The following is a 55,400-nucleotide window of genomic DNA, read 5'->3' on the forward strand; positions in this document are numbered from 1 at the left end:
CCTTGACCGCCTACTGTCAGACCCAACACGACCAACAGGCGTTGCAATCACCAGTTGAGACCGCCAGGCGAACCGTCACTTCCCATGGCGTGCAGGCCAGGGGAAGTGCGGGTTCACCAGGGCACCATGGTGAACCTGTGACTCAGCGAATCAGCCGCGAAGAGCGTCAGGCGGTGGCGCGGTGCAGCGCGACGATGCCGCCGGAGAGGTTGCTCCACTCCGGCGCCTGCCAGCCGGCCGCCTCGACCATCTTGGCCAGGCCCTGCTGGTCGGGCCAGGCCCGGATGGACTCGGCCAGGTAGACGTAGGCGTCCGGCGAGGACGACAGCGCCCGCGCGACCGGCGGCAGCGCCCGCATCAGGTACTCGACGTAGACGGTGCGGAACGGCGCCCAGGTGGGGTGGCTGAACTCGCACACGACGAGCCGGCCACCGGGCCGGGTGACCCGGCGCATCTCGCGGAGCCCGGCGAGCGGGTCGACGATGTTGCGCAGCCCGAAGGAGATCGTCACCGCGTCGAACGTGTCGTCCGCGAACGGCAGCTGCGTGCCGTCGCCGGCCGTGAACGGCAGGTGCGGCTTGGCGGCCTTGCCGACCTTGAGCATCCCGAGCGAGAAGTCGCAGGGGACGACCTCGGCGCCGCGGTCCGCGAACGGCTGGCTCGACGTGCCCGTCCCGGCGGCGAGGTCGAGGACCCGCTCTCCCGGGCGCGGGTCGACGGCCGCGATCACGGCCTTGCGCCACTGCCGGTCCTGCCCGAGGGAGAGGACGTCGTTGGTGACGTCGTAGCGGCGGGCGACGGCGTCGAACATGCGACGTACGTCGGACGGCTGCTTGTCGAGCTCTGCGCGGACCACGCGCAGAGACTACGGGGCCTAGGCGGCAGGCTCGACCGCGGCCTTGAAGACGTCGGCAGCGAGGCCCACGAGGTCCTCGGCCGCGACGGTGTCGGAGCTGACCTGGACGGTGACGCCGTCGTGGGAGACCTGGCACTCGCTCGCGGTCGGGCCCGGAGCGCCCATCTGGGTCGCCCCGGAGGTCAGGATGCAGACGCCGTCGCCGACCTTCTGCATCGTGATGCCGCCGGCACCGTCGGTCGACTCCGGGTCGGTCAGCGAGCTCGGCGAGAACGCGCCGCCCTCGGCCTGCATCACCTGGACGAACACCGCCTCGGTGCCGTTGACGACGTAGCTGCGGGTGACGGCCGAGGTGTCCAGCACCTCCGGCAGGACCTCGTTGCCGTACTCCGTGCTGCCGCCCTGCTGCTCGGCGATCGCGGCGGCCTGCGCGGCGAGCTCGCCACCGTCGAAGGACGACTCGAGGTCGGCCGCGGCGTACCCGCCCGGCAGGGTGTCGGGGAGCGTGAACGACAGCGACTCGTGCGTCTCGGACCCCTCGTCGTCACCTGTCGCCTCGGGCAGCACGACCGAGAACAGCACCATGCTGGTGAGGATCAGGAGACCGAGGACGATCCCGACGATCATGGGGACCCGGCTTGACGTTGTGGTGGCGCTCACGGGATTCGACGGTACCCCGGCTCCCGGAACCTGCTCCGCGCGGGGTCCTTGAGTAGTCTCGGGGCCGTGACGCTCACCGTGCGCACCGTCCGCCTCGACCTCGACGCGGCGGCGAAGCTCCTCGACCTGGTCCCCGCGGACCGGCCCGTGACCTGGCTGCGGCGCGGCGACGGCCTGGTCGGCTGGGGTGTCGCGGCAGAGGTGCGCACCCAGGGCGCCACCCGGTTCGCCGACGCTGCGAAGTGGTGGAGCGAGCTGATTGCGCGCACCGAGGTGCACGACGAGGTCAACGAGCCCGGCACCGGCATGGTGTCCTTCGGGTCGTTCGCCTTCGGCGACGACCCCGGCGACTCCGTGCTGGTGCTGCCGCAGGTGGTCGTCGGCCGGCGCGGAGACCTGGCCTGGCTCACGACCGTCGGCGACGTCAGCGTCGTGCCCACGCCGGCGGAGCCACCGGCCGCACCGGTCGCGGTGAGCTTCGCCGACGGCGCCCTGAACGGCGAGCAGTGGATGTCGGTCGTCGCCGACGCCGTCGCCCGGATCAGCCGCGGCGACCTCGAGAAGGTGGTCCTGGCCCGCGACCTCGTCGCGACCGCGACCGAGCCCGTCGACGTGCGCTGGCCGCTGGCGCGGCTCACCGAGCAGTACCCCATGTGCTGGACGTTCAACGTCGACGGCATGTTCGGCGCGACCCCGGAGATGCTGGTCCGCCGCGAGCGCGGACTGGTCACCTCGCGCGTCCTCGCCGGCACCATCCGGCGGACTGGCGACGACGAGCGCGACCTCGCGCTGGCCGCCACCTTGGCCCGCTCGTCGAAGGACCTCGAGGAGCACGAGTACGCCGTCCGCTCGGTCGCCGACGCGCTCGAGCCGCACTGCTCGTCGATGAACGTGCCCGAGGCGCCGTTCGTCCTGCACCTTCCGAACGTCATGCACCTCGCGACCGACGTCGCGGGCGTCGTGCACGACGCGACCACCGTGTCGTCGCTGCAGCTGGCCGAGGCGCTGCACCCGTCCGCCGCGGTGGGCGGCACCCCGACCGCGGTCGCCACCGAGCTGATCACCGAGATCGAGGGCATGGCCCGCGACCGCTACGCCGGCCCGGTCGGCTGGATGGACGCCTCCGGTGACGGCGAGTGGGGCATCGCGCTGCGCTCCGCGGCGATCTCCGGCTCCACCGTGCGCCTGTTCGCCGGCTGCGGCATCGTCGCCGACTCCGACCCCGAGGCCGAGCTCGCCGAGTCCCAGGCGAAGTTCGTGCCGGTCCGCGACGCCCTCACCACGGGCTGATCGCTGGCGTTCAGCGCGTCGTCACCGTGACCACCGGCGACCAGCCGGATGTCGAGGAACCCTGATGGGTCCGCACGCGCACCGACCACGTGCCCTTCCGCTCGAACGACCCGCCCACGCTGGCCGTGCGGTTCCACTGGACCCGCCACGGCTTCTTCCCCTTCCTGACCTGGACGTCGAAGGTGCGGGTCGCGGACGTCGTCGCCCAGGTGAGCGTCCACCCGTCCGCCGTGGATCCGGCGCGGGTGACCGGGACCCGGATCTTGCCGGTCATCTCCCGGTGGTGCGAGGAGTGGTACGGGAACGTGCCGGCCGACGGGAAGGTGCGGCTGAACGTGGAGCCGTCCGACTGGGTGTCGCTGTCCCAGAACCCCTGGTCCGAGGTGCTCGTGTGCGCGACGGCGTCCGGGAAGCCCCAGATCACCGACTGGCCGACGGCGATCGTCATGATCGCCGGGGTGAACCGCATGTCCGCCGCCGAGACCGCCGGCCCGGAGGCCGTCGAGGTCTCGACGGGGCCGGCGACCAGCATGGCCGGGAGAAGCAGCAGTCCGACCAGAGCGCGAGCCATCATGGGGCGGACGCTAGGTCGACCCGCGCACCCGTGGGGTCGACGCCGGTGCCGCCTCCCCCAAGTCGGGTACGCCGCTAGAGATCCTGGCCGTCCGCGCGGCGGACGTACTCCAGCCCCTCCTTGGGGAGGAACGCGTTCATGTGCTGCTCCAGGATCCCGTGGGCGGCGTCGGTGTAGATCCGGTCGTGGATCGCGAGGTTGCGCGGCGCCTTCACGGCGCGGGCGAAGTCGACGGCCTCGGACGCCTTCAGCCACGGCGCCGACGACGGCACGAGCAGCACGTCGACGGACTCGCCGGGCTCCGTCAGCGCGTCGCCCGGGTGGTAGACCTTCGCGCCGCCGGCGGTGATCACGTAGCCGCTGTTGAAGATCCGCGGGAACTCGGGATGGATGACCGCGTGCATCTCACCGACCGCGCGCACGGGCAGGCCGACGTCGAACGAGTCGCCCGGCGAGATCACCGTGACCCGCTCGGCGACCTCGGGAGCGTCCGCGCGGATCGCGGCCTCGACCGCGGCGATCGTGTAGATCGGTGCGTCGGTCGCGCGCAGGTGGTCGACCAGCAGGTGGTCGAAGTGCTCGTGGGTGACCAGGACGGCGTCGGCGCCGTCGACGGCCTCGGCGTCGGTGAACATCCCCGGGTCCAGGACGACGGTCGTGCCGTCGTGCTCGATGCGGACGCAGGCGTGCCCGAACTTCGTGATCCTCATGTCTCTACGATGCCACCGTGGCCGCCGCGGATCCTCGCGGAGGCCGACGGTGAGCTGGTCGGCCTCGCGACCGTGGGTCCGACCCGCGACGACGCCGGGACGCCGGTCGAGCTCTACGACGACCTCGGGACCTGGGAGATCAGAATGGTGCGGCCATGACCTACTTCGACCTGTCCGACCCGACGTTCGACGTCACCTCACCCACGGTCCACGAGGCGCGGGACGACTCCTGGTACGTCGAGACCAACTGGGGCTGGGCGATCCTGCGGTACGCCGAGGTCAGCGCGATCCTGCGCGACCGCCGGTTCCGCCAGGGCAACGCGCGCTGGCCGGCCCAGAACGGCATCCACTCCGGGATGTTCTCGGACTGGTGGCAGGAGACGCTGCTCAGCCTCGAGGGCGAGGACCACTCGCGGATCCGCCGGCTGCTGATGCCGGCGTTCCGCAACAAGACGATCGCGGCGATGCGGCCGCGCTTCCAGGCGCTCGCGAACGAGCTCATCGACGGCTTCGCCGGCCGCGGCGAGGTCGAGTTCATCAGCGAGTTCGCGGAGCCGTACGCCGCCCGCATCATCTGCGTGCTGCTCGGGCTGCCCGAGGACAACTGGCCGCAGGTCGCGCACTGGGCCGACGACCTCGGCGCGTCGTTCTCCATCGACGTGGGCAACCAGGTGCCGCGGATCGAGGCCGCGCTCGACGGGCTCTACGGCTACGTCGGCGAGGTCGTCGCCGACCGCCGCCTGCACCCGCGCGACGACCTCGTGACGACGCTGGTCCAGGCGACGGACGACGGCGACCGGCTCAGCGAGCACGAGCTCGGGGTCGCGCTCGTCTTCCTGGCCTTCGCCGGCATGGAGACCACGCGCAACCAGCTCGGGCTCGCGCTGCAGACGCTGTTGAAGCACCCCGACCAGTGGAAGCTGCTCGCGGAGCGGCCCGAGCTGGGCGAGAACGCGGTCGAGGAGGTCATGCGGGTCAACCCGACGGTGACCTGGGTGACCCGGGAGGCCCTGGAGGACCTCGAGTTCCAGGGCCTGCACATCCCGAAGGGCGGCATCGTGCAGACGCTCTCGCACAGCGCCGGCACCGACCCGTCCGCGATGCCGGACCCGGCGTTCGACATCACCCAGCAGCGCCCGCCGCACCACGGGTTCGGCGCGGGCGTCCACCACTGCCTCGGACACTTCGTCGCCCGCACCGACATGGCGGTCGCGCTGCCCTTGCTGGCTCAGCGGATGCCGGACGCCGTCCCCGACGGCCCGGGTGAGTGGCTGCCGGTGTCGGGCAACACGGGCGCGGTGAAGTTCCCGATCCGGTTCGCGCGCAGTTGAGCTAGCCAGCTGTCGCAGGTTCACCATGTGATGCAGGTGAACCTGTGACGCCGAGCCCCGAGGACGAGGAGTCGGACGTCGATCCCGTGGCCACGGCGGAGCTGGTCACCGGGCCCGAGGTCAGCGCCCCGTCCCTGGTCTACGCGATCAACGACTGACTCATGCAGTCAGGTGGTGCACGTAGCACCACCGCCAGTTCTCGCCGGGCTCGGCGGACTGCATCACCGCGTGCTGCGTGTCGTGGAAGTGCTCGGTGGCGTGCTGGAGCGGCGACGAGTCGCAGCACGCGACGTTCCCGCACGTGAGGCAGCGCCGCAGCGACACCCACTGGGTGCCGGCGTCCAGGCAGGTCTGGCAGAACGTCGCCGGCTCCTCGTCGACGGCGGGGTGTTGCTCGAGGTCCGCACAGAGGTCGCCGATCTGCCAGCGACGAGCGGCGTACGCCGCGGTCTCGTCGCGCTCCTGCTCCGCGCTGTCGAGCATCGACTCCTCGACGTCCAGCATCGCCAGCACGTCGGCGACCACCTCGGAGGGGACCTGACCGGCGCTGCGGATCTCCAGGATGCGCGCGCGCTCGGCGTCGATGAGCTGGCTGCGGATCCGGTAGTACAGCGCGGCCGGGGACTCCTGGTCGCTCTGCGTGCCGAGGCGCTCCCAGGCGGCGAAGTTGCGCTGGTCGAGCCGTTGCCGGATCAGCTCGACGACGCCGGCCGGGTCGTCGTACTCCATCGTGTCCAGCTCCTCGAGCGCTGCCTTCGACGCCTGCTGCAGGAGCGTCGCGCGGGCCAGCGCGTCGTCGAGCGGGTCGGGCGCCGGGACCCGCAGCCTGCGGGCGAACCACGGCAGTGAGAGTCCCTGGATGAGCAGCGTCCCGGCCACGACCGTGAACGCGATCATGAAGAGCACCTCGCGGTGCTCGGTGGTGTCGGGGATCGCGAACGCCGCCGCGAGCGTGACGACGCCGCGCATGCCCGCCCAGCCGAGCAGGAACATGAACGACCACGGCGGCGGCGCGTGGCTGGCGTCGCGGTCGCGCGGCCGCCGGAACAGCACCCAGCGCGAGCCCATGACCCACACGAGCCGCAGCACGATCACCGCGGCGAGGGTCGCCAGGCAGACGGTCACGATGCGGGCGGCGCCGAGGTCGCTGTCGGCGAGGTCCTGGAACAGCCACTGGGCCTGGAGGCCGATCAGCGCGAAGACGGTGTTCTCGAGCAGGAAGGAGACCGTGCGCCAGTTGATCCGCTCCGCGATCCGCGACTGCGCGGTCTGCAGCACCGGCGCACGGTGACCGAGCAGCAGGCCGGCGACGACGACGGCGATCACACCCGAGACGTGGACCTCCTCGGCGACGATGTAGCAGAAGAACGGCACCACCAGCGAGAGCGCGACGTCGACCGCGGGGTCGGTGATGTGCCGCCGCAGCCGGGCGACGAGGTAGTACGCCGCGAGACCGATCGCCATGCCGCCGGCCGCGGCGACGAGGAAGTCCAGGCCGATCCCCCAGGCGGAGATCGCGACCGTGCCCGCGGCCACCCCGAGGGCGGTACGCAGCAGCACGAGCGCGGTGGCGTCGTTGAACAGCGACTCGCCCTCGAGGATCGTCACGATCTTGCGCGGCAGCCCGATGTGGCGTCCGATCGCGGTCGCCGCGACCGCGTCCGGCGGCGCGACGACCGCGCCCAGCGCGATCGCGACCGCCCACGGCACGCCGGGGATCAGCTCGTGCACGACCCAGCCGACGCCGAGGGTCGTGAAGACCACGGCGCCGACCGAGAGCAGCAGGATCGGGCGCCGGTAGGCGTTGAAGTCGACGAGCGACGACGAGATCGCCGCGGCGTACAGCAGCGGCGGGAGCAGCCCGATCAGGACGACCTCGGGCTCGAGGTGCACCTGCGGCACGAACGGCAGGAACGACGCGCCGACACCGGCGACGACGAGCAGCAGCGGCGACGGGATCCCGACCCAGCGGGAGACGCCGACGCCGGCGAGGACGCCGACGGCGAGTGCGATCAGGAAGAGGGCGACGTCCACCGGGACATTGTCCTACGGGCGCAAGGAGCGGATCCGCTCGTCCAAGGCGCGGCGGTTGTCCCGGCGTACGACGGCCTCGATGACCTCGATGCCGCCGTTCGGGCTGGCCAGCGCCTGCTCGAGCTCGGGGAGGCTGGTGACCCGCAGGTGCGGCGTCCGGGTGGCCGCGCAGAGGCTGGCCAGGTCGACGCCGTGCGGGGTGCCGAACAGCCGGTCGTGCTGCTCGGCGTACGCAGCCGCCCCCTGCTCCAGCATCGAGAAGATGGAGCCACCGTCGTCGTTGACGACCACGATCGTGAGGTCCGGCACCGGCTCGCCGGGGCCGATCACCAGGCCGTTGGAGTCGTGCAGGAACGTCACGTCGCCCATCAGCGCCAGCGACCGCGTGCTGTCGGGCCGCGCGAGCGCGGCGCCGATCGCGGTGGAGATCGTGCCGTCGATGCCGGCGAGGCCGCGGTTCGCGAGCACCTTGCGGCGGGCGCCGACGCGGTAGCGCGGGACCATCAGGTCGAGGTCGCGGATCGGGCTGGAGGCGCCCACCACGAGCAGCGCGCCCTCCTCGAACGCCTGGGCCACGGCGCCCGCGACCTCGTGCGGCGTCAGGTCGGGCTCGGCCGCGAGCAGCGCGTCGAGCTGGCGCGAGACCGAACGGTCGGCGGTCCGCCACTCCTCGAGCCAGGCCGGGTCGTCCGACTGCTCCACGCCGGGCACCACGACCAGGCGCTCGTCGACGGGGAACGGCCGCTCGTGCCAGACGCCGCGCGCGGGCGTGTCGACGACCTGGACGTCGGCGCGCGAGAGCAGCCGGCTCACGGGCCGCGACAGCGTCGGGTGTCCGCACACGACCACGCGCTCCACGCGGTCGCCGAGCTCGCCGCCGAGCAGCAGGCGGTAGGTGCGGATCGCGTTCTCCCCCGTGCGCGAGCCGCTCGACGGCTCGGCCAGCAGCGGCCAGCCAGCGCGCTCGGCGAGCACGCGCGCGGGCGGGCCGGCGTCGTCGCCGGCGACGACCACGGTGCGCGGACCGGTCGGGATCGTCACCTGCACCGTCGCGCGCAGGTGCTCGGCGGGACGGCCGGGCGTCAACTCCGGCGTCCACCGGTCCTCGGGCACCAGCGGCTCGTCGAGGGGGACGTTGACGTGGACGGGACCCGTGGTCAGGAGCTCGAGCGGGCCGGTGGCGTCCTGCGTCTGGACGAGCGGCCCGAAGATGCCGACCTGGTCGGTGGTCTGGTTCGCGCTCGTGCCGCGCAGCCGCGGTGGCCGGTCCGCCGTCACCACGACCAGGTCGACGTCGGCGTGAGCGGCTTCGAGGACCGCCGGGTGGAGGTTGGCGACGCCCGTGCCGGACGTGCAGATCACCGCCGCGCGCCGGTGGTTGCGCGACAGCCCGAGCGCGAGGAAGCCCGCGGTGCGCTCGTCGATGCGCGTGTGCAGCCGGACCAGCCCGGCCGCGGCGGCGTCGTACGCCGCGAACGACAAGGGCGCGTTGCGCGAGCCGGGCGCGACCACGATCTCGGTGACACCGGCCTCGATCAGGGCGGTGACGACCTGACGGGCCAGCGCGGTGGAGGTCACGGACGTCGATCCTGCCGCACCGCGCGGACGGCGGCGAGCCGGGCCTCCCAGTGCGCGACCCGGTCGGGGGCGGCGTCGAGCAGCGACTCGTCGACGGTCGGGACCCGCACCGGCAGCATCCCGTCGACGGGCAGCAGGGGGTCGGTCACCACGTCGCGTTCCAGCAGCTGCACGGTCGCCAGCCCGCAGGCGTACGGCAGCTCCGGCAGCGCGGCCGCGAGCGCGACCCCGGCCGCTATCCCGACACTGGTCTCGAGCGCCGACGACACCACGACCGGCAGGCCGATGTCCTCCGCGATCCGGAGACAGGCCCGCACCCCGCCCAGCGGCTGCACCTTGAGCACCGCGACGTCCGCGGCGCCGAGCTCCCGCACCCGGTACGGGTCGGCGGCCCGCCGGATCGACTCGTCGGCCGCGATCGGCACCGACACGCGGCGACGCACGGCGGCCAGGTCCTCGACCGCTCGGCAGGGCTGCTCGACGTACTCCAGGCCGTCGGCGGCCAGGTCGAGGGCCGCGATGGCGGCGACCGCGGCGTCGACGTCCCAGAGCCCGTTGGCGTCGACGCGGATCCGTCCGTCGCGCCCGAGCGCGTCGCGCACCGCCTCCAGCCGCGCCTGGTCGTCGGCCAGGGTCTGGCCGGGCTCGGCGACCTTGACCTTCGCGGTCCGGCAGCCGCCGCGGGTGACGATCGCGTGCGCCTGCTCCGGCCCGACGGCGGGGACCGTGACGTTCACGGGTACGGCGTCGCGCACCGGCGCCGGCCAGTCGCCTGCCGCGGCCTCCTCGGCGCAGCGCAGCCAGGGCTCGGCGACCTCGTCGTCGTACTCCAGGAACGGGCTCCACTCGCCCCAGCCGGCAGCACCCCGGAAGAGGACGCCTTCACGGACCGTGATGCCGCGGAACCTCGTGCGCATCGGCAGGCTGAAGACCTTCATGCCAGCTCCCTGAGCGCGAGCCGGTCGGCCTTGCCGTTGGGGAGCAGCGGGATCGCGTCGAGCGCGACGAGCTGGCGCGGCGCCCAGGACCGCGGGTGCGTGGCGCCGACCCAGTCGCGCGCCTCCTCGGCGGAGATCGAGCCCACGACGAACGCGACGACCCGGTTGCCCCACTCCGGGTCGGGAACGCCGAGGACCTCGACGGCCTCCACCGCCGGGTGCTCACGCAGTCGCGCGGCCACGGCCGGCGCGGGGACGTTCACGCCGCCGGTCACCACCATGTCGTCGATCCGGCCGAGCACCTGCAGCCGGCCGTCCTCGTCGAGCCGGCCGGCGTCCGAGGTCAGGAACCAGCCGTCGACCAGCACCTCGGCGGTCTGTCCCGGGTCGCCGTCGTACCCGTCGAACAGGGTCGGGCCGGCGATCCGGATCCGCCCCTCGGCGTCGATCTTCAGCGCGACGCCGTCCAACGCGAAGCCGTCGTACACGCACCCTCCGGCGGTCTCCGCAGAGCCGTACGTCGCGACCACGCGCACGCCGGCCGCGTCGGCGCGGGCGCGCAGGCCCGGGTCGATCGGACCGCCGCCGAGCAGCACCGTGTGGAACGAGCGCAGCGCGTCGGCGTCGGTGTCGAGCAGCCGGTGCAGCTGGGTCGGCACGAGCGAGACGAAGTCGGCGTCCCGGGCGGCGTCGGCGAAGGACGGGTGGTCCTCCAGGACCACCGGCTCGTGCCCGGCGACCAGGGACCGGCAGATCACCTGCAGGCCCGCGACGTAGGACGACGGCAGCGCGAGGAGCCACCGGCCGGAGCCGCCGAGGCGGCGCGCGGAGGCGTGCACGGACGCGAGGACCGCGGCCCGGGAGAGGCGGACCCGCTTGGGCACGCCCGTCGATCCGGAGGTCTCGACGATCCAGGGTGCCGGGTCATCGGCCGCGAGCCACTCCGCCAGCCGCTCGATCTCCACCCGCCCGAGGCTAGAGCAGTCGAGTACTGCTTGAATCTCGGGTCGTGGCAACTTCCTCCCAGTGGCTCGCCGGCGCGCGGCCCCGCACGCTCCCGGCCGCGCTCTCCCCGGTGCTGGCCGGCACCGGCGTGGCGGCGTACGTCGGCGCCTGGGACGACTGGCAGAGCGTGTGGTGGAAGGCGCTGCTCGCGCTCGTCGTCGCGCTGGCACTCCAGGTCGCGGTGAACTACGCGAACGACTACTCCGACGGCATCCGCGGCACCGACGCGGACCGCGTCGGGCCGATGCGGCTGGTCGGCTCCGGGGCGGCCACGCCCGCCGCGGTGAAGCGCGCGGCCTTCCTGGCGTTCGGCGTGGCCGCGGTCGCCGGGCTGGTGCTCGCCGCGACCACCGCCTGGTGGTTGGTGCTGGTCGGGCTGGTCTCGGTGCTGGCCGCGTGGTTCTACACCGGCGGCTCGAAGCCGTACGGCTACCTCGGGCTCGGCGAGGTGATGGTCTTCGTGTTCTTCGGCCTGGTCGCCGTGGTCGGGACGACGTACGTCCAGACCGAGACCTGGGAGTGGGCGTCGCTGTGGGCCGCGGTCGGCATCGGCGCGCTCGCCTGCGCGATCCTGGTCGCGAACAACCTGCGCGACATCCCGACCGACACCCTCGCGGGCAAGCGCACCCTCGCGGTCGTGCTGGGTGACCGGCGCACCCGCGGGCTGTACGGCGCACTGGTGGTCTCCGCCGCGGGTGCGGTCGCCCTCGTCGCGGTCACGACGACCCTGTGGGCCCTGGTCGGGCTGGGCTACCTCCTGCTCGCCGTCCCCGCCGGCCGCACCGTGATGAGCGGCGCCACCGGCCCGCAGCTGATCCCCGTGCTCCAGCAGACCGGTCTAGCCGAGCTGCTCTGGGCGGCCCTGGTCAGCGTGGCGCTCGCCGTCGGCGGCTGACGCTGCCAGAGTGGGTCCGTGAACAAGGACCTCTCGGGCTGGGCGTTCGGAACCGGCCTCCTCGTCACGATCCTGCTGGCCGTGTCGAGTGCGGTGATGATCGAGGACCCGCCGAGCCCGGCCGACGCCGCGGTCGGCAAGGGCCTGCTCGTCCTCGGCTGCTGCACCGCGCTCATCACGCTCGTGGTGCTCGGCTACGCCATCAGTGCGGCGCCGCGGCCGTCCGAGCGTCCGCTGGAGCGCAGCGACTGGGACGACGTCTGACCGACCCCCGCGCTCGCTTGTAACGCGGTGTTCTGGGCTCTGGTATCCCCGCCAGAACGGGGTGCCTAGTCTCCAAAACCGCGCGTTACAAGCGGCATCGGCGACTGCCGGCCTCAGGCGTCGTCCGCGTCCTCCTTGGCGCGCATCTCCTCGAACTTGGTCGACATCTTCTGCGCGCGCGTGTCGACCCGCTGCGCCAGCGCCTCGCGGGGGCCGTTGAGGAGGAAGTACGACCCGAGGCCGCTCATCACGAACGCGATCACCACGGCCCATAACACCGGGACCTCGTCGGCGACGAGGACCCAGATTCCCGCGACGATCCCGAACGAGCCGAGGAACAGGACGAGGCGCAGCAGGGTGTAGATCCAGAACTCCTTCACCCCATCAGGGTAGGCGCGACCACGCACCGCCTACATTGGAGGGGTGCTGAGATTCCTGCTCGTGGTGATCCTCATCGCGGTCGCCGTCTACTTCACCGTGCGGGTGATCCAGCGGCGCGGCGTTGCCCCGGCCCCACGCCGGCCCAAGCCGCCGCCGCGGGTGATGGGCCCCGACGACGACCCGGACTTCCTGCGCGACCTCGACCGGAAGCGCAAGCACCCGGAGGACCCGGAGCCCAGCTAGGAGCGGCTAGCGCCGCTCCACGACAGCCGGCGCGCCGTCGGCGTACGAGTGCTGGCTGGTCGTCGAGAAGTAGTTGATCCCGATGAAGTTGAACCACAGCGTGGCCATGCCGACCAGCGCGAGGATCGCGGCGTTGCGGCCCTTCCAGCCGGCCGTCGTGCGCGCGTGGAGGTACGCCGCGTAGACCACCCAGGTGATGAACGCCCACACCTCCTTGGGGTCCCAGTTCCAGTACGACGACCAGGCCTGGTGCGCCCAGATCGGGCCGGTGATCAGCACCGCGAAGGTCCACACCGGGAAGCCGAAGGCGTGCAGCCGGTACGACACCCGGTCCAGCACCTCGGGCTGCGGCAGGCGCGCGACGTACCCGGTGGTCTTCTCGGAGCCGCGCACCTTGACGAGGTACATCGCCGAGGTGATGCCGCCGATCGTGAACGCGCCGGTGGCGATGATCGCCGAGACGACGTGGATCACCAGCCAGTACGACGTCAGCGCCTCGGTGAGCGGCGCGACCGGCGCGTAGAGCCAGATCGCGGCCACCATCAGGACGGAGAGCACGAACGCGACGACGATCGGCGCCATCCAGGCCAGCCGCAGCCGGTGGTAGAGCGCCACGTAGATCAGCGCGACCACGAAGCTGCCCGCGAGCGTGAACTCGTACATGTTGCCCCAGGGCACGCGGTTCGGGTCGGCGGCCATCCCGCGCGCGACCAGCGCGACCAGGTGGACCGCCACCGCCAGGCAGGTCAGCAGGAAGCCGAGCCGGCCGAACAGCTCGGTCCGGCGCAGCTTGGCCTCGGCCTCCTCGTCGGGGCCGGTCGCGACGGCGACGCCCCCGGGGATGTCGACCGAGCTCTGCCGCTCGGCGCCGGCGGCCACGGGGAGGGAGCGCAGCGCGCTCCACTCGATCAGGTGCGCCAGCAGGGCGAGGAAGTAGACGATCCCGGCGGCGGCGACCGCCTGGTTGCTGAGGGTCTCCCACGCGGCGTTGCTCACGACTTGTCCTCTCGTTGCAGGGCGGCCACCAGGTCGTCGACGACGACGGCCGTGTCTCCGCCGCCGGACCGGTCGAGGGCGGCCACCTCGACCAGTGTGCCGTGCTCGTCACGGCGGACGCGAACCCACACCCGCCGTGGCCGGATGAACAGCGAGCCGAGCAGCCCGACCAGCGCCAGCACGACGCCGGCCAGCGCGATCCACTTGCCGGGGGTCTGGCTGATCTGCAGCTTGGTCCAGCGCTCGACGCCGTCGAAGCTCACGGTCCCGATGCCGTTCGGCAGCGTGACCTCCTCGCCGGGCTGCAGGTCGACCCGGTACGGCGCGCCGTTCTTCTTGCGGAGCATCGGGGCGTCGGACTTGTCGAGCGAGTAGACCGACTGCGGCACCCCGGCGTCCATGTTGAGGTCGCCGGTGTAGACGAGCATCGAGATCATCGGGTTGCCGAGGTCGCCGAACGCCGAGAAGTAGGTGCCGGTGCGGTCGCTGAACGCGGCGGTCGGGTAGAACTCGCCCTCCAGCCCGATCTGGGTCGGCTCGGCGGTGTTCGCCTTGACGACGCCGATCGACTGGAACGTCTGGTCGAGCGGCAGGAAGATCGTCGGGCCGCTGTAGACCACGTCGCCGTCGCCGTCCTTCACCGTGATCACCGGCGCGTAGCCGTGTCCGATGAGGAACACGTCGGTGTTCCCGATCGTGAGCGGGTGGTTGACCTTGAGGTCGTAGGACTTCTCCGGCGAGTCCAGCGACTCCTGGTACGTCGTGTGCGCGACGAAGCCCCGCGCCTGGCCGGCGGCGGCCCCCTCGGTCAGCCAGTCGATGTCGAAGTCGTCGACCTCCAGGAAGAACGGCTCCATGTCGTCGGCCCCGAAGAGGCTGCCGGGGTCGAAGTCGTCGTACTGCGTGAGCGTGTTCGAGAAGCCGTTGCCGACCACGAGGATCACGCCGCCCTTGTAGCCGAACAGGCTGCCGATCGCGAAGCCGACCAGCACCACCAGCACCGACAGGTGGAACAGCAGGTTGCCGACCTCGCGCAGGTAGCCGCGCTCGGCGGAGACCGCGTCGTCGGCGACCGACAGCCGGTACCGCTGCTTGCGCAGCGCCGTCCGCGCGCGCTCCAGGACGACGTCCGGCTCCTCCGTCGAGTGGTACGTCGCGTGGTCCGGGAGGCGGGTCAGGTTGCGGGGCGCGGCCGGCGGCTTCGCGCGGATCCCGCGCCAGTAGTGCCACGTGCGCGGCACGATGCAGCCGACCAGCGACAGCATCAGCAGCAGGTAGATCGCCGAGAACCACGGGGAGTCGTAGACCGAGAAGAGGCTGAGCCGCTCGTAGATCGGCGTCAGCTTCGGGTGGTCCGCCTGCCAGTTGGACGTCTTGAGGGCGTCGACGCCGGCCTGCGGGACGACCGACCCCGGGATCGCAGCGAGCGCGAGGAGCAGCAGGAGGATCAGCGCGGTGCGCATCGAGGTGACCTGGCGCCACACCCAGCGCAGCAGCTCGACGAAGCCGAGCTCACCGGGCTTGCGGTCGTCCTCGGGAGGACGGGTGCTCAACGACGTGCTCATATCGACACCTCGGACTTGTCGACCAGGTTGACCTGGATCCAGGTCACGGCGTCGGCCCACCACCCGGTGATCAGCAGGACGCCGACGGCGACGAGCATCAGCCCGCCTGCCCGCATCACCCAGAGCTGGTGCCGGCGAACCCACGAGATCGCCGACAGCGCCTTCTCGTAGGCGAGGCCGGCGAGGATGAACGGGATCCCGAGCCCGAGGGCGTAGACGGCGGACAGGAAGCCGCCGCGCGCCGCGGTGCCCTCGTTGACCGCCAGGGTCGTGATGGCCGCCAGGGTCGGGCCGATGCACGGCGTCCAGCCCAGCCCGAACAGGAAGCCCAGCACGGGCGCGGCGGCCAGGCCGACCGCCGGCACCTGGTGGATCCGCCAGTCCCGGTTGAGGAACGGCAGCCACCCGGCGAACGCCAGCCCGAGCACGATCATCAGGACGCCGAGGCCGACGGAGAGCTCACGGCTCCACGTGACCAGCCAGGCGCCGAGCGCACCGGAGGCCGTGCCGAGGATGACGAACACGACCGTGAAGCCGAGCACGAACAGCAGCGAGCCGAGGAACATCCGGCCACGCCGGGTGCCCGCGACCCCGTTGGCGAGGTCCGCGCCGGACAGTCCCGTCGCGTACGACAGGTAGCCCGGCAGCAGCGGGATCACGCACGGTGAGAAGAACGACACCAGCCCGGCGATCAGCGCCACGGGGATCGCGAGCAGCATCGACCCGGACAGCGCGGTGTCCTGGAACCACTCACCCATCGCTGGCGACGTCCTCCACCACGTCGACGAGCGTCTGGGTCGACGGGATCGGGCCGAGGATGCTCGCCGCGACGCGGCCCTCGGCGTCCAGGACGACGGTCGCCGGCACGGCGCGCGGGGTGAGGACGCCGGGGAAGGCGAGCAACGCCTTGCCGTCCGGCTCGTAGAACGACGGGTACTCGACGCCGTACTTCTCGTCGTGCGACAGCGCCTGCGCCGTCGAGCCGTCGCGCAGGTTGATGCCGACGAAGCTCGCGCTGTCGCCGAGCTCCTCCGCGGCGTCGACCAGGTCCGGCGCCTCGGCGACGCACTCGGCGCACCAGGAGCCCCAGACGTTCACCACGGTCGGCTTCCCGCGGAAGTCCGCGAGCGCGATCGGGTCGCCCTCGAGGTCCTCGCCGGCGTACTCGACCGGGTCGCCGCGGTCGGTGGCCTTCACGATCTGGACCTCGCCGTTGCCGGAGACGTAGCCCTTGTCACCGGTGCCCTCGAGGGAGGAGCAGCCGGTCGAGAGCAGCAGTGCGCACGCGAGCGTCAGGGCGCCCAGGACGGAACGGGACATGTCAGGGCCGGTCCGCCTCGGGCGCGCCGCCGGCCGAGAACGGCGCCTTCTTGTCCTTGATCGGGATCAGGTCGCCCGCCGGCTCGGAGTAGCTGACCTGGGTGATCCGGTCGCCCACGAAGTGCAGCGAGGTCAGCGAGCACAGCGTGCACTCGCGGCGCCGCGGGTCGTGCAGCTGGCGCCGGCCCTCGACGTGCAGGCGGGTCGTCCAGATCGGCAGCTGGTGGGAGACGATGACCGCCTCGTGGCCGACCGCGGCCTTCCGCGCGTCCTCGACCGCGGCCATCATCCGCGCCACGATCGTGGCGCTCGGCTCGCCCCAGGACGGCTTGAACGGGTTGTAGAGGTGCTTCCAGAGCCGGGGTCGCTTGACGATCGTCATCGCGCCCTCGCCGAAGCTGATGCCCTCGAACTTGTTGGTGGACTCGATGACCCGCTCGTCGGTGACGATCTCCAGGCCGCGCGCCTGCGCGAGCGGCTGCGCGGTCTCCTGGGCGCGCTCGAGCGGCGAGACCCGCAGGTGCACGATGTCGCGGTCGCCGATGGTGTCCGCGACCCGCTGCGCCATCGTGCGGCCCAGGTCGGACAGGTGGAACCCGTCGCGGCGGCCGTAGAGGATGCCCTCGGGGTTGTGCACCTCGCCGTGGCGCAGCAGGTGGACGACGGTGTCGGGGGTCTGGCTCACGAGGTGGCTCCTGGAGTCTCCTGGGCGGCAGCCGCGGCACGCGCGGCGACGGGCAGGGCGTCGAGCACCGTCTGCACGGCGCGGTCGTCGTGGGCGGCGGAGAGGAACCAGGCCTCGTACGCCGACGGCGGGAGGTACACGCCGTGGTCGAGCATCGCGTGGAAGAACGCGGCGTACGCCCGCGAGTCGGTCCTCGACGCGTCGTCGAAGTCCCGCACGGCCGTGTCCATGAAGAAGATCGAGAACATCGTGCCGGTGGCCTGGACGACGTGCGCGACACCGGCCTTGCTCAGCTCGTCAGCGGCGGCGGTCTTGATGGTGTCGGCCGCGGCGCCGATGTGGGCGTACACGTCGTCGGTCGCCAGGCGCAGCGTGGTGAGACCGGCGGTGGTGGCGATCGGGTTCCCCGACAGCGTGCCGGCCTGGTAGACGGGACCATCGGGCGCGAGGCGCGACATCACGTCGGCGCGGCCGCCGAACGCCGCGGCCGGGAAGCCGCCGCCCATCACCTTGCCGAACGTCACGAGGTCGGGCGTCCAGCCCTCGACGGCGCCGTCGAGGCCCCACTGGCCCTGCTTCGAGGCACGGAAGCCGGTCATCACCTCGTCGCTGATGAACAGCGCGCCGTGCTGGGCGCAGGTCTCGGCGAGGAACCGGTTGAACCCGGCCTCCGGAGGGACGACGCCCATGTTGCCCGGCGCCGCCTCGGTGATCAGGCAGGCGATCCGGTCGCCGTGCTCGGCGAACGCCTTCTCGACCGCGGCCCGGTCGTTGTACGGCAGCACCATCGTGAGCGCGGTCGACGACTCGGGGACGCCCGGGGTGCCCGGCAGCGCGAACGTCGCCAGCCCGGAGCCGGCCGAGGCCAGCAGCGAGTCCACGTGGCCGTGGTAGCAGCCCGCGAACTTCACGACGACGTCGCGGCCGGTGAAGCCGCGCGCGAGCCGGATCGCGGACATCGTCGCCTCGGTGCCGGACGACACGAAGCGGACCTTCTCGACGGGCGCGCGGGCGACGATCTCCTCCGCGAGCTCCACCTCCGGCTCGGTCGGGGTGCCGTACGACGTGCCGCGCGCGACGGCCGCCGCGACCGCGGCCTGGACCTCGGGGTGCGCGTGGCCCAGCAGCATCGGGCCCCAGGAGCAGATCAGGTCGACGTACTCGTTGCCGTCCACGTCGGTCAGCCAGGCGCCGGCCGCGGAGCGGATGAAGCGGGGGGTGCCACCGACCGCGTTGAACGCACGGACCGGGGAGTTGACCCCGCCGGGGGTGACGGCCCGGGCCCGCTCGAAGAGCGCGGCGCTGGCGGCAGTCGGTGGAGCGGTCGGTCCGGTCACCGGGCCATTGTCGCCGAGAGGGCCAACAGCGCCGATTCGAGGTCCGGACCGGGGGCCGGGGAGGTGGGCTGGACCACTTTCTGAACAGCAACGTGTTTCACCGTCATGACCTGCGGGAACGGTCGTCTCGGGGTTACCGGACGAACCGATGCGGGGGCGGCGTACCGTAACTGGTAGTGACGGCACTCGTTGGTTCGGTCACCCCGTGCTGAGGGAGCACACCGGGTCGAGAGGGACAGGGAGAGCTCACGATGTCGACTGCACGCTTCGGACGCGGGCACAAGGCGATGGCGATCGTGCCGCTCGCCGTGCTCTCAGCCGCGTGGACCGCCAGCATCGCCGGAGTCGGCGGCGTCACCGCGGTCAGCGCGGACGCCAGCCCGGACACCACCCTGCCCGACGGCTCCAGCGTGCCGACGGCCGCGATCGAGGCGCCCGCGAGCGTCTCCGGCGGCAGCGGCCTCGACGGCGGCGTCGCTCCGGGCCTGCGCGGCAACCCGCAGGAGGTCGCCTCCCGGGTCAGCACCTCCGGCATCCCGGCCGCGGCGCTCGCCGCCTACCAGCGCGCCGAGACCGTCATCAACTCCGCGGACCGCAGCTGCAACCTGTCGTGGCAGCTCATCGCCGCGATCGGCAAGGTCGAGTCCGACCACGGTCGCGTCAACGGCAACACCCTCGACCGCGACGGCGTCGCCAAGCCGGGCATCTACGGCATCGCCCTCGACGGCACGAACGGCACCACCCGGATCTCCGACACCGACGCCGGGCAGTACGACTCGGACGCGAAGTACGACCGCGCGATCGGCCCGATGCAGTTCATCCCGTCGACCTGGTCGGTCGTCGGCGTGGACGCCGACGGCGACGGCAAGCGCAACCCGCAGGACGTCGACGACGCGGCCCTCGGGACCGCGGTCTACCTCTGCTCGGGCGCCGATGACCTCGAGACGGTCCGCGGCCAGCGCGCGGCGATCTACCGCTACAACCACAGCACGCAGTACGTCGACCTGGTCGTCTCGATCATGAACGCCTACCTCGACGGCGAGTTCACCTCCGTGCCCAACGGCACCACGTCCGCGGGCTACCTCCTGCCCGCCGAGCCCGTGGAGCCCCCGAAGCAGCACCACGGCGGCCAGCACGGCAACAACGGCGGCGGCCAGGGCAACAACAACCCGGACAACAACGGCGGTGGCCAGCCGACCGAGGAGCCGAGCGAGCAGCCGACCGAGGAGCCCTCGGAGCAGCCCTCGGAGCCGGCCAACCCCGGTGGTGGCGGACAGCTGCCGACGCCGAGCCTGCCGCCGCTCCCGTCGACGTCGATCCCGCCGCTCGACGCGCTGCTCACCCACGCGCAGGCGGTGCTGCAGTGCACGCTCGAGGGCTACATCGACAACATCCTCAAGAAGGACGACCCGTTCGACCAGTGCGTGTACGACTACACGCACCGCTGATGACGGGTCGTCCGCCTCTCAGGTGGCTATAGACCCGCGTCAGGCGGACGACCCGAGCCAGCGAGCCGCCTCGGCCGCCCAGTAGGTCAAGATCACGTCCGCGCCCGCGCGCCGGATGGCGGTGAGCGTCTCGAGGATCGCCGGCTCGCGGTCGATCCAGCCGTTCGCGGCGGCCGCCTCGACCATGGCGTACTCCCCCGACACGTTGTACGCCGCGACCGGGACGTCGACCGCGTCGCGGACCCGCCGGATCACGTCGAGGTAGGCCAGCGCCGGCTTCACCATCACGATGTCGGCACCCTCGTCGACGTCGAGCAGCGCCTCACGGACGCCCTCGACCGCGTTCGCGGAGTCCTGCTGGTAGGTCCGGCGGTCGCCCTGCAGCGAGGAGTCGACGGCCTCGCGGAAGGGGCCGAAGAACGCGGAGGCGTACTTCGCGGAGTAGGCCAGGATCGACACGTCGGTGTGCTCGGCGGCGTCGAGGGCGTCCCGGATCACCGCGACCTGCCCGTCCATCATCCCGCTGGGGCCGACCATGTCGACGCCGGCGTGCGCCTGGGCGCGGGCCATCTCGGCGTACGCCGCGAGCGTCCGGTCGTTGTCGACCTTGCCGTCGGCGGTGAGCACGCCGCAGTGGCCGTGGTCGGTGAACTCGTCGAGGCACAGGTCGCTCATCACCGTGAGCGCGTCGCCGACCTCGCCGACCACGTCGGTGATCGCGAGGTTGAGGATCCCGCCGGGGTCGATCGCGCCCGAGCCGGTGGCGTCCTTGTGCTCGGGGATGCCGAACAGCATCACGCCGCCGAGCCCGAGCTCAGCGGCCTCGGCGGCGGCCGCCTTGAGCGTCGAGCGGCTGTGCTGGACCACCCCGGGCATCGACGAGATCGGCTGCGGGTCGGAGATCCCCTCGCGCACGAACAGCGGCAGCACGAGCTGGCGCGGCTCGACCGAGGTCTCGGCCACCATCCGGCGCAGCGCCGCGGTGGTCCGCAGGCGCCGGGGCCGGATGGTGGGACCGAGACCGTCGGTCGTCATCGGGAGGTGCTGGCCTTCCGGCGCGCGGAGGGCTTGCGGTCGGACGGCTTGGTGACCGGCTGGCCGGCGTCGACCAGGGCCGCCCGGCGCGAGGCGCCGAAGTCGGCGAGCGCGTCGACCAGCACGTCGACGTCCGGCTTGGGCGCCAGCACGTCGACCCGCAGGCCGTGCTCCTCCGCGGTCTTCGCGGTCGCGGGGCCGATCACGGCGATGATCGTCGACGGGTGCGGCTTGCCGGCGATGCCGACGAGGTTGCGCACGGTCGAGGACGACGTGAACACGACGGCGTCGAACTTGCCGGTCTTGATCGCGTCGCGCGTCGGCGCCGGCGGCGGGGCCGCGCGGACGGTGCGGTACGCCGTGACGTCGTCGCACTCCCAGCCCAGGTCGACCAGGCCGGCGACGAGGTTCTCGGTCGCGATGTCGGCGCGCGGCAGGAAGACCCGGTTGATCGGGTCGAGCAGCTCGTCGTACTCGGGCCAGTCCTCGAGCAGGCCGGCGGCGGACTGCTCGCCGGACGGGACCAGGTCGGCGCGCAGGCCCCAGGCGGCGATCGCCTGCGCGGTCTTCTCGCCGACCGCCGCGATCTTCAGCCCGGAGAACGCGCGGGCGTCCAGGCCGTACTCCTCGAACTTCTCGCGGACCGCGCGGACGGCGTTGACCGAGGTGAACGCGATCCACTCGTAGCGGCCCTCGACCAGGCCGCGCACGGCCTTGTCCATCTGCAGCGGGTTGCGCGGCGGCTCGACGGAGATCGTCGGGACCTCGTCCGGGACGGCGCCGTAGCCGCGCAGGCGCTCGGAGACCGAGCCGGCCTGCTCCTTGGTGCGCGGCACCAGCACCCGCCAACCGAACAGCGGCTTGGTCTCGAACCAGGACAGCGTCTCGCGCAGGTCGACGACGTCGCCGACGACCGTGATCGCGGGCGGCGCCATCCGGGCGGCACGGGCGTCCGCGGCGATCCGCTCGAGGGTCGAGGTGACCGTGGCCTGCTCGGTGGTGGTGCCGACCCGGGTCATCGCGACCGGGGTCTCGGCCGGGCGGCCGGCGGCGACCAGCGCCTTGGCGATGTCACCGATCTGGCCGACGGCCGACAGCAGCACCAGCGTGCGCTTGTCGGCGTAGCGGCTCCAGTCGACCTTGTCGCCGCAGGTGACGACGGCGATCTCCCGGTGGTCCTTGGTGGTCAGCGGGATGCCGGCGTACGCCGGGACCGAGGCGACCGAGGAGACGCCCGGGACGATCTCGAAGCCGAGGCCGGCCTTGACGCAGGCCTGGGCCTCCTCGGGACCGGAGGCGTAGAGGAACGGGTCGCCGGCCATCAGCCGGACCACGCGCAGGCCGCGCTTGGCCTGCTTGACCACGACCTTGGCGCGCGCGGCGTGGGTCAGCGGCTGGCCGTCCTCGCCGAAGCCGCCGTCGACGAGCTCGGGGCCGCTGGCGTCGACCGGGGTCTCGGCCTCCGGGTCGGGCTCGGGGATCCCGAGGACGCTGCGGACCAGGGCCGGGTGCTCGGGCGCCTCGGTGACGACGACGTCGGCCCGGCGGAGCAGGTCGACGGCACGCACGGTCAGCAGGCCGGGGTCGCCCGGACCACTGCCGACGAACGACACCCAACCCCGGGTGGATCCCGAAGTGGCGGCGGTGCCCGAAGTCGAGTTGGTGTTGCCTCGCGTCATGCGTTCTGCCTCTTGTCTGCTGTACCGGTGAGTCCTGCTGCTCCGTCGGCGAGCATCTCGTTCGCCAGCCGGGTGCCGACGCCCACGGCGTCGGCGGGGTCACCCGATGCGGACATCCGCACCGTGAGCACCCCGTCGGGTGAGAGCGCCACTGCTCGCACCCAGAGCTCTTGTTCCTCTTCGCCTTCCACGACCTCGGCCAGCGCCCCGATCGGTGCGGAGCACCCGCCCTCGAGGGTCGCCAGCACTGCTCGCTCCGCCTCGACCGCGGCCCGGGTGTACCGGTCGTCGAGGGCCCCCGAGAGGACCTCGCCGAGGTCACCCTCCGCGAGGCACTCGACCGCGAGCGCTCCCTGCCCCGGGGCGGGGAGCATCTGCAGCGGGTCGAGCACCTCGGTCGCCTCGTCGAGGCGTCCGATCCGGGCCAGCCCGGCTCGGGCGAGCACGACGGCGTCGTACTCACCGTTTCGAACCTTGCCGATCCGGGTGTCGACGTTCCCACGGATGCCCTCGACCTCCAAACCGAGACCGAGCGCGTGCAGCTGCGCGGCCCGGCGGGGCGAGCCCGTGCCGACCCTGCTGCCGACCGGCAGCTCGCCCAGCGTGAGCCCGTCGCGGGCCACCACGACGTCGCGCGGGTCCTCGCGAGGAGGGATGGCGGCGAGCACGATCCCCTCGTGGGGGTAGGTCGGCAGGTCCTTGAGCGAGTGCACGGCGACGTCGATGCGACCGTCGACGAGCGCGTCGCGCAGGGCGTTGACGAAGACGCCGGTGCTGGTCGCCCCCGCGAGTGAGGTCCCGGCGGCCTGGCTCCGGTCGCCGTCGGTGGTGATCTCGACCAGCTCGAACTCGCGGCCGAGCCGCTCGGCGATCTGCTCACCGACCCAGCGGGACTGGGTGGTGGCGAGCACGGAGGCGCGGGTGCCGATCCGGATCATGACAGCCCCTCCGGTCGCGTGACGGCGTCGACGGCCTCGGGGTCGAGCGCGAAGAGCTCGGCGAGTGCGGCGGCGTACGAGACGGCGCCGTCCTCGTTGGCGAGCTCCTTCACGCGCACGGTCGGCTGGTGCAGGAGCTTGTCGGCCACGCGCCGCACGGTGTGCAGCACCTCGGCGCGGGCCGCCTCGTCGAGGTCGGGCAGCCGTCCGGCCAGGCGCTCCATCTCGGCGTCCACGACCGACGTCGCCATCGAGCGGAGCGCGACCACGGTCGGGGTGACGCTGGACTGGCGGCGGGCGGCGAGGAACGCCGCGACCTCCTGGGTGACGATCGCGCGGACCGCCTCGACCTCGCGGCCGGCGTCGGAGTCGCGCAGCTCGGCGGCGAGCTCGGCCAGGTTGGTGAGCACGACCCCGGGAACGTCGGCGACGGCCGGGTCGATGTCGTGCGGGAGCGCGAGGTCGATGAGCGCCAGCGCGCGGCCGTCGGGGTTCGCTGCCTCCGCCATGTCGGCGGTGACCAGCACGCCGGCGGCTCCGGTGCAGGAGACGACGACGTCGGCGAGCGCCAGCTCGGCCTCGAGCTCCGACAGCTGGGCCGGGCGGGCGCCGTACTCCCCGGCGAGGCGGGCGGCGTTGCCCGCCGTACGGTTCGCGACGGTCACGCTCGCCGCGCCGCGGCGCGAGACCGTGGCGGTGGCCAGGCCGGCCATCGCACCGGCGCCGAGCACCAGCACCCGCTTGCCGGTGAGGTCGACGGCGTGCGGGTTGCGGTCGAGCGCGGCGGTCACCAGCGACGGCGCGACGCGGTCGATGTCGGTCTCGGCGCGGGCCCGCTTGCCGACCCGGAGGGCCTGCTGGAACAGGGAGTTCAGCGCCGGGCCGACGCTGCCGATCTCCTGGCCGGCGCTGAGCGCGTCGCGGGTCTGGCCGAGGATCTGGCCCTCGCCGAGCGCCATCGAGTCGAGGCCCGCGACGACCTGGAACAGGTGCGAGACCGCGCCGTCGTCGTAGTGGACGTAGAGGTGCGGGAGCATCGCCTCGGTGCGCTCGCCGGCGCGCCCGACGAGCAGCCGGGAGACGTCCTCGACGCTGCCGTGGAAACGGTCGACGTCGGCGTAGATCTCGAGCCGGTTGCACGTGGCGATGACGGTCGCCTCACTGACGTGCTCGCAGGCGGTCACGTCGTCGATGAGCTTGTGCACGCCGGGGCCGTCGAGCGCGACGCGCTCGAGCAGCGAGACCGGGGCCGACTTGTGGGAGATGCCCACGACGAGGACGCTCACGTGGCGGCTCCGTGGGTCTTGCGCTGCTCGTGGTAGGCCAGGATCTGCAGCTCGATCGAGAGGTCGACCTTGCGGACGTCGACCTGGTCGGGGACGTTCAGCACGGTCGGAGCGAAGTTCAAGATGCTGGTGATGCCGCACGCGACCATCCGGTCCGCGACGTCCTGCGCGGCCACGGCCGGGGTGGCGATCACGCCGATCGCGACCGCGTGGTCGCGGGCGATCTGCTCGAGGTGGTCGAAGGGGCGTACGTCGAGGCCGGCGACGACCTCGTCGTGCCGCTCGGGGTTGGCGTCCAGCAGCGCCACGACCCGGAAGCCCCGGCTGCGGAAGCCGGAGTAGTTGGCGAGCGCCTGGCCCAGGTTGCCGATGCCGACGATGACCACGGGCCAGTCCTGGGTCACGCCGATCTCGCGGGCGATCTGGTAGCGCAGGTAGTCGACGTCGTACCCGACGCCCCGGGTGCCGTAGCTGCCGAGGTAGGACAGGTCCTTGCGCAGCTTGGCGCTGTTCACGCCGGCCGCCACCGCGAGCTCCTCGCTCGAGCAAGTGACGGTGCCGCTCTCGGAGAGCGTCACGAGGGCCCGCAGGTAGACGGGCAGTCGCGCGACGGTGGCCTCGGGGATGTCCCGAGCGCTCTCCGGGGAGGTCCGTGCGGTCACTGGTCTCGTCTCCGTGATCTAGCCGGCGGAGTCGGACAGTTCCGGCCCCCGACGGCCCGTTCACTGTAGGAGTTTGTGAACGCGAGAACAAAACCGAGGAGTAGCCGTCCCAGCGGGCGGGCTAGCACATGTGAGATGAGCCACGCCCTCCGGGGTCCCGGCTCGGTCCAGCGGGGGTGTGTGGCGTGGTGTGTGGCGTGGTCCCAGGTTCACCAGGGGATGCAGTCGAAGCAGCACTTCCCATGGCCTGCAGACCGTGGGAACTGCAGGTTCACCCCCATACCGTGGTGAACCTGTGACGAGCGCAGCGAGCGCAGGACGCGCCGTCGCTCACGACGTCAGGGCGGCTCGCAGCCGGGTCTCGTCGACGCGCCAGAAGTCGTGCTGGCGACCGTCGACGAACGTCACCGGGATCTCCTCGCCGAAGCGCTCCTGCAGCCGCGGGTCGTCGTCGATGGAGACCTCGACGTACTCCTCGCCGAGGTCGGCGCAGACCCGCTCGATCACCGCGCGGGCGTCGTCGCAGAGATGGCACCCGGGGCGGGAGTAGAGGGTGACGCGAGCAGTCACTCCAAGATCCCCAGCGACTTGCGCCGTTCCATCCCGCGCAGCCGGCCCTTCTGCACCTTGCCGGTGACGGTCTTGGGCAGCTCGTCGACGACCTCGATCCGGGTCGGGACCTTGAACCGCGCGAGCCGCCGCTCGCAGTGCTCGCGAACCTGGTCGACCAGGGTGATCGGGCTGACGCCGGGAGCCAGCACGTACGCCACGACCGCCTCGCCGGTGACCGGGTCGTCGACGCCGATGACCGCGACGTCCTGGACGCCGTCGACCTCCTCGATCACGTCCTCGACCTCGGTCGGGTAGACGTTGAAGCCGGAGACGATCACGAGCTCCTTGAGCCGGTCGACGAGGAACAGGTCGCCGGCCGCGTCCAGGAAGCCCACGTCGCCGGTCGACCACCAGCCGTCGGCGTCCGGTCCCCCGGCGCCGTCGGGCCAGTAGCCGCTGAACAGGTTCGCGCCGCGGATCTGGATCTCGCCCGGGTCGTCGCCGTCCGGCTCGTGGCCGAGCTCGTCGACCAGGCGGATCTCCACGCCCGGCAGGGCCGCGCCCACCGAGCCCGGCTGACGCACCGTGCTGCACAGCGTGCTGGTCACGACCGGCGCGGCCTCGGTGAGGCCGTAGCCCTGGTGCACGGGGATGCCGGTGCGAGCCGTGAACTGCTCGGCGACGTCCGTGGACAGCGGCGCCGAGCCGCAGAGCACCAGCCGGACCGGGCCGAGGTGCTCCTCGAGGTGCTCCTCGCCCTGCCAGTACGCGAACACCGGCGGCGCGATCGGGACCACGCTGCAGGCCTCGTCGTCGATCAGCGACAGCGTCTCGTGCGGGTCGAACCGCTCCACCAACACCAGCTTCGCGCGGTGCCGCAGCACGCCGCCGAGGACCGCGTTGAGGCCGTAGACGTGGAACAGCGGCAGCACGCAGAGCACCACGTCGTCGCCGTGCATCATCTGCGGCTCGACCTGGGCGACCTGCTCGACGTTCGCCAGCAGCGCCCGGTGGGTGAGCATCGCGGCACGGGGCAGCCCCGACGTACCACTCGTGTAGAGCAGCACCGCGAGCTTCTCGGGGTCCTGCAGCGGGGGCGTCGGCCGCGCCGCCTCGGCCAGCAGCTCGTCGTACGACGGCTCGCCGACGACCGCGACGCGCGGCGGCGTCTCGAGCGTCTCGACCGCCTCCCGCACGGCGGCGACCGTGTCGGCGTCGGCGACGACCAGCCGGGAGCCGGAGTCCGCGATCATCCGCGCGAGCTCGCCCGGGCGGGAGCCCGGGTTGACCGGGACCGCGACGGCCTGGGCGCGCAGCACGCCGAGGTAGGTGGTCACGAACTCGAGCCGGTTGCCGAGCGCGATCAGCACACGGTGCCCGCCGAGGACTCCGGCGACCCCGAGGCCGGTGGCCATCCGGCCGACCTGGTCGTCGAGCTCGGCCCAGGTCAGGCTGCGCCCGCCGGCCTCGACCAGGGCCAGCCGGTCAGGGTGCTCGGCGGCCGCTGTTGCCGCGAGCTCTGCCACGTCCCGGACGTCAGACATGTGGGGATACTTCCACACCGGTCTACCCTGCCCCTTGTGACACCGCCCCCCGACAAGCGGGCCCAGGACAAGCGGACCCGCCCGCGCAACCTGCAGTCGCGCTCCGCGCTGGCGGGGGAGGCTGCGGCCGCGGCAGCGGAGGTGGAGTCGGCACTGCTGGCTCCGCAGGACTCGGAGAGCGCGGCGTTCTTCGACGTCGACAACACCGTGATGCAGGGCGCGAGCATCTACCACCTGGCTCGCGGGCTCCACAAGCGCAAGTTCTTCACGACCCGCGAGATCCTGGGCGCCGCCTGGAAGCAGGCCTACTTCCAGCTCGTGGGGGTCGAGGACCCCGACCACGTGGCGGACGCCCGGGCCTCCGCGCTCAGCTTCATCGCGGGGCACACCGTGCAGGAGCTCGAGGAGCTCGGCGAGGAGATCTTCGACGAGGGCATGGCGCACCGGATCTGGCCGGGCACCCGCGCGCTCGCCCAGATGCACCTCGACGAGGGCCAGCGGGTCTGGCTGGTGACCGCCGCGCCGATCGAGATCGCCCAGATCATCGCCCGCCGGCTCGGCCTGACCGGCGCGATGGGCACCGTGGCCGAGCACGTCGATGGCGTCTACACCGGGCACCTGGTCGGCGACATGCTGCACGGACCGGCGAAGGGCGAGGCGATCAAGGCGCTGGCCGCTCGCGAGGGCCTGGACCTGAGCCGCTGCTCGGCGTACTCCGACTCCTACAACGACCTGCCCATGCTGTCGCTGGTCGGGGACCCCTGCGCGATCAACCCCGACGCCAAGCTGCGCGCCTACGCGCGCGAGCACGGCTGGCGGGTCCGCGACTACCGCACCCGGCGCAAGGCACTGCGCGCCGGGGTGCTGGTCGGCGCGGTCGCGGGCGCCGTCACTGGCACCGTCGCGGCCGGCGTCGCGCTCAAGGGTCGCCGCCCCTGACCGGTTCCCCATTTCGTAACTCATGTTTACGATCGGGGAAGACTGCGGAGGGGACGATTCCGGGAGGGGTCACACATGGCGTGGGAGGACACCGAGTTCGTGCGCGGGCTGGATGCCCTGCGCCGGCTCGTGGCCGACGCGCTGCTGACCGAGGCCCCGGTCCCGCTCGCGGCGTCCGGCCCCGCACCCGCTTCCGGACCCGGCTGGCTGGCCATGGAGGCGGTCGCCGGCGGCCGCACCGACACCGACGGTCCGGGCGGCAGCGGGTACGGCGACGCCGACCTCGCCGCCTCGTCGGAGGAGGACGAGGCCGAGCGGTCCCGCCTCATCGCGCTCGTCGAGCTCGCCCGCCAGGGCGACTCCGAGGCGTTCGGCCTCCTCTACGACCACTACCAGTCGTCGGTCTACCGCTTCCTCTTCTACCGGACCCGCTCGAGCACCCTGGCCGAGGACCTCACCTCGGAGACGTTCTTCCGGGCGCTGCGGAGCATGAACAACTTCCGCTGGCAGGGCAAGGACTTCGGCGCCTGGCTGATGACCATCGCCCGCAACCTCGCCACCGACCACTTCAAGGCCGGCCGCACCCGCCTCGAGCTCACCACCGAGGACATGGGCCTGCACGACGACGCCACCGACGGCCCCGAGTCGACGGTGCTGGCCGGGCTCACCAACGAGATCCTGCTCCGCGCGCTCACCGAGCTCCCGTCCGAGCAGCGTGACTGCCTGGTGATGCGGTTCCTCCAAGGCATGAGCATCGCCGAGACCGCGGCCGTCCTAGGCCGCAGCGACGGCGCCGTGAAGCAGCTCCAGCTGCGCGGCGTACGCAACCTGGCGAAGCTGATGCCGGAAGGGCTCCGGGACTGATGCGCAGCCGCACCGAAATCGCTTACGTAGGCCCGTCTGCGCCCGTAACCTCGCCGCCGCACACCTCGTTGAGGTGGACATGACATGGGGGTTCTCGGCGCAACGGCGCGCCGAACGGTTCGACGCGATGGTCGAGGGCGACTCGACCGTCGACGCACACGACGCTGACCTGCTCGAGCTGGTGGGTGCGATGCGGGCGATGCCGCCCGTCACCGCCCGGCCCGAGTTCGTCGCCGACCTGCGCGAGCGGTTGCTGGCCGAGGCCGACACCGCGCTGGTCCCGGCCGACGTCTCCAAGCTGAAGCTGCCCGACCGCCGGCCCACCCGCGAGCGCCGGCTCGCCGCCGTCGTCGGCGGCATCGCGATCGTCGGCGCCACGACCTCGATCGCGGTCGCCTCCCAGTCCGCGCTGCCGGGCGACTCGCTGTACCCGGTCAAGCGCGTCATCGAGCGCGTGCACACCGGGATCTCCGTCGGCGAGGCCAGCCGCGGCAGCACCGTGCTCGCGAGCGCGTCGTCCCGCCTGGACGAGGTCGACGCGCTCACCCGCCAGGGCGACCCGGACGCCGTCGACGAGGCGCGCATCGAGCGCACCCTCGACACGTTCTCCGACCAGGCGACCGAGGCCGCCGACCTGCTGCTCGCTGACTACGCCAACAACGGCAACGCCGCCTCGATCGCCCAGCTGCGCGACTTCGCGTCGTCCAGCCTCGACCAGCTCGCGGCCCTCGAGCCGCTCGTGCCGCCCGCGGCCCGCGACGAGCTGATCCGCGCCGCCGGCGTCCTGACGAACATCGACACCGAGGCCGCCCAGCAGTGCCCGACCTGTGGTGGTCAGCCGATCGAGTCGATCCCACCGGTGTTCGTGGCCGCCGAGCCGCTCCCGGTGCCGCTGCCTCCGTCGCCGACCGTGGACGAGCAGCCGCAGAACGGCGGCAAGAACCGCGGCAACGGCAAGGGCGAGGGCACCCAGCTCCCGCAGGTCGACGGCGAGGAGATCCCGCCGGGCAGCGTGAACCCCGGCGGCACGCTGCTGCCCGGCAGTGAGAACGTCGACGGCAGCAACCCGCTCCAGGACCTCGTCAACGGCCTGACCGGCGGCGGCGCGGGCGGCGGGAGCACCGACTCCCAGGCGCCGCGCGTGCCGATCGTGTCCGACCTGCTCGACGGCGTCGGCCAGATCCTCGAGGGCGTCATCGACCCGCTGACCGGCCAGGTGGCCGAGCCGCAGGACTGACGCAGCGGCTCCAGCGACCCCGGGGGCTAGCGGAAGACCGACTGACGCTGCATGAGCAGCGTGTACAGCGTCTGCTGGATGGTCTCGCGGACCTGGTCGGTCACGTTGAAGACCAGCATCGGGTCGTCGGCCGCGCCCTCGTCCAGCTCGTCGGTGCGGATCGGCTCGCCGAACTCCAGCAGCCACTTCGACGGCAGCGGCACCAGGCCGAGCGGGCCGAGCCAGGGGAAGAACGGCGTGATCGGGATGTACGGCAGCCCGAGCAGCCGGGCCAGCGACGGCAGGTTGCCGACCAGCGGGAAGATCTCCTCGGCGCCGACCACCGACAGCGGCACGATCGGGACGCCGGTGCGGAGCGCGGCCGCCACGAACCCTCCGCGCCCGAAGCGCTGCAGCTTGTAGCGCTCGGAGTACGGCTTGCCGATGCCCTTGAAGCCCTCGGGCCAGACCCCGACCAGCTCGCCGCCGCTGAGCATCCGCTCGGCGTCCTCGTTGCACGCCAGCGTCGTGCCGCCCATGCGCGCGAGGGTGCTGACGAACGGCATCCTGAACACCAGGTCGGCGCCGAGCGGGCGCAGGTGGCGTCCGGTCGCGTCGTAGATCGACACCATTGTCATCAGCCCGTCGACCGGGACGGTGCCGGAGTGGTTGGAGACCACCAGCGCGCCGCCGGTCGTGGGGATGTTCTCGGCCCCGCGGACCTCGATGCGGAACCACTTCTCCGCGATCGGGCGCAGCGTCGCCATGAAGAACCGCTGGGTGATCTCCTGGTCGAAGCCGTACTCGTCGACGGTGTAGTCGCCGGTGACCCGCCGGCGCAGGAACGCCAGGAACTGGGCCAGCTGCGGCTCCCACTGCTCCCCGAACACCTCGCGGGCGCCGACCTGGATCGCGGCCAGCCAGTCGCCGACCGGGATCCCGGCGGCCGGGTCACGGTCCACGGTGGTCGCGGGCGGGCGCGGCGCCGCGACCTCGACCTCGACCTCGTCCGGCGCTGGCTTGGGCTTGGGCTTCGGCTTGGGCTTCGGCTTGGGGGCGGCCTTGACCGGAGCCACCGCCGCGGGCTCGGGCTTGGCGGCGGGCTTGGCGGTGGGCTTGGCGGCGGGCTTGGCGGTGGGTGCCAGGCCGCGCGCGGCGGACGACGACGTCTTGCCGGCGCCCCGGCCCGGACGGCCGCGGGTGCCGATCGGGATGATCTCGGCGTCACCCATGCCGGGCTCCCGCGGGCAGGCTCGCCTCGAGCTGGGCGAGGACGCGGTCGGCGCGCCCGCCGGTCGGGCGCAGGGTGGAGCCGAAGTCGGCGAGCGCCTCGGCGGTGGTGAACTCCGGCTCGAAGCCGAGCTCGGTGCGCATCCGCGTGGTGTCCACCCCGCGACCGTAGGTCAGCAGCCCGAGCTGCTCGGGCGAGAAGTCGGCGAGCCGCGCGGAGCGGAGCGCGGAGCCCACGCCGCCCACGGCGAACGTCGGGAGGCCGACGCTGGGCCGCTGGAGCCGGCGGACGACCTGGGAGAGCTTGAGGATGCCGTCGCCGGCGACGTTGAACGTGCCCGCGACGTCGGTGAGCATCGCGTGGCGCAGCACGGCCATCAGGTCGCGCTCGTGCAGGAACTGCAGGCGCGGGTCGTGGCCGAGCACGGTCGGGATCACGGGAAGCCGGAGGTACGACGTCAGCGGGCTGTTGACCTCCGGGCCGATGATGTTCGCGGCGCGGACCATCGTGACCCGGACGTCGGGCCGGCGCCGGGCGAAGCCGCGCACGTAGCCCTCGATCTCGGCGACGTCCTTGGCGTACCCCGCACGAGGCACCCGCCGCGGCTCCATGTCCTCGGTGAACATCGCGGGGTCGCGGCTGCTGGCGCCGTACACCGTTGTGGTCGACTTCACGACCACCGCGCGCAGCTCGGGCGCCTGCTGGCAGGCCGCGAGCAGCTGCATCGTCCCGATGACGTTGAGCTCCTTCATCGTGTTCCGCCCGCCGGCACTGCCGGGGGTGGAGATGACGCTCATGTGGACGACGGTGTCGACGTCCTCCTTGACGATGACCTTCGCGATGACCGGGTTGCGGATGTCGGCGCGCACGAAGGAGACGTCGCCGATGTCACCGCGGGGCGGGACGGCATCGATGCCGATGACCCGCGCCACGGTGGGATCGTCCGCGGCTGCGCGCGCGAATCGCCGGCCGAGGTCGCGCGAGACCCCGGTGACCAGGACGACCCTGCCGGCGCTGCCCATTCGGACGCGAGCGGCCTTACTTGCCGAGCTTGCGACGCTGGACGCGCGTCTTCTTCAGCAGCTTGCGGTGCTTCTTCTTGGCCATGCGCTTGCGCCGCTTCTTGATGACAGAACCCACAGGGAAACCTTTCAACGCAGTACTGCGGTCCCCGGGAACGGCCCACGGGACCGGCCAAGCCTATCCGGAGGTCGTCCCCCAGCAGAATCGGCCGGTCGGCGCGAGATCAGCCGGCGCTGTAGAAGCTCTTGCGCAGGTACTCGTCGACGTCGCTCTCCAGGACGCGGAAGGAGCGGCCGACGCGGACGGCGGGCAGCTCGCCGCCGTGGACGAGCCGGTAGACGGTCATCTTGGACACGCGCATCATCGACGCGACCTCGGCGACGGTCAGGAACTTCGAGTCGGAGATGTCCCCGGAGCTGGTAGCCATCGTGCACCACATACTTTCTGTCTGACGCGCCACCGGCTTCCCCACCGGTGAGTGCACGCGTCGCGCTCAGTGAGAATAGAGCCTGATGTGACTCGTGGGGAAGGGGTTCACCAAAGTAGCTCGGGTGACCCGGCGTGTCGGCTTGCGCTGGTCCAGTCAGCAGCTCTCTGCGTGAGCGTCACGGCATCGGGTCGAGACCGTGCAGCGGGAACGCCTCCATCCGGGTCCCGTGCACGGCGCGGTCGAGCCAGGTGTCCGGGTCGTAGCCCTCGGACCAGTCGCGGTAGATCGGGTCCCGGCCGTCGGTGAGGCGGTGCGGCGCGCCCCGTCCGAGCCGGGCAAGCACGTGCTCGCGCCACGAGTCCGGCGTCTCCGTGTCGGGCGCCAGCGGCCGGCCGCCGACGATCGCCAGCAGGTGCGTCCAGGCACGCGGCACGACGTCCACGACGGCGTACCCGCCTCCCCCGGTCACGACCCAGCGACCACCGGCCACCTCGTGGGCCAGGTCGTGGAGCGCGAGGTACGCCGCCCGCTGGCCGTCGACGGTGAGCATCAGGTGCGCGAGCGGGTCCTCGGTGTGCGAGTCGCAGCCGTGCTGGGTGACGAGGACGTCCGGCCTGAACTCGCGCAGCAGCGGCGGGACGACCGCGTGGAACGCGCGCAGCCAGCCACCGTCCGACGTGCCGGGCGGCAGCGCGACGTTGACCGCGGAGCCCAGGGCGTCCGGGCCGCCCAGGTCGGCCGGGAACCCGGTGCCCGGGAACAGCATCTGGCCGGTCTCGTGCAGGGAGATGGTGAGCACGCGCGGGTCGTTCCAGAAGATCCGTTCGACGCCGTCGCCGTGGTGCACGTCGACGTCGACGTACGCCACCCGCTGGGCGCCCTGGTCGAGGAGGTACTGGATGCCGACTGCGACGTCGTTGTAGATGCAGAAGCCGCTGGCCCGCTTCGGCATCGCGTGGTGCAGGCCGCCGGTGATGTTCGCGGAGTGGAGGGACTCCCCCGACCACACCTGACGGAACGCCTCCACGCTGGCGCCGACGATGTGGGCCGACGCGTGGTGCATGCCGGAGAACACGGGGTTGTCGTCGGTCCCGAGCCCGAACCGCTCGTCGTGCGCCGCCCGCTGCACGGCCTCGATCAGCGCCGGGTCGTGGACGGTGGCGAGCACGTCCTCGCTCGCCATCGGCGCCGCGACCTGGCGGAGCCCGGCGCCCAGGACGCCGAGGTCGGCCGCGAGCCGCATCGTGAGGTCCACGCGCATCGGGGCCATCGGGTGGTCGGGGCCGAAGTCGTACTCGGTCAGGCTCTGGTCGAACACGACCGTCGCCGGTCCCTGGCACGCGGGCATGGGTGGACGGTACCGCTACCCTGGTCCCGTGCTGACGCGTCCCATGTTCTGGTGGCCCGCCTGAGGGCGGACCACCTCTCGACGCGCACGCACGTCACCTATCGGCCGCCCACGGGCGGCCGTTCTGCTTCTCCCGCCGACCCGTGGGCTCCTCACCTCCAGGAGTTCACATGTCCCGCAACCTCTCGCTGCTCACCCCGAGCGGCCACCTGACCCTCGGCAACCTGCTCGGCGCGCTGCGCCCGATGGCCGCCGGCCAGGGCGACGCCGACTGCTTCTACGGCATCGCCGACCTGCACGCCCTCACCACCACCCACGACCCGGCCCGGCTCCGGTCGCTGGTCCGCGAGACCGCCGCGCTGCTGCTGGCGGTCGGCCTCGACGAGTCGACGCTGTTCCTCCAGAGCCGGGTGCCGGCGCACCCCCAGCTCGCCTATCTCCTCGAGTGCACGGCGTACACGGGCGAGCTCAACCGGATGATCCAGTTCAAGGAGAAGGGCCGCGGCGTCGACTCGACCCGGGTCTCGCTCTACACGTACCCGGCGCTGATGGCCGCCGACATCCTGCTCTACCGCGCCGAGCAGGTCCCGGTCGGCGCGGACCAGCGCCAGCATGTCGAGCTGACCCGCGACCTCGCGATCCGCTTCAACCGCACCTACGGCCCGGTGTTCACGGTCCCCGAGATCACGGTGCCGCCGGCCGGTGCGCGGGTCATGCGGCTCGACGACCCGACCCGCAAGATGGGCAAGTCCGACGCCGACGCGGCCGGGGTGGTGCTGCTGCTCGACTCCCCCGACGTCGTACGCCGCAAGGTCGCGCGGGCGGTCACCGACTCCGACACCGGCACGGACGCGGTGCGCCCGGCGCCCGAGAAGCCGGGCGTCTCGAACCTGCTCGACATCCTGACCGCGTGCGGCGGCTCGGCCGACGGCATCGCGACGTACGGCGCCCTCAAGCGCGCGGTCACCGACGCCGTCGTCGCCGAGCTCGAGCCCATCCAGAAGCGGTACGCCGAGCTGGCTGCGGACCCGGCGTACGTCTCCGCGATCTTCGACGCCGGTGCCGCCCGCTGCCGGGAGGTGACCGGGCCGGTGCTGGCGGCCGCGGAGGCGGCGATCGGCCTGTGACTCTCGTAGGCTCGGCCCATGGCCGACTTGAACGCGTTCAAGGTGCCGCGGTGACCACGACCAAGGCCGAGCAGACCCGGGCCCGGATCGTCGACGCCGCCCTGCGGCTGTTCCGCAGCAGCGGCTACGACAGGACGACCATGCGCTCGATCGCCTCGGAGGCCGGGGTGTCGCTCGGCAACGCGTACTACTACTTCGGGTCCAAGGAGCACCTGGTCCAGGCGTTCTACGACCAGATCCAGGACGAGCACGCCGCGGCGGTGACCGGGGTCCTCGACGCGGAGCGTGGCTTCGGCGCGCGGCTCGAGGCGGTGCTGCTCGCCTGGCTCGACGTGGCCGAGCCGCACCACGAGTTCGCCGGCCAGTTCTTCAGGAACGCCGCCGATCCGCGCAGCCCGCTGTCGCCGTTCAGCCCGGAGTCGGCACCGGCCCGCGAGACGAGCATCGCGCTCTTCGCCCGGCTGGTCGACGGCTCCGACGCCAAGCCGCTCGCAGCGCTGAAGCCCGAGCTCCCGCGCCTGCTGTGGCTGCTGCAGATGGGTGTGGTGCTGTTCTGGGTGTACGACGACAGCCCTGGCCAGCAGCGCAGCCGGCAGCTGGTCACCGGGATCGTCCCCGTCGTTGATCGCCTGGTGAAGCTCTCGCGGCTGCCCGTGGTCCGCGGTCTCGTCGACGACGTGGTGGGGCTGCTGCAGACGGTCCGGTCGTGACGGGCCGGCGCGCGCCTGGGCGACGGTGCCGTCAGCTGCCCTCGGCGAGCGCGCGGGAACGGTCCCGCGCGGCCTCCATCGCGGCCAGGAACGCCGCCCTGACCTTGTGCACCTCGAGCTCGCGCAGCGCGGCCGCGGTGGTGCCGGCCGGCGAGGTGACCTGCTCGCGCAGGACGGTCGGGTGGGTGCCGGTCTCGCGGAGCATCTTCGCGGAGCCCACCAGCGTCTGGATGACGAGGTCGGTGGAGGTGTTGCGGGGCAGGCCGAGATGGACGCCGGCCTCGATCATCGACTCGACGACGTAGAAGATGTACGCCGGCCCCGAGCCGGAGATCGCGGTGACCGCGTCCTGCTGGCGCTCGGGGATCCGCACGACCTTGCCAACCGAGGCCATCAGCGCCTCGGCCTCGGCGAGGTGCTCCTCGGAGCAGTGCGAGCCGGGCGAGACCGCGGCCATTCCCTCGTCGACGAGCGCCGGCGTGTTCGGCATGACCCGGACGACGGCGACGCCCTCGGGCACCCGGGACTCGATGAACGCGGTGGTGATGCCGGCCGCGAGCGACACGAGCAGCTGACCGGGTCGCAGCGACCCCGAGATCTCGTCGAGCAGGTCGCCCATGTCCTGGGGCTTCACGACGATCGCGACGGTGTCGGCCTTCGCGGCCGCCTCGACGTTGCCGACCACGGCGACGCCGTACCGCTCCTCGAGCTCGCGGGCGCGCTCGGCGCGCTTCTCCCCGACCAGCAGGTTGTCGACCCGACGGCCGGCGCGGACCAGGCCGGAGAGCAGGGTCTCGCCCATCACACCGGCGCCGAGGATGGCGGTCTGGGACATGGGCTCGCCTTCTACTACTTCTTGGAGATCAGGGACCTCAGGAAGAATGTCAGGTTCTGCGGACGCTCGGCGAGCCTTCTCATCAGGTAGCCGTACCACTCGGTGCCGTAGGGGACGTAGACCCGCACGGTCTCACCGGATGCCGCCAGGCGGCGCTGCTCGTCGGGGCGGATGCCGTACAGCATCTGGTATTCGTAGCTGCCCTGGTCGCGGCCGTAGCGGCTGACCAGCGACGAGACGATCTCGACGATCCGCGGGTCGTGGGTGGCGAACATCGGGTAGCCCTCGCCCTCCAGCAGCACCTTCGCGCAACGGACGTAGGACTTGTCGATGTCGAGCTTGTCCTGGAACGCGACGGACTCGGGCTCGAGGTAGGCGCCCTTGCAGAGCCGGACCCGAGAGCCCTCGTGGGCCAGCGTGCGGCAGTCGGCCTCGGTGCGGTGCAGCATCGCCTGCAGCACGGCGCCGGTCTCGGGGAAGTCCTTGCGCAGCTCGCGCAGGATCGACAGCGTCGAGTCGATCGTCGTGTGGTCCTCCATGTCCAGGGTGACCGTGGTGCCGGCGTTGCGGGCCGCGCGGCAGATGGTGCGGGCGTTCTCCAGCGCGATCTTGTGGCCGTTCTCGGGGAGGAACTGGCCGATCGCGCTGAGCTTGACCGACACCTCGGCGTCGCGGGTCAGGCCCTGGTGCGCCAGCTGCTCCAGGAGCGTGAGGTAGGCCTGGACCGTCGCCTCGGCCTGCTCCGCGTCCAGCGTGTCCTCACCGAGGAAGTCCAGGGTGACCCGCAGGCCGTCGGCCTCCAGGACGGCGGTCGCGCCCACTGCGGCCTCGGTGGTCTCACCGGGGACGTAGTTGTGGACGATGCCGGACGACACGGGCATGGTGCTGACGAGCTTCTTCACCTGCGCGCTGCGCGCGAGGAGGAGGAGCGGCTGACGGAGGAGCGACATGCCTCTCAGGTTACGTCGCGACGTGCCCGATCCCCGATTCCAGGGTGGGTCACGGGGTCCGCCTCCGCAGGGTCGCCGCACCCAGCGCGAGGGCGCCGGCGGCGAACGCCGCGACGACCGCGAGGTCGCCCCACACCTCGCCCGTCTCGCTCGTCGTGGTCAGCGTCTGCATGGCGTCCACGGCGTAGCTGAGCGGCAGCAGGTCGCTGATCGCGCCGAGCAGGTCGGGCAGCTGGTCGCGCGGGATGAACAGACCGCACAGCAGGATCTGCGGGATCACGATCAGCGGCATGAACTGCACGGCCTGGAACTCGGTCTGCGCGAACGCGCTGACGAACAGCCCGAGCGCCGTGCCGAGCACGGCGTCGACGACGGCGACCACGGTCAGCAGCCAGACCGGTCCCTCGACGTCGAGGCCGAGCAACCCGACGCTGATGCCGACGGCGAGCACCGACTGGGCGGCGGCGACCACGCCGAACGCGACGCCGTACCCGAGCAGGAAGTCGAGCTTGCCCATGGGCATCGCCAGGAGCCGCTCGAGTGTGCCGCCGCTGCGCTCGCGGAGCGTGGTCACGCTGGTCACCAGGAACATCACGATGAACGGGAACATCGCGAGCAGCGCCGGACCGACCGCGTCGAAGACCGGGGTGTCCTCGAACATCCACCACAGCAAGGTGATCAGGGCGCACGGCAGCACCAGCAGCATCGCGAGCGTGCGGTGGTCCCGGCGGATCTGCACCAGCACCCGGGCGGCGACCGCGCCGAGGATCCGGGGACTCACGACGCGTCCTCGTGCACGATCGCGAGGAACGCCGACTCGATGTCGTCCGCCCCGACCTTCTCCTTGATCTCCGCGGGCGTGCCGTCGGCGATGACCCGGCCCTCGCGCATCAGCAGCAGCCGGTCGCACCTCTCGGCCTCGTCCATCACGTGGCTCGAGACGAGCACCGCGGTCCCCGCGTCGGCGAGCCGGTGGAACAGCGCCCAGAGGTCCACCCGGAGCACCGGGTCGAGGCCGACCGTGGGCTCGTCGAGCACGAGCAGCTCCGGCGTGCCGAGCAGCGCGACCGCCAGGCTGGCGCGGCTGCGCTGACCGCCACTCAGCCGGCCCACGACCTGGTCGCGCTGGGCCGCGAGGTCCACCGCCTCCACGACGCGGTCGACCTCCGTGGGACCGACGCCGAGGACGCGCGCGAAGAAGCGCAGGTTCTCGGCGACCGTCAGGTCGTCGTACACGCTGGCCGCCTGGGTGACGTAGCCGACCTTCTCCCGCAGCGCCCGGCTGCCGGCGGGCCGGCCGAAGACCAGGACGGTGCCGCCCGCGACCTTCTGCACGCCGACCAGGCAGCGCATCAGCGTGGACTTGCCGCAGCCCGACGGCCCGAGCAGGCCGGTCACCCCGCCACCGATCGTGAGGTCCAGCTGGTCGAGCACCGCGTGCCCGCCACGCTCGACAGACAGGGCGCGGATCTCCACGGCGTTTTTCATCATGTGATGAATTATGCGCCTCGGTGCGGTCGCGGGCAAGGGACGTCTCAGGCAGTTCCTGCACGTCCCAGGGGCGACGGTCGATGAGTGCGGGATTCACCGGTGCACCGGGGAATCCGCGCGCCAGCTACGGCAACGGGCCGGTCAGGTACCGCTGGATGGTCGGGCCGTACACCACGACCAGGTCCTCGGCGGGCATGGAGGCCAGCGGCTCGACCGCGAGCAGGTAGCGGGTCACGATCAGGCCGATGACCTGGCTGGCGACCAGCGGCATCCGGACGTCGGGACGGTCGATCCCGAGCGCGACCCCGACCGGGAGCAGGACCGCGGGCAGGAAGCCGTCACGCAGCAGCCGCTGCCCGGACGGCTCCAGGATGCTGCGCGCGAGACCGATCAGGGGGAGCTGGAGCTCGGGATCGTCCCAGACCGAGAGGAAGACTCGCAGCATCTGCTCGCCGGCCCCCTCGGGCCCGTTGGCGATCACCGCCGCCAGCCGTTCGCGGGGGTCGACGGGCAGCTGCAGGGCGGCCACGAACAGGTCGTCCTTGGTGCCGAAGTAGTGGTGCACCAGCGCGGCGTCGACGCCAGCGGCCGTGGCGATCGACCGGACCGAGGTCCCGGCGTACCCCTGCGCGGCGAACCGCTCGCTGGCGGCGGCCAGGATGGCGGCCCTGGTGTCCGGCGCTCCCGGACGGCGGCCGCGACGCGGAGCCGCCGGGCTCACGGCGTCTCGATGACGGAGTGCTCGCGCGCGAACTCCAGCGACTCGCGCAGGTCCGCCTCCCGCTCGACGGGGTCCTTGCACTTGCGGGTGTTGATCTCCAGCACGATCTCGCCGTCGAAGCCGACCGACGCGAGGTGGCGCAGGAACGCGGCGGCGTTCATCGAGCCGCGGCCCGGCACGAGGTGCTCGTCCTTCGCCGACCCGGTGCCGTCGGTGAGGTGGATGTGCCGCAGCCGCTCGCCCATCCGCTGCGCCATCTCGATCACGTCCGAGTGCGCGATCGACGCGTGCGACAGGTCGATCGTCATGTTCGCGTAGGACTCCTCCGACGGGTCCCAGCCGGGCAGGTACATCTCCATCCCGCGGCGGCTGGAGGCCCGCCAGGGGTACATGTTCTCGACCGCGTACTTGAGCCCGGTGGACGCCTCGAGCGCCGCGATCCCGTCGACGAAGCTCGCGGCGTACTGCTTCTGCCAGCGGAACGGCGGGTGCACGACGACCACCTCAGCGCCCAGCGCGTGCGCCATCTCGGCGGACCGCTCGAGCTTTCCCCACGGCTCGGTGCCCCAGACCCGCTGCGTGAACAGCAGGCAGGGCGCGTGCACCGCCGACACCGGGATGCCGTGGTGCTCGGAGAGCTGCCGGATCGCAGCCGTCTGCTGGCTGAGCGCGTCGATCCCGACCATCACCTCGATCGAGTCGTAGCCGAGCGAGGCGGCGTACGAGAACGCGTGCGCGGAGGACTCGGGGTAGACCGAGACCGTCGAGAGACCGATCCGTGCCATGACTCAGCCCCGCCCCGTGATCTGGTCGAGACGCTGCAGGATCACGCCCTCGCGCAGCGCCCAGGGGCAGACCTCCAGCGCGGCGAGGTCGAAGATGTCCATGACCGCCTCGGCGACCAGCGCCCCCGGGACGATCTGGTGGCTGCGGCTGGCCGAGACGCCCGGGAGCGACGCGAGCTCGTCGGGAGTCATCGCGACCAGCTTGGGGATCCACTCCCCGAGCGTCGAGGCCGGGATGGAGCGCGGCACCATCGGGCCGTCCGCGGACGGGGCGGCACCGCAGATCCGGGCGAGCGAGCGGAACGTCTTGGACGTCGCGGCGGCGTGGTCGGGCACCCCGGCGCGCAACAGGCGCCCGGCGTCGTGGGCGATCTCGGCGCGGATCTGCTTGCGCAGCGCGCGGATCTCGTCCTCGTCGGGGACCCGCCCGGCGAAGTGCTGACGGGCCAGGCGAGCGGCGCCGAGCGGCAGCGACCAGGCGACGTCCGGCGCCTCGTCCGCGCCGCCGGCGATCTCGAGCGAGCCGCCGCCGATGTCGAAGACCGACAGCCGGCCGGCCGACCAGCCGAACCAGCGCCGTACGGCGAGGAACGTCAGCCGCGCCTCGTCCTCACCGGAGAGCACCGCGATCGCCTGGCCGCTGCGCTGCTCGACCTCGGCGAGCACCGCCTCGGAGTTCACCGCGTCGCGGACCGCGGACGTCGCGAACGCGAGCATGTCCTCGCAGCCCTTGTCCTCCGCGACCCGGATCGCCTGGGTCGTGAACGCGGCGAGCGCGTCGATCCCCTGCTGCGACACGGCACCGGCGTCGTCGAGGTGCTCGGCGAGCCGGAGCGGCTCCTTGTAGGAGTACGCCGGCAGCGGGGCCGCACCCCGGTGTGCGTCGACGACCAGGAGATGCCCGGTGTTGGACCCGATGTCGAGGACGCCCAGGCGCATGGGGCCACGGTACTAGGGGGCGCGTCCTCGGCACGTAGGGTTGGGCCGTGCCCGAAGTCGACCTGGTGTTTCCCCGCGCGTTCGTGGAGTTCGTGAACCCGGCCGACGAGTCGGAGGTGCTGCGCTGCGACCTCACCTGGCTCACGTCGAGCTACATGTGCATCTTCGGTCAGGGCTGCCAGGGCATCTACGCCGACGCTCCCGACGTCGGCTGCTGCACGCTCGGCGCGCACTTCGCCGACAAGGACGACGAGAAGCGGGTGGCGGAGTACGTCGAGATGCTCGACGGCGAGCTGTGGCAGCAGAAGCCGAAGGGGCGCGGGGTCCGCCGCAAGGACTGGGTCGAGGTCGACGAGGACGGCGAGCGCAAGACCCGCACCACGACCGTCGACGGCCAGCAGGCGTGCGTGTTCCACAACCGCAACGACTTCCACCTCGGCGCGGGCTGCGCCCTGCACGCACTGGCGTACGTGATCGACAAGAACCCGGTCGAGACCAAGCCCGACGTGTGCTGGCAGCTGCCGATCCGGCGTACGTTCCGCGAGGTCACGCGCCAGGACGGGTCGACGTACACCGAGGTCTCGATCGGCGAGTACGACCGGCGGGGCTGGGGTCCTGGCGGTCACGACCTCGACTGGTACTGCTCGGGCAACACCGAGGCGCACGTCGCGCCGGAGCCCGTGTACGTCACCCACGAGGCCGAGCTGGTCGCGCTGATGGGGCGTCCGGCGTACGTCGAGCTGGTGCGGCACTGCGACGCACACGTGCGGTCGCGCTCGGCGCTGGCGCTGCATCCGGCCGACCCGCGCTGACGGTCCACGCAACTGTCTCGACGTCAAGAAGAAGCGACCCCGATGTTCAGTGACGTCGGGCACACGCCGAGAATTCTTGTATGCGCCTGGACCATCTCTCTTTCGCAGCCGGCCCTGATGGCCTCGCCAGCACTGCCCAGCGCATCGGGGGGCTGCTCGGCAAGGAGTTCGTCGACGGTGGGGTCCACCCCCGCTTCGGCACTCGCAACATGATCCTGCCGCTCGCCGGCAACACCTACATCGAAGTGGTCGAGGTGCTCGACCACCCCGCCTCGGACAAGGCCCCGTTCGGCCAGGCCGTGCGCGCCCGTTCGGCGCTCGGTGGCGGCTGGCTCGGCTGGGTCGTCGCGGTCAGCGACATCACGGTCGTCGAGCAGCGGCTCGGCCGCGAGGCCGTCAACGGCAACCGGCACCGCCCCGACGGCGAGAACCTGCAGTGGAAGCAGATCGGCATCAACGGCCTGATCGCGGACCCGCAGCTGCCGTTCTTCATCCAGTGGGAGAGCCCGGCGGCGATGCACCCGAGCGCCGGCGCCGACGAGGCGTTCTCCCTTGCCTGCTTGGAGATCGCCGGTGACCCGAAGCGCGTCAGCGACTGGCTCGGCGAGACCGTCGAGGCGCCGCTGGAGGACGTGAAGGTCGAGTGGGTCGCCCCCAACGGCACCCCGGGCATCCTCGCCGTGCAGGTCCAGACGCCGAACGGGCTGGTCCGTCTCTGACGGTCTCGCCCGGGGCTCGGCCGAGCCCCAACATCTGGAACACCCCGGCGACGTACGAGATCGAGAACCGCGCGGTCGACCCCGACGGGCGCATCGCCGCGGCCATGCAGGACGTCGCGAGCTGGTCGGGTCGCACCGTGCTCGACGTCGGCTGCGGCACCGGGTTCCACCTGCCGTGGTTCGCCTCGACCGCGGCAGCGGTGGTCGGCGTGGAGCCGCACGGTGACCTGGCCGCACTGGCGCGGCGCCGTACCCGCCGGCTGCCGAACGTCACCGTGCACCAGGGGACGGCGCAGTCGCTGCCGCTTCCCGACGCGTCCGTCGACGTCGTGCACGCCCGCTGGGCCTACTTCTTCGGCCCCGGCTGCGAGCCCGGCCTCGCCGAGCTGGACCGCGTCGTACGTCGCGGCGGCACGGCGTTCGTGATCGACAACGACCCGACCCGCTCGACGTTCGGCGCGTGGTTCCGGCGCGGCTACCCCGAGGTCGACCCGGTCGCCGTCGAGCGGTTCTGGTCGACGCGAGGGTGGAGCCGCACCCCGGTCGACATGCGGTGGTCGTTCGCGTCGCGGGCCGACCTCGAGGACGTCGTCCGCATCGAGCTCGCGCGCGAGGTCGCCGACGAGGTGCTGTCGACCCACGAGGGCACCGAGGTCGACTACGCGGTCAACCTCTGGTGGCGGCACTTCTAGATGACGGTGCCGACGTCCTCGCGGACGATGGCGTCCATCGCGTGCTCGGCCACGGCCGCGATCGTCATCGACGGGTTGCAAGCACCGGTGGAGCCCGGGATCAGCGCGCCGTCGAGCACGTAGAGCCCGCGCTGGCCGAGCACCCGGCCCTGGACGTCGCAGGCGCGGCCCATGACGACACCGCCCAGGCCGTGCCAGGTGCTGGCCAGCGCCGCGTTGGTGTCGAGGAGCGTGCCGTGGGAGCCGACGATCTCCCGCATGCGGCGGTCGATGACGCGGTAGCTCGCCTGGTCACCGAGGAACGGGAACCTCAGCACCGCCTTGCCCGTGACCGCGTCGTACGCGAACCGGCCGCGGTCGGGTGTCATGCCGTACCCGATCACCATCGTCGAGCGCGGGTTGACACCGAACGGCGGGATCGCGGCCTGCACGATCGTGTTCGCGGTCGCGGCGTCGTCCCAGTCCATCGACCCGTAGACGCACGGGCCGCCCTGCTCGGCCCCGAAGTCGGTGAACGGGTTGGTCCAGACGTAGATGCGGTCGCCGTTGGTGCCCCAGCACTCCCCGACCGCCTCCGGGAGGTCCGGGATCGTGTCGTGCGCCTGGGCCTCGACGAGCAGACGGCTGGTGCCGGTGGATCCCGCCGCGAGCACCAGCGCGCCGGTCGTGATGACCTTCTCCTCCAGCGCGGTGCCGCGGTCGTCGGTGCGCGTCGCGTGCACGACCCAGCGGCCGTCCGCGGCACGCCCGATGCTGCTGACGTTGTGGTGGGTGCGGATCGTGCAGTTGCCGGTCGCCTCGGCCCGGGCGAGGTAGGTGACGTCCAGGGAGTTCTTGCCGCCGTTGTTGACGCCGAGGAAGCAGTCGCCGTTGGTGTACGACGGCTTCATCTCCCCGCGCAGCTCCGCGAGCGCGTAGCTCCAGTCGATCGGCATCCGCAGCTTCTCCACCGCGTAGCCGGCCGCCCCGGCACGCATCTTGAAGTAGCGGGCCGGGTGGTAGCTCTTGGAGCCGATCAGCTCGTCGGGCGCCGTGGCGAGGTCCAGCATCCGCGCCACCCGCGGGTAGTGGACGCGGTCGAGCAGCTCGTAGTCGAGGCCGGCCGGGAAGATCCGGTGGAAGACGTCGGCGGACGGCTGGAGCGAGACCCCCTCGTAGGAGAGCGAGCCGCCACCGAGCGCGGCGGGCACGAACGCGACCATGTTGACGCCGACGACCGCCTCGACCAGGCCGACGTACGGCTCGAAGTCGATCGGCTCGCCGACGAGCGCTTGAGCGGCGCGGACGCCCTCGGGCGTGGTGCCGTACCAGAGCACCCGCTTGTCCATGGTGCGCGCGGTGGGGAACGTGTCCATGTCCGGGCCGGTCGGCCAGCGGCGGCCGCGTTCGAGGACGGTGACCGGGACACCCGCCTGGCTGAGCCGGAGGGCGGCGACGCTGCCGCCGAAGCCGGAGCCGATGACGACGGCCCGGTGCTCCTCGCGCGTGACGGGGACGGCGGCTCGGGCCACCCCGGGGAGGCCGGTGAAGGCGGCGGTCAGGCCGGCGGCGGTCAGGACGGAACGACGAGAGGCGCGCACGGCAGCCTCAACGGGGGTCCCGGCGCGGGGGTTACGTCGGTCGCGGCTCGGCTACGTCGAGCCGCGCAGGGCCAGCGTCGGGGCGAGCAGCACGCCGGGGCCGACGACGGCCGGCGTGGTGAGCAGGCCCTCGAGCGCCTTCACGATGTGGACCGCGACCTCCTCGAGCGGCTGGCGCACCGAGGTCAGGCCACGCGGGACGACCTGCGCGACCTGGGAGTCGTCGAAGCCGACGACCGCGACGTCGCGTCCGGCCCGCAGGCCGCGCTCGTCGAGGGTCTGCAGCACGCCCATCGCGAGGGTGTCCGAGGCGCACACGAACGCCGTCGGCTGGGCCTCGTCGAGCAGCACCGAGCTGGCCTCGCGGCCGCTGGCGACGGTGTCCTCGACGCGGGAGGCGAGGCCGGTGGTCGAGAGGTGGCGCGCGTGCATGGCGCGCAGCCAGCCGGACCGGCGGTCCTCGCCGATCCAGGAGTCCTTGCGCCAGCCGATCCAGGCGATCCGGCGGTGGCCACGGCCGAGCAGGTGGTTGGTCGCGAGCTCGGTCCCGGCGGCGCCGTCGACGTCCACCCAGGGGTGCCGCGCCTCCGGGTGCTCCCACGGCCGGCCGAACGCGACGAACGGCGCGCGTCGCTCCTCCAGCCAGGTCGCCTGCGGGTTGCCGAGGTAGGTGTCGGTGACCACGAAGGCGTCGACGGCCGTGGAGCTCAGCAGGTCCTGGTAGCCCGCGACCGGGTCGACGGCGTCACCGGCGAACAGCAGCACGTGGTAGCCGGCCTCGCGCGTGGTCTCCACCAGCGAGTGCACGAACCGGTCCATGGTGGCGTTGGCCGTGCCCTCCTGGACCGGCGTGAACCGCAGCCCGATCAGCTGCGACGAGCGGGTGCGCAGGTTCCGGGCGGCGCGGTTCGGCGTGTAGCCGAGCTCCGCGATCGCCTCCTGCACCCGCGTCAACGTGTCGGCGCGCAGCAGGTCGGGGTTGTTGACCGCGTTCGAGACCGTCTGCCGGGAGACGCCGGCGCGCTCGGCGACGTCCGCGAGCGTCGGCGGAAGGGCAGGCTGGAGCGCGGACGCTCGGCCGGGCGTTCTGGACAACCCCACCCTCCTCGACGTGCTGGGATCGTCTTGATCGTTCCAACCCCACCATAGGGCACCCGATCCGGCCACGGCCGCGATGCGTCCCACCTGGTGTCGGTGCCGCCCCGTAGCGTTCCCGCCATGCCGAAGTCGCCGCGTCCCTCCTTCCGTTGCTCCGAGTGCGGGTGGGAGACCGGCAAGTGGGTCGGCCGGTGTGGCGAGTGCCAGGCCTGGGGCTCGGTCGCCGAGGCCGCGAGCGAGCCGGCGGGCCGGACGACGGCCAGCCCGGTCACCAGGCCCGCGGTGCCGATCGGGCAGGTGTCGGTCGAGGACTCCACGTTCCGCAGCAGCGGCGTGCCCGAGCTCGACCGGGTGCTCGGTGGCGGCCTGGTGCCCGGGGCCGCGATCCTGCTGGCCGGCGAGCCCGGCGTCGGCAAGAGCACGCTGCTGCTCGAGGTCGCCGCCCAGACGGCGCGGCACCGGCACCGCACCCTCTACGTCACCGGCGAGGAGTCCGCCTCCCAGGTGCGGCTGCGCGCCGACCGCACCGGCGGCGTGCACGACGAGCTCTACCTCGCGGCCGAGACCGATCTCGGCGCGGTGCTCACCCACATCGAGCAGGTCCGCCCCACGCTGCTGGTCGTCGACTCCATCCAGACCATCGGCGCCTCCGGCATCGACGGGGTCCCGGGCGGCGTCACCCAGGTGAAGGAGGTCGCCGCCGCGCTGGTCCGGGTCGCCAAGACCCGCAACATCACCACGGTGATCGTCGGCCACGTCACCAAGGACGGGTCGATCGCCGGCCCGCGGGTGCTCGAGCACGTCGTCGACGTGGTGCTGCACTTCGAGGGCGACCGGGACTCCCGGTTCCGGATGGTGCGCGCGATGAAGAACCGCTTCGGCCCGGTCGACGAGGTCGGCTGCTTCGACCTGGGGGCCGACGGCATCACCGCGGTCACCGACCCGACCGGCCTCTTCGTGGAGAACCACCACGCGATGGTCCCCGGCACCTGCGTCGCGGTGACGATGGAGGGCCGGCGCCCGATGCTCGCCGAGGTGCAGGCCCTGGTGACCCACAGCGCCGCCGAGCGACCGCGTCGTACGACGTCCGGGCTGGACTCCTCCCGCGTCGCGATGGTGATGGCGGTGCTGCAGCAGCACTGCCAGGTCCGGCTGCACACCCTCGACGTGTTCGCCTCGACCGTGGGCGGCGCCCGGGTGGTCGAGCCCGCCAGCGACCTGGCGGTGGCGATCGCGCTGACGTCGGCCAGCCGCGGCGTCCCGGCGCCCAAGGGCGTCGTGGCGATGGGTGAGATCGGGCTGTCCGGCGAGCTGCGCCGGGTGCGGGACCTGCCGCTGCGGCTGTCCGAGGCCGCGCGGCTCGGCTTCCAGCTCGCGGTCGTCCCGACCGAGGCCGGCCGCCCGCCGGCCCGCTCGCCGGAGTCGTGGACCGTGGACGGGATGCGCGTGCTCGACGTGCCGGACGTGCGCTCCGCGCTGCGGCTGCTGCACCTGCTGCAGGCCGAGCACGAGCGTCCGCACGCGGTGGACGCTCGATAACGCTTCGATACCGGTCTGCGCGCGGAGCGGGAGGGAGACCCTAGACTCCGTGCTGCGGCCGTCGACGCCGCGCACACACGGGGAGGACCGCAGGTGGCCACGGATCGCTCGGACGAGACGCTGCGCCTGCGCGCGACACTCGCCACCATCGCCCCCGGTACCCCGCTGCGCGACGGTCTGGAGCGGATCCTGCGCGGCCGCACCGGCGCGCTGATCGTGATGGGCCACGACAAGGTCGTCGACTCGATCGCCACCGGCGGGTTCACCCTCGACGTGCCGTTCACGGCCACGGGCCTGCGCGAGCTGGCCAAGATGGACGGCGCGATCATCGTGGACAAGGACGTCACCCGGATCCTGCGCGCGGCCGTGCACCTGATGCCCGACCACACCATCCCGTCCGAGGAGACCGGCACCCGGCACCGCACCGCCGACCGTGTCGCCCGGCAGACCGGCTTCCCCGTGATCTCGGTGTCGCAGTCGATGCAGATCATCGCGGCGTACGTCGGCGAGACCCGCCACGTCCTCGAGGACTCCGGCCAGATCCTCTCGCGCGCCAACCAGGCGCTGGCCACGCTCGAGCGCTACAAGCTCCGCCTCGACGAGGTGTCGAGCACCCTGTCTGCGTTGGAGATCGAGGACCTCGTCACCGTCCGCGACGTGGCCGTGGTCGCGCAGCGGCTCGAGATGGTCACCCGGATCGCCAGCGAGATCGAGGACTACGTGCTCGAGCTCGGCACCGACGGCCGACTGCTGTCGCTGCAGCTGGAGGAGCTGGTGACCGGCGTCGACACCGAGCGCGAGCTGGTGATCCGCGACTACCTGCCGGCCGGGCGTCGCTCCAAGACCCCCGACCAGCTGCTCAACCGCCTCGAGGCGTTGTCGTCGACCGAGCTGGTCGACCCCGCGGCCGCCGCCAAGGCGCTCGGCCTCGGCAACGGCGAGCACCTCGACGGCGCCGTCGCGCCGCGCGGCTACCGGCTGCTCGCCAAGGTCCCCCGGCTCCCACCCACGGTGGTCGACCGGCTGGTCGACCACTTCGGCACCCTGCAGAAGCTGCTCTCGGCCGGGGTCGACGACCTCCAGGCCGTCGACGGCGTCGGCGAGCTGCGCGCGCGCAGCGTCCGCGAGGGCCTGTCCCGCCTGGCCGAGTCGACGATCCTCGAGCGCTACGTCTAGCTGGTCATCTGTCGACGACAGGTCAGTCCGGCTCGACCGCGCCCGAGGGCTTGTTCGACGGCTTGCCGGACGGCGTGATCGGCCGGCCGGTCGCGGACGCCGTCGCGCTCGGGGTGATCGTCCGCGTGATCGTCGCGGGGGTGGGCTTCACGAGCTCGAACTGCAGGTCGGACGGCTCACCGCCCAGGGCCGCGGCCGTGACGTGGTACCAGCCCGGCATCGCGAAGTCGGTGAACCGCGAGCAGGTCTCGTCGGAGCGCTTCGCGCTCCAGGTGACACCGACGTTGGTGGTGACCGCCTTGCGGACGACGACCTCGCGGACCGGGATCGCCTTGCGGCACTCGCGGCTCGACCAGATGTCGTCGTCGCCGGAAGTGATCGACACCGCGAGCGCGTCGGGCCCCACCCGCCAGGTGCAGGCCTCCGACACCATCGTGCGCAGCTGCAGCACGATCAGCACCGGGCGACCACCGACGGCGTTCTTCGCCTGGGGCGTGACGGCGACGTCGGCGCCGCTGCAGGTGCCGGTCGGCGCCGCGAGCGTCGGCGTGGGGTCCGGCGACGTGGTCTTCCTGCCGTTCTTGCCGCCCTTGCCCGGCTTCCCGGTCTCGCCGGCAGTGGCCGAGGCCTCGGCCGACGGCGAGGCGGACGTGGTCGTGGTGTCGGCGGTGAGCTGCGCCGCGCCGTCGTCGGCCGCGTCGCTGCCGTTGCCGAGCAACCGGGCGATGCCGAAGACCAGCAGCAGCGCGGTCCCGAGCACGAAGATCCTGCGCGTCCAGTAGACGCGCGCCGGCAGCGGTCCGCGGGTCATGGCTGGCATGCGGCAAACGCTAGTCACGGGCCCGCTCCGGCTGGCGGTGCCACACCGGCGACAATGGCCCGGACATGAGTGATCTCCATCAGCCGGTGCTGCAGTGGTACGACGAGCACGCCCGCGAGCTGCCGTGGCGCGGACCCTCGGCGTCGGCGTGGTCGGTGATGGTCTCGGAGTTCATGCTCCAGCAGACCCCGGTCGCACGGGTGCTGCCCGTGCACGAGCAGTGGCTGAGCCGCTGGCCGTCGCCCGCCGACCTGGCCGCGGAGCCGAGCGGTGAGGCGGTGCGCGCCTGGGGTCGGCTGGGGTACCCGCGCCGGGCGCTGCGCTTGCACGCTGCGGCCACCGCGATCGTCCAGCGGCACGGTGGCGAGGTGCCGGAGGAGTACGACGACCTCCGCGCGCTGCCCGGGATCGGCGACTACACCGCGGCAGCGATCGCGACGTTCGCCTACGGACGCCGCCACGTCGTGCTCGACACCAACGTGCGCCGGGTCTTCGCGCGCGCGATCCAGGGCGTCCAGTTCCCGGCCCCGGCGGTCACCAAGGCCGAGCGCGAGGTCGCGCTCGCGGTGCTCCCCGGGGAGGAGGACGCGCCGACCTGGTCGGTTGCGGTCATGGAGCTGGGCGCCCTCGTCTGCACGGCGGCCAGTCCCCGGTGCGCCGACTGCCCGATCGCCGGGCTCTGCGCCTGGCGGTCGGCCGGCCACCCGGCGTACGACGGACCGCCCCGCAAGACCCAGGCGTGGGCCGGGACCGACCGGCAGTGCCGGGGGCGGCTGCTCGCGGTCCTGCGCGACAGCGACGGCCCCGTGCACCGCAGCCGGCTGGACGCCGCGTGGAGCGACGAGGGCCAGCGGGTCCGCTGCCTGGCCTCGCTCGTGGAGGACGGGCTGCTCGTGCACGCCGCTCCGGACGTCTACGCGTTGCCCTAGATTCACCTAGAGCGGCGTAGATCTCCCGCTCGGCATGCTGTCCGAGCACCTCAGGTTCACCAGGGCACCATGGTGAACCTGCGACGACCCGCACCACCAACGCACGACGGCCCGCCCCGGAGTCCGGGGCGGGCCGTGGTGGTGTGGTGGAGCTGGGTCAGTCCGTGGTGCGCGGGACGTCGGTGCCGCTGTCGGAGTCGTCGGGACCCTCGCTCGGCGTGTCGGTCGCGGTCACCTCGGCGGCCTCGAACGGGGGCAGGTCGGGCAGCTCACCCATCTTCTGACCGGCGAACGTGAACGTCGCGGTCGGGCCCTCGCCCTCGACGCCGACCAGCACGATCTGACCGGGGCCGACCTCGCCGTACAGCATCTTCTCGGCGAGCACGTCCTCGATCTCGCGCTGGATCGTGCGGCGCAGGGGGCGGGCGCCCAGGACCGGGTCGAAGCCCCGCTCGGCGAGCAGGTTCTTCGCGGCCTGGGTCAGCTCGATGCGCATGTCGCGGTCGCGCATCCGCAGCTCCACCGAGGCGACCATGTTGTCGACCATGTGGACGATCTGCTCCTGCGACAGCGGCGGGAACACGATGATCTCGTCGACACGGTTGAGGAACTCCGGGCGGAAGTGCTGCTTGAGCTCCTCCGACACCTTGCCCTTCATCCGCTCGTACGAGCCCGCCGCGTCACCGGCCGAGGAGAACCCGAGGTTCAGGCCCTTGGCGATGTCGCGGGTGCCGAGGTTGGTGGTCATGATGATGACGGTGTTCTTGAAGTCGACCACCCGGCCCTGCGAGTCGGTCAGGCGACCTTCCTCGAGGATCTGCAGCAGGCTGTTGAAGATGTCCGGGTGCGCCTTCTCGACCTCGTCGAAGAGCACGACCGAGAACGGCTTGCGGCGCACCTTCTCGGTGAGCTGGCCGCCCTCCTCGTAGCCGACGTAGCCCGGAGGCGAGCCGAACAGCCGCGAGACGGTGTGCTTCTCGCCGAACTCCGACATGTCGAGCTGGATCAGCGAGTCCTCGTCGCCGAAGAGGAACTCCGCGAGCGTCTTGGACAGCCAGGTCTTACCGACACCGGACGGACCGGCGAAGATGAACGAGCCGCCGGGGCGCTTCGGGTCCTTCAGGCCGGCACGGGTACGACGGATCGCCCGGCTGAGCGCCTTGACGGCCTCGTCCTGGCCGATGACCCGCTTGTGCAGCTCGTCCTCCATCTTGAGCAGCCGGGTCGACTCCTCCTCGGAGAGCTTCACGATCGGGATGCCGGTGGCGACCGCGAGGACCTCGGCGATCAGCTCCTCGTCGACCTCCGCGACCTCGTCCATGTCGCCCGCGCGCCACTGCTTCTCGCGCTCGGACTTCTTCAGGATGAGCTGCTTCTCCTCGTCGCGGAGACGCGCGGCGGCCTCGAAGTCCTGGCCGTCGATCGCGGCCTCCTTGCGCTGGCGCACCTCGCCGATCTTGTCGTCGTACTCGCGCAGGTCCGCGGGCGCCGTCATCCGGCGGATCCGCAGCCGCGAGCCGGCCTCGTCGATCAGGTCGATGGCCTTGTCCGGCAGGAAGCGGTCGGAGATGTAGCGGTCGGCGAGGGTCGCCGCCGAGACCAGGGCCTCGTCGGTGATCGTCACGCGGTGGTGCGCCTCGTAGCGGTCGCGCAGGCCCTTGAGCATCTCGATCGTGTGCGCGATCGACGGCTCGGCGACCTGGATCGGCTGGAAGCGGCGCTCCAGCGCGGCGTCCTTCTCGAGGTACTTGCGGTACTCGTCGAGCGTGGTCGCGCCGATCGTCTGCAGCTCACCGCGAGCGAGCATCGGCTTGAGGATGCTGGCGGCGTCGATCGCGCCCTCGGCCGCGCCGGCGCCGACGAGGGTGTGGATCTCGTCGATGAACAGCACGATGTCGCCGCGGGTGCGGATCTCCTTCAGGACCTTCTTCAGGCGCTCCTCGAAGTCACCGCGGTAGCGCGACCCGGCGACCAGCGCGCCGAGGTCGAGCGTGTAGATCTGCTTGTCCTTGAGCGTCTCGGGGACGTTGCCCTTGACGATGTCCTGGGCCAGGCCCTCGACGATCGTCGTCTTGCCGACGCCGGGCTCGCCGATGAGGACGGGGTTGTTCTTCGTACGGCGAGACAGGATCTGCATGACCCGCTCGATCTCCTGCTCCCGGCCGATGACCGGGTCCAGCTTGCCCTCGCGGGCGTCCTGGGTGAGGTTGCGACCGAACTGGTCGAGCACGAGGGAGGACGACGGCGCGTCGCTGCCGGTGGCGCTGGCGGCCGCGGCGGCGCCGGACGACTCCTTGCCCTGGAAGCCGGAGAGCAGCTGGATGACCTGCTGGCGGACCCGGTTGAGGTCGGCGCCGAGCTTCTGCAGCACCTGGGCGGCGACGCCCTCGCCCTCCCGGATCAGGCCGAGCAGGATGTGCTCGGTGCCGATGTAGGAGTGGCCGAGCTGCAGCGCCTCGCGCAGGGACAGCTCGAGGACCTTCTTGGCGCGCGGCGTGAACGGGATGTGCCCGCTCGGCGCCTGCTGGCCCTGGCCGATGATCTCCTCGACCTGGGCGCGCACGGCCTCGAGCGAGATGTCCAGGCTCTCCAGAGCCTTCGCGGCGACACCTTCGCCCTCGTGGATGAGGCCGAGCAGGATGTGCTCGGTCCCGATGTAGTTGTGGGAGAGCATGCGGGCCTCTTCCTGGGCCAGCACGACCACCCGGCGGGCTCGGTCGGTAAACCGCTCAAACATGCGTATCGCTCCTGAAGCTCTAGGGGGCTACGAAGACAACTAACCCCGCGGACAGCCTACGCGTTCCCCCGAATCAGCCCAGACCGGTCCGCTGAGAGCGAACACGACCCGAAACGCCGAGTCGGCGCAGCCTCCACGCGGGAGGACTGCGCCGACTCGGTGCGTACGTGGGTCAGTGGGCCTTGGCGTAGGCCTCGCGCACGTCGGCCGACACGCGGCCGCGCTCGGGGACGTCGTAGCCGTTGTCGCGGGCCCAGTCGCGGATCTCCTTGGCGCTGGCGCCGTCCCCGGCCGTCGCGGCGGCCTTGCGGCCCCGGCGCGGCGCGTTGCCGACCTTGCGGGCGTGGCCGACGTACCCCGACAGGGCGTCGCGCAGGGCGGCGGCGTTCTTGTCGTTGAGATCGATCTCGTACGTCGTTCCGTCGAGACCGAACGTCACGGTCTCGGTGGCCTCGCTGCCGTCGAGGTCGTCGACGAGAACGATGTTGACCTTCTGGGCCATTCGCTGGACCTCACTTGTGAATTCGTCGAATTGAATTGAAAACCGACGACATCATGCCACGCAATTCACGCGCGCACACAAATCCAAACCGACAGCGGGCGCGCGATTAGCGATTTCGCACAAATACGAGCTCGAGCCCGCGCAGCGTCAGCCAGGGCGCGTGATCGGTGAAAGCGCGGCACTCGCCGAGGACGAGCGGAGCCAGGTAGCCCGTGGCGATCACGCGTACGTCGCCCGGTTCGGCACCCAGCTCCTCGACCATCCGGGCGACAATTCCCTCGACCGAGGCGGCGACGCCGAAAACCATTCCCGACTGCAATGCCTCGACGGTGTTCTTGGCGATCACCGAGCGCGGCCGCAGCAATTCGACCTTGCGCAGCT

58 protein-coding genes (1 of these 58 running past the window's edge) are annotated in these 55,400 nt (G+C 72.1%); 18 read left to right on the forward strand and 40 right to left on the reverse strand.

Annotated elements, in window-relative coordinates; all coding sequences use genetic code 11:
- Window positions 1-166: 166 nt before the first annotated feature.
- Together ABD875_RS00005 and ABD875_RS00010 are read right to left on the reverse strand one after the other, a co-directional pair.
- Window positions 167-862: a demethylmenaquinone methyltransferase gene (locus tag ABD875_RS00005; RefSeq protein ID WP_379188073.1), complete on the reverse strand. Its 696-nt coding sequence runs from the start codon at window positions 860-862 to the stop codon at window positions 167-169.
- 12 nt (window positions 863-874) lie between these two features.
- Window positions 875-1,516 (reverse strand): hypothetical protein, encoded by a 642-nt coding sequence (locus ABD875_RS00010; protein WP_345170277.1) that lies wholly within the window; start codon window positions 1,514-1,516, stop codon window positions 875-877.
- Window positions 1,517-1,582: 66 nt separating this feature from the next.
- Here ABD875_RS00010 and ABD875_RS00015 point away from each other — a divergent pair, with 66 nt between their 5' ends.
- Window positions 1,583-2,806 (forward strand): isochorismate synthase, encoded by a 1,224-nt coding sequence (locus tag ABD875_RS00015; RefSeq protein ID WP_345170279.1) that lies wholly within the window; start codon window positions 1,583-1,585, stop codon window positions 2,804-2,806.
- Window positions 2,807-2,816: 10 nt separating this feature from the next.
- Here ABD875_RS00015 and ABD875_RS00020 read toward each other — a convergent pair whose 3' ends face one another.
- Both ABD875_RS00020 and ABD875_RS00025 read right to left on the reverse strand, forming a co-directional pair.
- Window positions 2,817-3,380: a hypothetical protein gene (locus ABD875_RS00020; protein WP_345170281.1), complete on the reverse strand. Its 564-nt coding sequence runs from the start codon at window positions 3,378-3,380 to the stop codon at window positions 2,817-2,819.
- A 74-nt stretch (window positions 3,381-3,454) separates the two neighbouring features.
- Window positions 3,455-4,090, reverse strand: coding sequence for an MBL fold metallo-hydrolase (locus ABD875_RS00025; RefSeq protein WP_345170283.1), 636 nt, complete (start codon window positions 4,088-4,090; stop codon window positions 3,455-3,457).
- A gap of 9 nt (window positions 4,091-4,099) precedes the next feature.
- Between ABD875_RS00025 and ABD875_RS00030 the strand changes: the two genes are divergently transcribed.
- Window positions 4,100-4,249, forward strand: coding sequence for a hypothetical protein (locus ABD875_RS00030; RefSeq protein WP_345170285.1), 150 nt, complete (start codon window positions 4,100-4,102; stop codon window positions 4,247-4,249).
- Entirely contained in the window at window positions 4,246-5,421 is a 1,176-nt protein-coding gene (locus ABD875_RS00035; protein WP_345170287.1) for a cytochrome P450, read from the forward strand. Before ABD875_RS00030 ends, ABD875_RS00035 begins: the two co-directional genes overlap by 4 nt.
- Before the next feature lie 159 nt (window positions 5,422-5,580).
- Here the strand turns inward: ABD875_RS00035 and ABD875_RS00040 are convergent, their stop codons facing one another.
- The 4 genes from ABD875_RS00040 to ABD875_RS00055 are packed head-to-tail and all read right to left on the reverse strand — an operon-like array spanning window position 5,581 to window position 10,936.
- Complete coding sequence (locus ABD875_RS00040) at window positions 5,581-7,455, reverse strand: Na+/H+ antiporter (protein ID WP_345170289.1); 1,875 nt, start codon at window positions 7,453-7,455, stop codon at window positions 5,581-5,583.
- Between the two features lie 12 nt (window positions 7,456-7,467).
- Complete coding sequence (gene menD, locus ABD875_RS00045; protein WP_345170290.1) at window positions 7,468-9,033, reverse strand: 2-succinyl-5-enolpyruvyl-6-hydroxy-3-cyclohexene-1-carboxylic-acid synthase; 1,566 nt, start codon at window positions 9,031-9,033, stop codon at window positions 7,468-7,470.
- Window positions 9,030-9,971, reverse strand: coding sequence for an o-succinylbenzoate synthase (locus tag ABD875_RS00050; protein ID WP_345170292.1), 942 nt, complete (start codon window positions 9,969-9,971; stop codon window positions 9,030-9,032). The genes menD and ABD875_RS00050 overlap by 4 nt, the downstream gene beginning before the upstream one ends.
- Window positions 9,968-10,936, reverse strand: a complete 969-nt coding sequence (locus tag ABD875_RS00055; RefSeq protein ID WP_345170294.1) for an AMP-binding protein — start codon at window positions 10,934-10,936, stop codon at window positions 9,968-9,970. The genes ABD875_RS00050 and ABD875_RS00055 overlap by 4 nt, the downstream gene beginning before the upstream one ends.
- Window positions 10,937-10,980: 44 nt before the next feature.
- Between ABD875_RS00055 and ABD875_RS00060 the strand changes: the two genes are divergently transcribed.
- On the forward strand, window positions 10,981-11,871 hold the full coding sequence (locus ABD875_RS00060; protein ID WP_345170296.1) for a 1,4-dihydroxy-2-naphthoate polyprenyltransferase: 891 nt from the start codon (window positions 10,981-10,983) through the stop codon (window positions 11,869-11,871).
- An 18-nt stretch (window positions 11,872-11,889) separates the two neighbouring features.
- Window positions 11,890-12,135, forward strand: a complete 246-nt coding sequence (locus tag ABD875_RS00065; RefSeq protein WP_345170298.1) for a hypothetical protein — start codon at window positions 11,890-11,892, stop codon at window positions 12,133-12,135.
- A gap of 113 nt (window positions 12,136-12,248) precedes the next feature.
- Here the strand turns inward: ABD875_RS00065 and ABD875_RS00070 are convergent, their stop codons facing one another.
- The gene (locus ABD875_RS00070; RefSeq protein ID WP_345170299.1) at window positions 12,249-12,515 is read right to left on the reverse strand and encodes a DUF4229 domain-containing protein; all 267 of its coding nucleotides are present in this window, start codon (window positions 12,513-12,515) and stop codon (window positions 12,249-12,251) included.
- 43 nt (window positions 12,516-12,558) lie between these two features.
- Between ABD875_RS00070 and ABD875_RS00075 the strand changes: the two genes are divergently transcribed.
- The gene (locus ABD875_RS00075) at window positions 12,559-12,759 is read left to right on the forward strand and encodes a hypothetical protein (protein ID WP_345170301.1); all 201 of its coding nucleotides are present in this window, start codon (window positions 12,559-12,561) and stop codon (window positions 12,757-12,759) included.
- A gap of 6 nt (window positions 12,760-12,765) precedes the next feature.
- On the opposite strand, the gene ccsB is transcribed toward ABD875_RS00075, so the two are convergent.
- Genes ccsB through hemL form a run of 6 tightly spaced genes read right to left on the reverse strand, consistent with a single transcriptional unit; the run spans window position 12,766 to window position 18,662 of the window.
- Window positions 12,766-13,755 carry a c-type cytochrome biogenesis protein CcsB gene (ccsB, locus tag ABD875_RS00080; protein ID WP_345170303.1) on the reverse strand — a complete coding sequence of 330 codons (990 nt, stop codon included), beginning with the start codon at window positions 13,753-13,755 and terminating at the stop codon, window positions 12,766-12,768.
- Window positions 13,752-15,320, reverse strand: coding sequence for a cytochrome c biogenesis protein ResB (gene resB / locus ABD875_RS00085; RefSeq protein WP_345170305.1), 1,569 nt, complete (start codon window positions 15,318-15,320; stop codon window positions 13,752-13,754). Before resB ends, ccsB begins: the two co-directional genes overlap by 4 nt.
- Window positions 15,317-16,078, reverse strand: a complete 762-nt coding sequence (locus tag ABD875_RS00090) for a cytochrome c biogenesis CcdA family protein (protein ID WP_345170307.1) — start codon at window positions 16,076-16,078, stop codon at window positions 15,317-15,319. Before ABD875_RS00090 ends, resB begins: the two co-directional genes overlap by 4 nt.
- Window positions 16,071-16,640, reverse strand: coding sequence for a TlpA family protein disulfide reductase (locus tag ABD875_RS00095; protein ID WP_345170309.1), 570 nt, complete (start codon window positions 16,638-16,640; stop codon window positions 16,071-16,073). Before ABD875_RS00095 ends, ABD875_RS00090 begins: the two co-directional genes overlap by 8 nt.
- 1 nt (window position 16,641) lies before the next feature.
- Window positions 16,642-17,325, reverse strand: a complete 684-nt coding sequence (locus tag ABD875_RS00100; RefSeq protein ID WP_345170311.1) for a histidine phosphatase family protein — start codon at window positions 17,323-17,325, stop codon at window positions 16,642-16,644.
- A complete protein-coding gene (gene hemL / locus ABD875_RS00105; protein WP_345170313.1) occupies window positions 17,322-18,662 on the reverse strand; it encodes a glutamate-1-semialdehyde 2,1-aminomutase in 1,341 nt (446 codons plus the stop codon). Before hemL ends, ABD875_RS00100 begins: the two co-directional genes overlap by 4 nt.
- 251 nt (window positions 18,663-18,913) lie before the next feature.
- Between hemL and ABD875_RS00110 the strand changes: the two genes are divergently transcribed.
- Window positions 18,914-20,110, forward strand: a complete 1,197-nt coding sequence (locus tag ABD875_RS00110) for a lytic transglycosylase domain-containing protein (RefSeq protein WP_345170315.1) — start codon at window positions 18,914-18,916, stop codon at window positions 20,108-20,110.
- A 39-nt stretch (window positions 20,111-20,149) separates the two neighbouring features.
- Here the strand turns inward: ABD875_RS00110 and hemB are convergent, their stop codons facing one another.
- The 7 genes from hemB to ABD875_RS00145 all read right to left on the reverse strand — a co-directional run bounded on the left by hemB (window position 20,150) and on the right by ABD875_RS00145 (window position 27,806).
- Complete coding sequence (gene hemB / locus ABD875_RS00115) at window positions 20,150-21,145, reverse strand: porphobilinogen synthase (protein WP_345170317.1); 996 nt, start codon at window positions 21,143-21,145, stop codon at window positions 20,150-20,152.
- Window positions 21,142-22,824, reverse strand: a complete 1,683-nt coding sequence (locus ABD875_RS00120) for a bifunctional uroporphyrinogen-III C-methyltransferase/uroporphyrinogen-III synthase (protein WP_345170319.1) — start codon at window positions 22,822-22,824, stop codon at window positions 21,142-21,144. The genes hemB and ABD875_RS00120 overlap by 4 nt, the downstream gene beginning before the upstream one ends.
- A complete protein-coding gene (hemC, locus tag ABD875_RS00125; protein ID WP_345170321.1) occupies window positions 22,821-23,762 on the reverse strand; it encodes a hydroxymethylbilane synthase in 942 nt (313 codons plus the stop codon). Before hemC ends, ABD875_RS00120 begins: the two co-directional genes overlap by 4 nt.
- Window positions 23,759-25,048 carry a glutamyl-tRNA reductase gene (locus tag ABD875_RS00130; RefSeq protein WP_345170323.1) on the reverse strand — a complete coding sequence of 430 codons (1,290 nt, stop codon included), beginning with the start codon at window positions 25,046-25,048 and terminating at the stop codon, window positions 23,759-23,761. The genes hemC and ABD875_RS00130 overlap by 4 nt, the downstream gene beginning before the upstream one ends.
- The gene (locus ABD875_RS00135; protein WP_345170325.1) at window positions 25,045-25,710 is read right to left on the reverse strand and encodes a redox-sensing transcriptional repressor Rex; all 666 of its coding nucleotides are present in this window, start codon (window positions 25,708-25,710) and stop codon (window positions 25,045-25,047) included. Before ABD875_RS00135 ends, ABD875_RS00130 begins: the two co-directional genes overlap by 4 nt.
- 330 nt (window positions 25,711-26,040) lie before the next feature.
- Window positions 26,041-26,280 carry a glutaredoxin family protein gene (locus ABD875_RS00140; protein WP_345170327.1) on the reverse strand — a complete coding sequence of 80 codons (240 nt, stop codon included), beginning with the start codon at window positions 26,278-26,280 and terminating at the stop codon, window positions 26,041-26,043.
- A complete protein-coding gene (locus ABD875_RS00145) occupies window positions 26,277-27,806 on the reverse strand; it encodes a class I adenylate-forming enzyme family protein (protein WP_345170329.1) in 1,530 nt (509 codons plus the stop codon). Before ABD875_RS00145 ends, ABD875_RS00140 begins: the two co-directional genes overlap by 4 nt.
- Before the next feature lie 36 nt (window positions 27,807-27,842).
- On the opposite strand from ABD875_RS00145, the gene ABD875_RS00150 reads away from it, so the two are divergent.
- The 3 genes from ABD875_RS00150 (at window position 27,843) to ABD875_RS00160 (ending at window position 30,846) form a co-directional block, all read left to right on the forward strand.
- Window positions 27,843-28,745: an HAD family hydrolase gene (locus ABD875_RS00150; protein ID WP_345170331.1), complete on the forward strand. Its 903-nt coding sequence runs from the start codon at window positions 27,843-27,845 to the stop codon at window positions 28,743-28,745.
- 75 nt (window positions 28,746-28,820) lie between these two features.
- Window positions 28,821-29,609, forward strand: coding sequence for a sigma-70 family RNA polymerase sigma factor (locus ABD875_RS00155; RefSeq protein ID WP_345170333.1), 789 nt, complete (start codon window positions 28,821-28,823; stop codon window positions 29,607-29,609).
- A gap of 79 nt (window positions 29,610-29,688) precedes the next feature.
- On the forward strand, window positions 29,689-30,846 hold the full coding sequence (locus tag ABD875_RS00160; RefSeq protein WP_345170335.1) for a DUF5667 domain-containing protein: 1,158 nt from the start codon (window positions 29,689-29,691) through the stop codon (window positions 30,844-30,846).
- A gap of 26 nt (window positions 30,847-30,872) precedes the next feature.
- Here ABD875_RS00160 and ABD875_RS00165 read toward each other — a convergent pair whose 3' ends face one another.
- The 5 genes from ABD875_RS00165 to ABD875_RS00185 all read right to left on the reverse strand — a co-directional run bounded on the left by ABD875_RS00165 (window position 30,873) and on the right by ABD875_RS00185 (window position 34,857).
- Complete coding sequence (locus ABD875_RS00165; RefSeq protein ID WP_345170337.1) at window positions 30,873-32,057, reverse strand: lysophospholipid acyltransferase family protein; 1,185 nt, start codon at window positions 32,055-32,057, stop codon at window positions 30,873-30,875.
- Window positions 32,050-33,078, reverse strand: a complete 1,029-nt coding sequence (locus ABD875_RS00170; protein ID WP_345170339.1) for an NAD-dependent epimerase/dehydratase family protein — start codon at window positions 33,076-33,078, stop codon at window positions 32,050-32,052. The genes ABD875_RS00165 and ABD875_RS00170 overlap by 8 nt, the downstream gene beginning before the upstream one ends.
- A gap of 16 nt (window positions 33,079-33,094) precedes the next feature.
- Window positions 33,095-33,196 carry a 30S ribosomal protein bS22 gene (locus ABD875_RS00175; protein WP_008356322.1) on the reverse strand — a complete coding sequence of 34 codons (102 nt, stop codon included), beginning with the start codon at window positions 33,194-33,196 and terminating at the stop codon, window positions 33,095-33,097.
- A 106-nt stretch (window positions 33,197-33,302) separates the two neighbouring features.
- Window positions 33,303-33,506: a helix-turn-helix domain-containing protein gene (locus tag ABD875_RS00180; RefSeq protein WP_345170341.1), complete on the reverse strand. Its 204-nt coding sequence runs from the start codon at window positions 33,504-33,506 to the stop codon at window positions 33,303-33,305.
- Between the two features lie 178 nt (window positions 33,507-33,684).
- The gene (locus ABD875_RS00185) at window positions 33,685-34,857 is read right to left on the reverse strand and encodes an acetoin utilization protein AcuC (RefSeq protein WP_345170343.1); all 1,173 of its coding nucleotides are present in this window, start codon (window positions 34,855-34,857) and stop codon (window positions 33,685-33,687) included.
- Window positions 34,858-35,027: 170 nt separating this feature from the next.
- Here ABD875_RS00185 and trpS point away from each other — a divergent pair, with 170 nt between their 5' ends.
- Window positions 35,028-35,984 carry a tryptophan--tRNA ligase gene (trpS, locus tag ABD875_RS00190; protein WP_345170345.1) on the forward strand — a complete coding sequence of 319 codons (957 nt, stop codon included), beginning with the start codon at window positions 35,028-35,030 and terminating at the stop codon, window positions 35,982-35,984.
- A gap of 50 nt (window positions 35,985-36,034) precedes the next feature.
- The gene (locus tag ABD875_RS00195) at window positions 36,035-36,694 is read left to right on the forward strand and encodes a TetR/AcrR family transcriptional regulator (protein ID WP_345170347.1); all 660 of its coding nucleotides are present in this window, start codon (window positions 36,035-36,037) and stop codon (window positions 36,692-36,694) included.
- A 31-nt stretch (window positions 36,695-36,725) separates the two neighbouring features.
- Here the strand turns inward: ABD875_RS00195 and proC are convergent, their stop codons facing one another.
- The 7 genes from proC to ABD875_RS00230 form a co-directional block, all read right to left on the reverse strand.
- The gene (proC, locus tag ABD875_RS00200) at window positions 36,726-37,529 is read right to left on the reverse strand and encodes a pyrroline-5-carboxylate reductase (RefSeq protein ID WP_345170349.1); all 804 of its coding nucleotides are present in this window, start codon (window positions 37,527-37,529) and stop codon (window positions 36,726-36,728) included.
- 14 nt (window positions 37,530-37,543) lie between these two features.
- Window positions 37,544-38,479 (reverse strand): proline dehydrogenase family protein, encoded by a 936-nt coding sequence (locus tag ABD875_RS00205; RefSeq protein ID WP_345170351.1) that lies wholly within the window; start codon window positions 38,477-38,479, stop codon window positions 37,544-37,546.
- Window positions 38,480-38,528: 49 nt separating this feature from the next.
- Complete coding sequence (locus ABD875_RS00210) at window positions 38,529-39,260, reverse strand: ABC transporter permease (protein WP_345170353.1); 732 nt, start codon at window positions 39,258-39,260, stop codon at window positions 38,529-38,531.
- On the reverse strand, window positions 39,257-39,970 hold the full coding sequence (locus ABD875_RS00215) for an ABC transporter ATP-binding protein (protein ID WP_345170354.1): 714 nt from the start codon (window positions 39,968-39,970) through the stop codon (window positions 39,257-39,259). Before ABD875_RS00215 ends, ABD875_RS00210 begins: the two co-directional genes overlap by 4 nt.
- Before the next feature lie 124 nt (window positions 39,971-40,094).
- Window positions 40,095-40,691 carry a TetR/AcrR family transcriptional regulator gene (locus tag ABD875_RS00220; RefSeq protein WP_345170356.1) on the reverse strand — a complete coding sequence of 199 codons (597 nt, stop codon included), beginning with the start codon at window positions 40,689-40,691 and terminating at the stop codon, window positions 40,095-40,097.
- The gene (locus tag ABD875_RS00225) at window positions 40,688-41,476 is read right to left on the reverse strand and encodes a sugar phosphate isomerase/epimerase family protein (protein ID WP_345170357.1); all 789 of its coding nucleotides are present in this window, start codon (window positions 41,474-41,476) and stop codon (window positions 40,688-40,690) included. The genes ABD875_RS00220 and ABD875_RS00225 overlap by 4 nt, the downstream gene beginning before the upstream one ends.
- A 3-nt stretch (window positions 41,477-41,479) precedes the next feature.
- Window positions 41,480-42,415 (reverse strand): Ppx/GppA family phosphatase, encoded by a 936-nt coding sequence (locus ABD875_RS00230; protein WP_345170359.1) that lies wholly within the window; start codon window positions 42,413-42,415, stop codon window positions 41,480-41,482.
- 47 nt (window positions 42,416-42,462) lie between these two features.
- Here ABD875_RS00230 and ABD875_RS00235 point away from each other — a divergent pair, with 47 nt between their 5' ends.
- The 3 genes from ABD875_RS00235 to ABD875_RS00245 all read left to right on the forward strand — a co-directional run bounded on the left by ABD875_RS00235 (window position 42,463) and on the right by ABD875_RS00245 (window position 44,638).
- Window positions 42,463-43,227, forward strand: a complete 765-nt coding sequence (locus ABD875_RS00235) for a DUF3109 family protein (protein WP_345170361.1) — start codon at window positions 42,463-42,465, stop codon at window positions 43,225-43,227.
- A gap of 80 nt (window positions 43,228-43,307) precedes the next feature.
- Window positions 43,308-43,946, forward strand: coding sequence for a VOC family protein (locus ABD875_RS00240; protein WP_345170363.1), 639 nt, complete (start codon window positions 43,308-43,310; stop codon window positions 43,944-43,946).
- Between the two features lie 104 nt (window positions 43,947-44,050).
- Window positions 44,051-44,638, forward strand: a complete 588-nt coding sequence (locus ABD875_RS00245) for a class I SAM-dependent methyltransferase (protein WP_345170365.1) — start codon at window positions 44,051-44,053, stop codon at window positions 44,636-44,638.
- Here the strand turns inward: ABD875_RS00245 and ABD875_RS00250 are convergent.
- Complete coding sequence (locus ABD875_RS00250; RefSeq protein ID WP_345170367.1) at window positions 44,635-46,218, reverse strand: GMC oxidoreductase; 1,584 nt, start codon at window positions 46,216-46,218, stop codon at window positions 44,635-44,637. The two genes, ABD875_RS00245 and ABD875_RS00250, sit on opposite strands and share 4 nt — an antisense overlap.
- A gap of 51 nt (window positions 46,219-46,269) precedes the next feature.
- Window positions 46,270-47,313, reverse strand: coding sequence for a LacI family DNA-binding transcriptional regulator (locus tag ABD875_RS00255; protein WP_345170369.1), 1,044 nt, complete (start codon window positions 47,311-47,313; stop codon window positions 46,270-46,272).
- A 123-nt stretch (window positions 47,314-47,436) separates the two neighbouring features.
- Here ABD875_RS00255 and radA point away from each other — a divergent pair, with 123 nt between their 5' ends.
- Together radA and disA are read left to right on the forward strand one after the other, a co-directional pair.
- The gene (gene radA / locus ABD875_RS00260) at window positions 47,437-48,855 is read left to right on the forward strand and encodes a DNA repair protein RadA (RefSeq protein WP_345170371.1); all 1,419 of its coding nucleotides are present in this window, start codon (window positions 47,437-47,439) and stop codon (window positions 48,853-48,855) included.
- Window positions 48,856-48,948: 93 nt separating this feature from the next.
- On the forward strand, window positions 48,949-50,031 hold the full coding sequence (gene disA, locus ABD875_RS00265; RefSeq protein WP_243056255.1) for a DNA integrity scanning diadenylate cyclase DisA: 1,083 nt from the start codon (window positions 48,949-48,951) through the stop codon (window positions 50,029-50,031).
- A 22-nt stretch (window positions 50,032-50,053) separates the two neighbouring features.
- Here the strand turns inward: disA and ABD875_RS00270 are convergent, their stop codons facing one another.
- Window positions 50,054-50,851: a hypothetical protein gene (locus ABD875_RS00270; RefSeq protein WP_345170375.1), complete on the reverse strand. Its 798-nt coding sequence runs from the start codon at window positions 50,849-50,851 to the stop codon at window positions 50,054-50,056.
- A gap of 65 nt (window positions 50,852-50,916) precedes the next feature.
- Between ABD875_RS00270 and ABD875_RS00275 the strand changes: the two genes are divergently transcribed.
- Window positions 50,917-51,780, forward strand: coding sequence for an HhH-GPD family protein (locus ABD875_RS00275; protein ID WP_345170377.1), 864 nt, complete (start codon window positions 50,917-50,919; stop codon window positions 51,778-51,780).
- A gap of 157 nt (window positions 51,781-51,937) precedes the next feature.
- Here the strand turns inward: ABD875_RS00275 and ABD875_RS00280 are convergent, their stop codons facing one another.
- From ABD875_RS00280 to ABD875_RS00290, 3 genes are all read right to left on the reverse strand, one after another.
- Complete coding sequence (locus tag ABD875_RS00280) at window positions 51,938-54,517, reverse strand: ATP-dependent Clp protease ATP-binding subunit (protein ID WP_345170379.1); 2,580 nt, start codon at window positions 54,515-54,517, stop codon at window positions 51,938-51,940.
- Window positions 54,518-54,689: 172 nt separating this feature from the next.
- On the reverse strand, window positions 54,690-55,019 hold the full coding sequence (locus tag ABD875_RS00285; RefSeq protein WP_345170381.1) for a histone-like nucleoid-structuring protein Lsr2: 330 nt from the start codon (window positions 55,017-55,019) through the stop codon (window positions 54,690-54,692).
- Window positions 55,020-55,125: 106 nt separating this feature from the next.
- Window positions 55,126-55,400: the 3' end of a type III pantothenate kinase gene (locus tag ABD875_RS00290; RefSeq protein WP_345170383.1), read on the reverse strand. 496 nt of this gene lie beyond the right edge of the window; the window shows 275 of its 771 coding nt (coding positions 497-771); its start codon lies off the right edge, out of view — the gene reads right to left on this strand; it ends in the stop codon at window positions 55,126-55,128.

This window comes from Nocardioides caricicola (genome assembly GCF_039541135.1).
Lineage (GTDB): Bacteria > Actinomycetota > Actinomycetes > Propionibacteriales > Nocardioidaceae > Nocardioides > Nocardioides caricicola.

Bases quoted from the DNA above. Each gene is read 5' to 3' on its own strand.
- ABD875_RS00020 (WP_345170281.1), bottom strand. From the start codon at position 3,380: ATGATGGCTCGCGCTCTGGTCGGACTGCTGCTTCTCCCGGCCATGCTG.
- ABD875_RS00025 (WP_345170283.1), bottom strand. From the start codon at position 4,090: ATGAGGATCACGAAGTTCGGGCACGCCTGCGTCCGCATCGAGCACGAC.
- ABD875_RS00030 (WP_345170285.1), top strand. From the start codon at position 4,100: ATGCCACCGTGGCCGCCGCGGATCCTCGCGGAGGCCGACGGTGAGCTG.
- ABD875_RS00035 (WP_345170287.1), top strand. From the start codon at position 4,246: ATGACCTACTTCGACCTGTCCGACCCGACGTTCGACGTCACCTCACCC.
- ABD875_RS00050 (WP_345170292.1), bottom strand. From the start codon at position 9,971: ATGAAGGTCTTCAGCCTGCCGATGCGCACGAGGTTCCGCGGCATCACG.
- resB (WP_345170305.1), bottom strand. From the start codon at position 15,320: ATGAGCACGTCGTTGAGCACCCGTCCTCCCGAGGACGACCGCAAGCCC.
- ABD875_RS00090 (WP_345170307.1), bottom strand. From the start codon at position 16,078: ATGGGTGAGTGGTTCCAGGACACCGCGCTGTCCGGGTCGATGCTGCTC.
- ABD875_RS00095 (WP_345170309.1), bottom strand. From the start codon at position 16,640: ATGTCCCGTTCCGTCCTGGGCGCCCTGACGCTCGCGTGCGCACTGCTG.
- ABD875_RS00110 (WP_345170315.1), top strand. From the start codon at position 18,914: ATGTCGACTGCACGCTTCGGACGCGGGCACAAGGCGATGGCGATCGTG.
- hemB (WP_345170317.1), bottom strand. From the start codon at position 21,145: ATGACGACCGACGGTCTCGGTCCCACCATCCGGCCCCGGCGCCTGCGG.
- ABD875_RS00120 (WP_345170319.1), bottom strand. From the start codon at position 22,824: ATGACGCGAGGCAACACCAACTCGACTTCGGGCACCGCCGCCACTTCG.
- hemC (WP_345170321.1), bottom strand. From the start codon at position 23,762: ATGATCCGGATCGGCACCCGCGCCTCCGTGCTCGCCACCACCCAGTCC.
- ABD875_RS00145 (WP_345170329.1), bottom strand. From the start codon at position 27,806: ATGTCTGACGTCCGGGACGTGGCAGAGCTCGCGGCAACAGCGGCCGCC.
- ABD875_RS00155 (WP_345170333.1), top strand. From the start codon at position 28,821: ATGGCGTGGGAGGACACCGAGTTCGTGCGCGGGCTGGATGCCCTGCGC.
- ABD875_RS00160 (WP_345170335.1), top strand. From the start codon at position 29,689: ATGACATGGGGGTTCTCGGCGCAACGGCGCGCCGAACGGTTCGACGCG.
- ABD875_RS00165 (WP_345170337.1), bottom strand. From the start codon at position 32,057: ATGGGTGACGCCGAGATCATCCCGATCGGCACCCGCGGCCGTCCGGGC.
- ABD875_RS00170 (WP_345170339.1), bottom strand. From the start codon at position 33,078: ATGGGCAGCGCCGGCAGGGTCGTCCTGGTCACCGGGGTCTCGCGCGAC.
- ABD875_RS00180 (WP_345170341.1), bottom strand. From the start codon at position 33,506: ATGGCTACCAGCTCCGGGGACATCTCCGACTCGAAGTTCCTGACCGTC.
- ABD875_RS00185 (WP_345170343.1), bottom strand. From the start codon at position 34,857: ATGCCCGCGTGCCAGGGACCGGCGACGGTCGTGTTCGACCAGAGCCTG.
- trpS (WP_345170345.1), top strand. From the start codon at position 35,028: ATGTCCCGCAACCTCTCGCTGCTCACCCCGAGCGGCCACCTGACCCTC.
- proC (WP_345170349.1), bottom strand. From the start codon at position 37,529: ATGTCCCAGACCGCCATCCTCGGCGCCGGTGTGATGGGCGAGACCCTG.
- ABD875_RS00205 (WP_345170351.1), bottom strand. From the start codon at position 38,479: ATGTCGCTCCTCCGTCAGCCGCTCCTCCTCCTCGCGCGCAGCGCGCAG.
- ABD875_RS00215 (WP_345170354.1), bottom strand. From the start codon at position 39,970: ATGATGAAAAACGCCGTGGAGATCCGCGCCCTGTCTGTCGAGCGTGGC.
- ABD875_RS00225 (WP_345170357.1), bottom strand. From the start codon at position 41,476: ATGGCACGGATCGGTCTCTCGACGGTCTCGGTCTACCCCGAGTCCTCC.
- ABD875_RS00230 (WP_345170359.1), bottom strand. From the start codon at position 42,415: ATGCGCCTGGGCGTCCTCGACATCGGGTCCAACACCGGGCATCTCCTG.
- ABD875_RS00240 (WP_345170363.1), top strand. From the start codon at position 43,308: ATGCGCCTGGACCATCTCTCTTTCGCAGCCGGCCCTGATGGCCTCGCC.
- ABD875_RS00245 (WP_345170365.1), top strand. From the start codon at position 44,051: ATGCAGGACGTCGCGAGCTGGTCGGGTCGCACCGTGCTCGACGTCGGC.
- radA (WP_345170371.1), top strand. From the start codon at position 47,437: ATGCCGAAGTCGCCGCGTCCCTCCTTCCGTTGCTCCGAGTGCGGGTGG.
- ABD875_RS00270 (WP_345170375.1), bottom strand. From the start codon at position 50,851: ATGCCAGCCATGACCCGCGGACCGCTGCCGGCGCGCGTCTACTGGACG.
- ABD875_RS00275 (WP_345170377.1), top strand. From the start codon at position 50,917: ATGAGTGATCTCCATCAGCCGGTGCTGCAGTGGTACGACGAGCACGCC.
- ABD875_RS00280 (WP_345170379.1), bottom strand. From the start codon at position 54,517: ATGTTTGAGCGGTTTACCGACCGAGCCCGCCGGGTGGTCGTGCTGGCC.
- ABD875_RS00285 (WP_345170381.1), bottom strand. From the start codon at position 55,019: ATGGCCCAGAAGGTCAACATCGTTCTCGTCGACGACCTCGACGGCAGC.